43 protein-coding genes and 1 pseudogene (1 of these 44 cut by a window edge) are annotated in these 57,671 nt (G+C 58.4%); 19 read left to right on the top strand and 25 right to left on the bottom strand.

Translation table 11 applies throughout. The features are described 5' to 3' along the window. Nucleotides 1-667, bottom strand: the 5' portion of a protein-coding gene (locus tag J2R76_RS17545; RefSeq protein WP_253624329.1) for an MFS transporter. The gene continues 551 nt to the left of window position 1, outside the view; 667 of the gene's 1,218 nt are visible here — the first part of the coding sequence; its start codon is at nt 665-667; its stop codon lies off the left edge, out of view. After that, nucleotides 664-2,268 (bottom strand): class I tRNA ligase family protein, encoded by a 1,605-nt coding sequence (locus J2R76_RS17550; protein ID WP_253624330.1) that lies wholly within the window; start codon nt 2,266-2,268, stop codon nt 664-666. Before J2R76_RS17550 ends, J2R76_RS17545 begins: the two co-directional genes overlap by 4 nt. 700 nt (nt 2,269-2,968) lie before the next feature. Here J2R76_RS17550 and J2R76_RS17555 point away from each other — a divergent pair. Together J2R76_RS17555 and tnpB (J2R76_RS17560) are read left to right on the top strand one after the other, a co-directional pair. Then, nucleotides 2,969-3,316, top strand: a complete 348-nt coding sequence (locus tag J2R76_RS17555; RefSeq protein WP_253624331.1) for a transposase — start codon at nt 2,969-2,971, stop codon at nt 3,314-3,316. Between the two features lie 11 nt (nt 3,317-3,327). Beyond that, the gene (gene tnpB, locus J2R76_RS17560; protein ID WP_253624332.1) at nt 3,328-3,549 is read left to right on the top strand and encodes an IS66 family insertion sequence element accessory protein TnpB; all 222 of its coding nucleotides are present in this window, start codon (nt 3,328-3,330) and stop codon (nt 3,547-3,549) included. Here tnpB (J2R76_RS17560) and J2R76_RS17565 read toward each other — a convergent pair. The 3 genes from J2R76_RS17565 to J2R76_RS40965 form a co-directional block, all read right to left on the bottom strand. Further along, on the bottom strand, nt 3,520-5,637 hold the full coding sequence (locus J2R76_RS17565; protein WP_253624333.1) for a recombinase family protein: 2,118 nt from the start codon (nt 5,635-5,637) through the stop codon (nt 3,520-3,522). The genes tnpB (J2R76_RS17560) and J2R76_RS17565 overlap by 30 nt on opposite strands. 285 nt (nt 5,638-5,922) lie before the next feature. Further along, complete coding sequence (locus J2R76_RS17570) at nt 5,923-6,384, bottom strand: helix-turn-helix domain-containing protein (protein ID WP_229172375.1); 462 nt, start codon at nt 6,382-6,384, stop codon at nt 5,923-5,925. Between the two features lie 151 nt (nt 6,385-6,535). After that, the gene (locus J2R76_RS40965; RefSeq protein ID WP_253636055.1) at nt 6,536-6,829 is read right to left on the bottom strand and encodes a DUF5372 family protein; all 294 of its coding nucleotides are present in this window, start codon (nt 6,827-6,829) and stop codon (nt 6,536-6,538) included. On the opposite strand from J2R76_RS40965, the gene tnpB (J2R76_RS40970) reads away from it, so the two are divergent. Then, nucleotides 6,820-7,035 (top strand): IS66 family insertion sequence element accessory protein TnpB, encoded by a 216-nt coding sequence (tnpB, locus tag J2R76_RS40970; protein ID WP_375166497.1) that lies wholly within the window; start codon nt 6,820-6,822, stop codon nt 7,033-7,035. The genes J2R76_RS40965 and tnpB (J2R76_RS40970) overlap by 10 nt on opposite strands. 74 nt (nt 7,036-7,109) lie before the next feature. Continuing rightward, on the top strand, nt 7,110-8,702 hold the full coding sequence (locus J2R76_RS17575; protein ID WP_253624334.1) for an IS66 family transposase: 1,593 nt from the start codon (nt 7,110-7,112) through the stop codon (nt 8,700-8,702). Nucleotides 8,703-9,396: 694 nt separating this feature from the next. On the opposite strand, the gene J2R76_RS17580 is transcribed toward J2R76_RS17575, so the two are convergent. Next, nucleotides 9,397-10,233, bottom strand: coding sequence for a YopT-type cysteine protease domain-containing protein (locus J2R76_RS17580; protein WP_253624335.1), 837 nt, complete (start codon nt 10,231-10,233; stop codon nt 9,397-9,399). Between the two features lie 4,363 nt (nt 10,234-14,596). Here J2R76_RS17580 and J2R76_RS17585 point away from each other — a divergent pair. The 8 genes from J2R76_RS17585 (at nt 14,597) to J2R76_RS17620 (ending at nt 21,375) form a co-directional block, all read left to right on the top strand. Further along, nucleotides 14,597-14,908 (top strand): hypothetical protein, encoded by a 312-nt coding sequence (locus tag J2R76_RS17585; RefSeq protein WP_253626020.1) that lies wholly within the window; start codon nt 14,597-14,599, stop codon nt 14,906-14,908. 182 nt (nt 14,909-15,090) lie between these two features. Further along, on the top strand, nt 15,091-16,140 hold the full coding sequence (gene trpD, locus J2R76_RS17590; protein WP_253626021.1) for an anthranilate phosphoribosyltransferase: 1,050 nt from the start codon (nt 15,091-15,093) through the stop codon (nt 16,138-16,140). A 207-nt stretch (nt 16,141-16,347) separates the two neighbouring features. Continuing rightward, nucleotides 16,348-16,530: a hypothetical protein gene (locus J2R76_RS17595; protein WP_253624336.1), complete on the top strand. Its 183-nt coding sequence runs from the start codon at nt 16,348-16,350 to the stop codon at nt 16,528-16,530. A 273-nt stretch (nt 16,531-16,803) separates the two neighbouring features. Then, the gene (locus tag J2R76_RS17600; RefSeq protein ID WP_253624337.1) at nt 16,804-17,106 is read left to right on the top strand and encodes a flavin reductase; all 303 of its coding nucleotides are present in this window, start codon (nt 16,804-16,806) and stop codon (nt 17,104-17,106) included. A gap of 365 nt (nt 17,107-17,471) precedes the next feature. Beyond that, nucleotides 17,472-18,596 carry a M20 family metallopeptidase gene (locus tag J2R76_RS17605; RefSeq protein ID WP_253624338.1) on the top strand — a complete coding sequence of 375 codons (1,125 nt, stop codon included), beginning with the start codon at nt 17,472-17,474 and terminating at the stop codon, nt 18,594-18,596. A 783-nt stretch (nt 18,597-19,379) separates the two neighbouring features. Then, nucleotides 19,380-19,655 carry a hypothetical protein gene (locus J2R76_RS17610; protein ID WP_143271008.1) on the top strand — a complete coding sequence of 92 codons (276 nt, stop codon included), beginning with the start codon at nt 19,380-19,382 and terminating at the stop codon, nt 19,653-19,655. Next, nucleotides 19,627-19,959 carry a hypothetical protein gene (locus J2R76_RS17615; RefSeq protein ID WP_253624339.1) on the top strand — a complete coding sequence of 111 codons (333 nt, stop codon included), beginning with the start codon at nt 19,627-19,629 and terminating at the stop codon, nt 19,957-19,959. The genes J2R76_RS17610 and J2R76_RS17615 overlap by 29 nt, the downstream gene beginning before the upstream one ends. Before the next feature lie 120 nt (nt 19,960-20,079). Continuing rightward, entirely contained in the window at nt 20,080-21,375 is a 1,296-nt protein-coding gene (locus J2R76_RS17620) for a peptide ligase PGM1-related protein (RefSeq protein WP_253624340.1), read from the top strand. Between the two features lie 199 nt (nt 21,376-21,574). On the opposite strand, the gene J2R76_RS17625 is transcribed toward J2R76_RS17620, so the two are convergent. The 4 genes from J2R76_RS17625 to J2R76_RS17640 form a co-directional block, all read right to left on the bottom strand. Beyond that, nucleotides 21,575-21,991 carry a Ulp1 family isopeptidase gene (locus J2R76_RS17625; protein WP_253624341.1) on the bottom strand — a complete coding sequence of 139 codons (417 nt, stop codon included), beginning with the start codon at nt 21,989-21,991 and terminating at the stop codon, nt 21,575-21,577. After that, nucleotides 21,922-25,317 (bottom strand): hypothetical protein, encoded by a 3,396-nt coding sequence (locus J2R76_RS17630; RefSeq protein ID WP_253624342.1) that lies wholly within the window; start codon nt 25,315-25,317, stop codon nt 21,922-21,924. Before J2R76_RS17630 ends, J2R76_RS17625 begins: the two co-directional genes overlap by 70 nt. 864 nt (nt 25,318-26,181) lie before the next feature. Beyond that, on the bottom strand, nt 26,182-26,868 hold the full coding sequence (locus J2R76_RS17635) for a 2OG-Fe(II) oxygenase (protein WP_253624343.1): 687 nt from the start codon (nt 26,866-26,868) through the stop codon (nt 26,182-26,184). Nucleotides 26,869-26,873: 5 nt separating this feature from the next. Next, the gene (locus tag J2R76_RS17640) at nt 26,874-28,097 is read right to left on the bottom strand and encodes a GFA family protein (protein ID WP_253624344.1); all 1,224 of its coding nucleotides are present in this window, start codon (nt 28,095-28,097) and stop codon (nt 26,874-26,876) included. Nucleotides 28,098-29,178: 1,081 nt separating this feature from the next. Between J2R76_RS17640 and J2R76_RS17645 the strand changes: the two genes are divergently transcribed. Next, nucleotides 29,179-30,531 (top strand): MFS transporter, encoded by a 1,353-nt coding sequence (locus J2R76_RS17645; RefSeq protein WP_253624345.1) that lies wholly within the window; start codon nt 29,179-29,181, stop codon nt 30,529-30,531. 94 nt (nt 30,532-30,625) lie between these two features. Here the strand turns inward: J2R76_RS17645 and J2R76_RS17650 are convergent, their stop codons facing one another. The 15 genes from J2R76_RS17650 to J2R76_RS17715 form a co-directional block, all read right to left on the bottom strand. After that, complete coding sequence (locus tag J2R76_RS17650) at nt 30,626-31,468, bottom strand: electron transfer flavoprotein subunit beta/FixA family protein (RefSeq protein WP_253624346.1); 843 nt, start codon at nt 31,466-31,468, stop codon at nt 30,626-30,628. 219 nt (nt 31,469-31,687) lie between these two features. Next, the gene (gene nifA, locus J2R76_RS17655) at nt 31,688-33,514 is read right to left on the bottom strand and encodes a nif-specific transcriptional activator NifA (protein WP_253624347.1); all 1,827 of its coding nucleotides are present in this window, start codon (nt 33,512-33,514) and stop codon (nt 31,688-31,690) included. Nucleotides 33,515-33,691: 177 nt separating this feature from the next. Then, nucleotides 33,692-34,528 (bottom strand): SDR family NAD(P)-dependent oxidoreductase, encoded by an 837-nt coding sequence (locus J2R76_RS17660; protein ID WP_375166498.1) that lies wholly within the window; start codon nt 34,526-34,528, stop codon nt 33,692-33,694. Between the two features lie 973 nt (nt 34,529-35,501). Next, nucleotides 35,502-35,912 (bottom strand): transposase, encoded by a 411-nt coding sequence (locus J2R76_RS40975; protein WP_375166571.1) that lies wholly within the window; start codon nt 35,910-35,912, stop codon nt 35,502-35,504. 284 nt (nt 35,913-36,196) lie between these two features. Beyond that, nucleotides 36,197-36,631 (bottom strand): transposase, encoded by a 435-nt coding sequence (locus J2R76_RS40980; protein ID WP_375166499.1) that lies wholly within the window; start codon nt 36,629-36,631, stop codon nt 36,197-36,199. Between the two features lie 603 nt (nt 36,632-37,234). After that, nucleotides 37,235-38,341, bottom strand: coding sequence for a nodulation protein NodZ (locus tag J2R76_RS17670; RefSeq protein WP_305884400.1), 1,107 nt, complete (start codon nt 38,339-38,341; stop codon nt 37,235-37,237). Nucleotides 38,342-38,520: 179 nt separating this feature from the next. Continuing rightward, nucleotides 38,521-40,536: a carbamoyltransferase gene (locus J2R76_RS17675; protein WP_253624349.1), complete on the bottom strand. Its 2,016-nt coding sequence runs from the start codon at nt 40,534-40,536 to the stop codon at nt 38,521-38,523. A 313-nt stretch (nt 40,537-40,849) separates the two neighbouring features. Next, entirely contained in the window at nt 40,850-41,638 is a 789-nt protein-coding gene (locus J2R76_RS17680; RefSeq protein WP_253624350.1) for an ABC transporter permease, read from the bottom strand. 3 nt (nt 41,639-41,641) lie between these two features. Further along, on the bottom strand, nt 41,642-42,562 hold the full coding sequence (gene nodI, locus J2R76_RS17685; protein WP_253624351.1) for a nodulation factor ABC transporter ATP-binding protein NodI: 921 nt from the start codon (nt 42,560-42,562) through the stop codon (nt 41,642-41,644). 1 nt (nt 42,563) lies between these two features. Beyond that, complete coding sequence (nodU, locus tag J2R76_RS17690) at nt 42,564-44,273, bottom strand: nodulation protein NodU (protein WP_253624352.1); 1,710 nt, start codon at nt 44,271-44,273, stop codon at nt 42,564-42,566. A gap of 13 nt (nt 44,274-44,286) precedes the next feature. Further along, on the bottom strand, nt 44,287-44,916 hold the full coding sequence (gene nodS / locus J2R76_RS17695; RefSeq protein ID WP_253624353.1) for a nodulation methyltransferase NodS: 630 nt from the start codon (nt 44,914-44,916) through the stop codon (nt 44,287-44,289). A gap of 12 nt (nt 44,917-44,928) precedes the next feature. After that, complete coding sequence (gene nodC, locus J2R76_RS17700; protein WP_253624355.1) at nt 44,929-46,305, bottom strand: chitooligosaccharide synthase NodC; 1,377 nt, start codon at nt 46,303-46,305, stop codon at nt 44,929-44,931. A gap of 17 nt (nt 46,306-46,322) precedes the next feature. Next, nucleotides 46,323-46,982: a chitooligosaccharide deacetylase NodB gene (gene nodB, locus J2R76_RS17705; RefSeq protein ID WP_375166500.1), complete on the bottom strand. Its 660-nt coding sequence runs from the start codon at nt 46,980-46,982 to the stop codon at nt 46,323-46,325. Continuing rightward, nucleotides 46,979-47,611: a NodA family N-acyltransferase gene (locus J2R76_RS17710; protein WP_253624357.1), complete on the bottom strand. Its 633-nt coding sequence runs from the start codon at nt 47,609-47,611 to the stop codon at nt 46,979-46,981. Before J2R76_RS17710 ends, nodB begins: the two co-directional genes overlap by 4 nt. Before the next feature lie 41 nt (nt 47,612-47,652). Further along, on the bottom strand, nt 47,653-48,033 hold the full coding sequence (locus tag J2R76_RS17715; protein ID WP_253624358.1) for a hypothetical protein: 381 nt from the start codon (nt 48,031-48,033) through the stop codon (nt 47,653-47,655). Nucleotides 48,034-48,444: 411 nt separating this feature from the next. On the opposite strand from J2R76_RS17715, the gene nodD1 reads away from it, so the two are divergent. The 6 genes and pseudogenes from nodD1 to J2R76_RS17745 all read left to right on the top strand — a co-directional run bounded on the left by nodD1 (nt 48,445) and on the right by J2R76_RS17745 (nt 56,454). Next, nucleotides 48,445-49,389 (top strand): transcriptional regulator NodD1, encoded by a 945-nt coding sequence (nodD1, locus tag J2R76_RS17720; RefSeq protein ID WP_253624359.1) that lies wholly within the window; start codon nt 48,445-48,447, stop codon nt 49,387-49,389. A 634-nt stretch (nt 49,390-50,023) separates the two neighbouring features. Beyond that, a complete protein-coding gene (locus J2R76_RS17725; RefSeq protein ID WP_253624360.1) occupies nt 50,024-51,013 on the top strand; it encodes a LysR family transcriptional regulator in 990 nt (329 codons plus the stop codon). A 928-nt stretch (nt 51,014-51,941) separates the two neighbouring features. Further along, complete coding sequence (locus J2R76_RS17730; protein WP_253626023.1) at nt 51,942-52,655, top strand: MerR family transcriptional regulator; 714 nt, start codon at nt 51,942-51,944, stop codon at nt 52,653-52,655. Between the two features lie 444 nt (nt 52,656-53,099). Beyond that, nucleotides 53,100-54,107, top strand: a complete 1,008-nt coding sequence (locus J2R76_RS17735; RefSeq protein WP_253624361.1) for a branched-chain amino acid ABC transporter substrate-binding protein — start codon at nt 53,100-53,102, stop codon at nt 54,105-54,107. Nucleotides 54,108-55,003: 896 nt separating this feature from the next. Further along, nucleotides 55,004-55,261: pseudogene (locus J2R76_RS17740) on the top strand (transposase); the annotation flags it as partial. 89 nt (nt 55,262-55,350) lie between these two features. Further along, nucleotides 55,351-56,454 carry an LLM class flavin-dependent oxidoreductase gene (locus tag J2R76_RS17745; RefSeq protein ID WP_375166501.1) on the top strand — a complete coding sequence of 368 codons (1,104 nt, stop codon included), beginning with the start codon at nt 55,351-55,353 and terminating at the stop codon, nt 56,452-56,454. The last annotated feature ends 1,217 nt before the right edge of the window (nt 56,455-57,671 follow it).

The raw sequence follows: 57,671 nt of genomic DNA on the forward strand, positions 1-57,671 counted from the left end.
ACTTGAAGGCCTCTCGCACGCCCTCAAACGTGAGTCGAACAGTCGCCATTTTGATCTGAGGAGCCTGCGCCAGTGCCCTGCCGGCCAACTCCAGCAGCATGGCGCCAACGAGACATGCAGCCGCGAATAGAGAGTAGACTGCGATATAGGATCCGCAAATCTCCACGACGGTGCGCGCCAGGGGAACAGCAAGTCCGATCCCCAGCATCTGGGATCCGGAAAGCAAGGTGAGATACTTGACACGAGCCGCAGGCCGCACGCGTTCCAGTATTTGAAGCGGCGCCAGCATATAGAAGATTGACCATCCAATGCCGAGCGAGAGCCCGCCGAGATAAGCGAGGAACATAGAAGCCGGCGCCGCTGCAAAACAGATCATTGCAATTGCCATCACCGCGGCAGCAAGGGTGATCGTTCGCATCACCCCAAATAGATCGGCGATCCGGCCAGCTACAAGCGAACATAGTATTGTCGCGATTGTACCGGTCGAAATAACTGTTCCTGCTATGGATGCGCTCTGTGGAGCCGACCGCAGAGCATCCACGAGAAAGAAGCTCGACCCATACGAGGCGGCCACGTTGATGCTACCAAGCATGAATGGAATCGAGACCTCGAGCGGCACTTCATCGGGCAACTTCTCGGCGGCGACAATGTTCGCTGCAGCGCTCATTGTGCAACTTTTCCCGGAAGGCACCGGTCAATGTCTGCGGCTGTCAAGCTGCGCCCATCGATTCTTGGTACGTTTCCGCTTCGTTCGGATGAGGGTCTCGCCGCGCGGGCTGCGAGGGGATGTCCTTCATGACCGAGCCAGTGCCACAGAGCTTCTGTTATCCTGGGCATCAGCGGCCAACCCAGTATGCTGAAGCCCATCAGCCATGTGTAAGCGATCTGATGGTTCGGATTGGAATCAAGACAATCGAGCCATTCGGTTACGGATCTGGACGCGTGCGATACGCGCAGATGATCTAGCGAGAGAGCGGAGCACTGTTGGTCGTACAGCCGCTCCAGCGTGATCATCATTGCATCATCTACGTGACACGCGGCGAAGGCCGGCATCGCGTTGATGATGTCCGTGCAACGGTTGATGACCCCAGCGCTCTTGTCGAGAATTGCATTATAGCGATTAATCAGTTGTTTTGGGATCAGATCGGTTTCCGCTTCTTCGGGGCAGATTTCCGACAGACATGCTCTGAGAATATCGATAGATATATCCGGCACTTGAGCTATTTCACCCGCCCAAATCACGTGGCCGCGGCTGGTGGAGAACTTCGATCCGTTCAACCGAAGGAAACGATTAAAGAAAATTCGGTCAAATTGACGAAATGACTCTTGGCCCAATGCGCATCCGGTAACTCCCACGAGCATCGGAATTGTATTGTCGATGCCGGTCGCGCCGATCAGGAAAGTATCGGAATTGCGCGCAAAGGCACTTGGCGTGCCGGATGTCTCCACATCTTTATGCCCGCAATAGAGGGAATGAGCATAGAGCAACGAGGAGTAGCTAAACAGGATCTGACGTGTGTTGAACTGCCGCGAATTCCAGGACAATCCATGCAGGCCAGGAACGGTCAACCGCATTTGCTGCCCTTTGCGTGCGATATACCGCTTCCCTATCTCCACAAAGCCAGGTTCGATAGCCGCATCGTCCCACGCCCGGACGAGTTGGTCCTTTCGTGCAATTGAGAGAAAGGCAGAAATGTTATCTGTCCATTCTACAATCCGTCCCCGCCTCGACACCGGATTTCGTGCTTCATCTGGCTCGAAATGATGTCCACACTGTTCGCAGAAGAAGCTCCCCGCGGACGCTTCGCATACGGGGCAGGTTGCACCAAACCAGCCTCCAATGCAGAAACGCTCTTCCGTTGGCGTCAGAGCAGAACCAGCATCGTCGACGGGTAGCCGCGCTGCGCGAAATTCCAGCGATCCTGCTGCAGATAATGCATCCATGAGCACGTTGCTGACATTGGAAAACCGCTGAAGATTTTTACCGTGGGCTGGATCATCGAAATGGTCGAAAACGATCCCTAGTGAGGCGAGATCATGAGCAATCCCGACATGGAAGCCATGAGCCAAGTCCGACGGGTCGATGTTCTCGCGGGCTGCTCGGACTAGAACATGGTTCTCGAAACCGTCGGTCGTCAGACCGGAGCGAACATGATGGCCTGCCCTCTTCAGGTGCCTTTGTAGAACGTCTATTCTGAGAAATGGGCCGGCAGCGTGGCCGAGATGTGCCCTGCCATTAGCCGTCAAGTTGACGGGCGAGATATACACGTCGGCGGGATTCGTATTCGCTACGCTTAGCGGTGTGATGATTGGGCTTCTTCTCATATCTGCACAAATGACATCCAGGAATAGATCCTGAAAACACCCGAATAGACATCCAGATAATTCGCCACGACAACGGGAATACGCGCGCGGCTTGATAGGTTACGGCTCCCATCGGGTTGCGGATCCAGGGCGTTCAAAGCGTGTCACACACTCTTTGAATACCTCTAGACCCTCTCCTAGCTGGACACGTCACGGGTCGGTTCACCTCAGCTCGCAACCTGGCCACCCTCTCCACCTCTGCTTAGTCAATCTCACGGGTCGCCTCTGGAGCGATCAAGATGACGCCGTGAAGAAGCAAGCGGCGCGCCAATTCAAAATCGTTGATTTTGCCCATGCCGCGGCCTGCATTTAGGTCGGCTACCAACATTTGGTCATGAATCTGACAGGCGGCTCGGCAGGGCCGGCAAGAGTCCGCCACAGGCTCTTTCCCATTACTCCCTCACGAGCAACGGCGACCTGTGGAATGGGCAACCGACCCCGGCCTGGGCAGCTTCGAGCTCACGATCTACACCGGGCGACCATTCGTAAGCGGCAAGGAGACCCCGTCTGGCGGAGGGGTGAACGATCGGCTATCGGCTGCTGAGTTTGTGAGCCGATGTGAGCTTCTATGTCTGCGCCTAGTTCTGGAACTAAAACCTTCCATATGATCGAAGCGGTCGCTGACCGTCTTGAGGGAGCGCCGCGGCAGCTTCGCCGACGCTGGTCGGACGAGTTTAAGGCCAAAGTCGTGACAGAGGCGCTGGAGCCTGGCGCGAGCGTCTCGGCGATCGCTCGCCGGATTGGCATTCACCCGTCGCAGCTGTTTGCCTGGCGCCGTGATGCTCGGGCGGAACGACATTATCGCGAGCGGCACTCGAGTTGCGGGGGTGAGATGGCGTCTTTGTCAGGCGCAGTGATCGAAATTGCCATTGGCGAGGTGATCGTGCGCGCCGGCGTGGACGTCGACGAGGCGCATCTGCAGAGGGTAATCCGGGCGGTACGTTCGGCATGATCCCCTCTGGCGTGAAGGTGTTCCTGGCCAGCCATCCAGTCGACTTCCGCAAGGGTATCGATGGCCTTGTTGCGCTGGTGCGCGATGCCGGCTCAGATCCGTTCGACGGTGCGCTTTATGTGTTCCGGGCCAAAAGGGCCGACAGAATCAAGATCGTATGGTGGGATGGCTCTGGCGTGTGCCTCTATTTAAACTACGTGCATTCATACTACACCTCCTTCAGCTTCAGTTGAGGGTTTTAGCACCAGTGACGTCGTGAGGGCGGCGGCTCGATCGACAAGACGATTCCATCGGCTGCATTGCTTGCGGGGCAGGTTCGATGTGGGAATCTCGTATAGGCAATAGTGTGCATTGTAGGCATGCCTGGTAACGAGTCCATGTTCAGCCCACCTTGCGAGGGTCGTTTCGTGGATGTTAAGGCGCGCCGCGGCTTCCCGTTTTGTCAGCATTCCGCGATCTCGCAGTCGGTCATAGCGCGAGCGCAAGCCATAGCGATGGACGAGATATGCGACCCGCAAGGCCGTGAAGCGGGTCTCGTGGCGGCCAGGGCGCGCTGATCCACCCGGGCGATATCCTTGCTGGTTGAGAAGTTCGGCAATCTCTGAATAGATGTGTTTGTCGAGGAGCTTGTCGACCAACTCGACGATACCGGGTTGCGTCTTGACCTGCTGCGCGGAAGATTTTGGGCTCATGGTGGTGAGCGTTTGGATTTTGCCGCCCTTGAAGCGAACATGAATTTTGGTGGTTCGTTCCGCCGGCATCTTGATGAGGGTGACATCTTCGATGATGTGAGCGAGCAGCCGTTTGCGTTCACGATCCGGCGTGTCTGGATCTGCCCAAAGCTTTTTGAAGTCGACGGTCATCGCGGTCAGCCGCTCGCGAACAGCTTCATCGAGGAAGAGCTGATCCTGCTCTCGCGCGCGCTCGCGATCGTCGCGGGCTTTGGCCAGCACGCGGAGCTTGTCATTCCATTCGCCTTCGAGCGTGTCGGCGACGAGACGATTATTGGGGTCGACCAACATGAAGCGGCGCTGAGCGAGATCCGCTTCGATTTTGGCCCGTTCGATCGCCCGACAGCGCAGCCGGTCTGCTTCCTCATACCTGGCTTCGATCTCCTTGCGGATGTCGAGCGTCAACTCGACGGCGGCCGGCGTCATCTGTTCGGCAATCAGCATGCCGATGGCTTTATCGATCTGAGGCCCGGCGATTGACTGGCAGTTTGGCTCGCCACGATAACCGTGAGCGCGATCACAGACGTACCAGGCATCCAGCCGTCCGCGCCGGGCAGTGTAGCGGATGCGAAAATGTTTACCGCATTGCCCGCACACCGCCCGTCCTTGCAGCAGTGCCGTCCCCTCCCGAGGAGGCGATGCGCGCGCCACTTCATATCCTCGACCGTTGGTCTTGAGAATTTTGAGATTCTCCTGGAACTGCTCCCACGTGATGTAGCCGGGATGGGCATCCGGGATACAAGCCAGCCAGTCATCGTGGTCACGCCGCTGCAGAGTCTTCTTACCGTCGATGGTTCGTCGATAGCGCCGGCGTCCATAGGCGTAGGCGCCGGCATACCGCGGATTGTTCAAGACGCGTATCGCCGTTGACGCGGTCAGTGTCCGAAACACCGTGGTCTCGCTGTTGCGCAGACGCGAGGGAAACAGAAGGCCCTCCTTGCGAAAGGCCTTGACGGTCTGGCATGCGGAGCCCACGCGAGAGAACGTGTCGAAGAAATGGACGATTGTCTCCCTGATCTGAGTGTCGGGATCGAACGTCACGTTGCCGGAGTGGTCATAGATCAGCCCGGTTGGCAAGACGCAGCGGTACTCGCCGCGCCTGACCTTGTTGAGGATTCCGCCGCGCAGCCTTGCTTTGATCACATGCAACTCGGCCTCACTCATTGTGCCCTTGAGCCCGAGCAGGAGGCGGTCATTGAAGCTTGACGGATCGTAGACGCCATCCTCATCGAGGATCAGGGTGTCGGCTAGTGCGCAGATCTCCAGCAAACGCTGCCAGTCAGCATTGTTCCGCGCCAGGCGGGAGACCTCCAGGCCCATCACGATGCCGGCGTGCCCCATGCCGACGTCGCTGACCAGGCGCTGAAAGCCCTCGCGCCAGACAGCCGATGCACCGGACTCGCCCTGATCGCTGTCGATGACGATTATTTGCTCGTCGCGCCAGCCAAGGGCAATTGCGCGTCCACGAAGTGCATATTGCCGCTTCGCGCTCTCGACGTTCTCGATGACTTGTCGCATCGAGGACTGGCGAATGTAGAGGTAGGCACCCCGTTCGAGGTGGTGAGGCTGGACTTTGAGGGACTCCTTCATGGCGTTCTCCGCTCGGGTGTGCTCATCGCCATTGTCGCGAGCACGTAAACGACAGCTGTGTGCTCGTTACGCGGCACTGGTGGAGTATACGAGGCAACTGACTGTTGAACGGGGGCTGCGGCGGCCAGCGTCTGCGCCCACCCCCACATGCCCCGGCGCAGAAAAAGCATGAGGCCACTGCGGGCCGTAGGCGGCAGCGCTTCGCCGAGAGCTGCCATACGCAGCACCTCATACTGGGCCGCAATGGCGGTCGAGAGGATCGAACACGCCGGTGTCGTGGGGTGTTCATCCGGCAGTTTTTTTTAATGCTCGCTCGATCGTCCTGGGATGAACCTCGATGCCGAGCTCGGCGCGGATCAAGCTCGCCAGCTCCCGAGCGCGAACCGGCTCGCCCGGGACCAGCCGCGCCTGCAGGAAGGCGAGGACCTCGCCCTGGACCTTGTGGGGGCCGCGGGGGCCCGGCTTCTTTGGGACCAGTCCCGCAATCCCGGCGGCATCGAAGCTCGCCTTCGCTTGGTAGTAGGTCGGCCTGGAGACGCCATACTCGTCGGAAGCCTCCGTCACCGAAGCGTTGTCGATCGAGACACGGCGCAGCATCTCGTACTTGACCTGCACGGCGTCGTGCGGATCGAAGAACTCGCTTCCCTGAAACTTTGGATCGCGCACCTTCTCGGGCGTCGGATTGAGCGTGCCCTCCTCGAGGAGGGCGTCGATCTTTGAGCGCTTGCTGTCGTGCTTCGCCGGCACCGTCGGCTCCGAGCGTACAAGAAGGCGTTAACGTAAATATATTTACGCCGCTAAATGCATCGCTGTCAAGGTCGCGAAAGTAGCCTATAGCGCATTTATAACCCGTATTTGATGAAGCGATGCGGACAAAAGAGGGCTGATGCGGCATTAATCACCTTACATCTGCGGCATAATCATCCTTACGGTTTGCGCGCGATCGCAACGCTGCCCCGTCGGAAAGGCGCTTCACCAGGCTGGCCAGCTCCATCAGGTCGAAAGTACGCAAAAGTGCCCGTCCATGACCCATGACGATCTCTGCGTCCGGGCTCACAAGGTCCGTCCATTGCGGAGGAACCGACCATACGGTCGCGCCGTCGCCCTGCAGCAAGAGGCGTTCGCCATACCGGTTGTATCGTTTGCCGACGCAGAGAAGCTGCCGCCCAAACAATGGGTGGAATGGATGCATCACCCGCACAAACTGCCGCGCTGCATCCGAAGAGTCTGCATTCTCAGTTGAGGTACAAACGGCTTGAGAAGGCGAGGTTCTGCTGGCCGCGGATCGGACATCATCGGGTGCAGCTGAATGCTGCGCAGTTGATGGCCCTGGTCGATGGGATGGACTGGAAGCGGGTCCGGACCGCGGCGGTCAAGCCGCCGGAGATTGTTGGGTAAAAGCACTGCGGCGAAGTGAATCAGCGGCCTGAAAGGGCAAGAGAAACGGAGCAAGATGTGCTCTGGTCGGGTCAATGACGCCGCCCGATCTCAGCCTCCCGAATGACGTAGAGACGCTGAAGGCCATGGTTCTTGCCATGGCCGAGAAAGCGGCCCGCGCCGATGCTCTGGCGAGCGAAGTCGCCGATCTCAAGGCCCGCAACGCCGATGCCGATACGCGCATCGAGCGGCTGACGCAGATCCTGAAGGCCTTCGACCGCGCCCGGTTCGGCCGACGATCGGAAAAGCTCGGCTCGGCGAATGGCGACGATGAACAGCAGGCCTTCGTCTTCGAGGAGATCGAGACCGGCATCGCTGCGATCAAGGCCCAGGTCAGCAAGGGCCGTGCGCAGGCGGATGGCAAGCGTGCACCGCGTCGGCGCAAGGGCTTTGCGCCCCATCTGGAACGGATCGAAACTGTCATTGAGCCGGAAGAGCTGGCTGAGCATGCCGGCAAGCAGAAGGTGCTGATCGGCGAGGACGTGTCGGAGCGCCTGGATGTGGTGCCGGCGAAGTTCCGGGTGATCGTCACGCGCCGTCCCAAGTATGCCTTCAAGAACGCGGACGGTGTGATCCAGGCGACGGCCCCGGCCCACATCATCGAAGGAGGCATTCCGACGGAAGCCCTTCTGGCCCACATCGCCGTCGCCAAATATGCCGATGGCCTGCCGCTCTACCGGCAGGAGGACATCTACGCCCGCGATCATGTCGAGCTCGACCGCCAGCTGATGGCCCAATGGATGGGTAAGCTCGGCTTCGAGCTCGAGATCATTGCCGACTACATCTTTAGCGAGGTCAAGAAGGCCGAACGGGTCTTTGCCGACGAAACCACTTTGCCGACGCTCGCTCCGGGCTCCGGATCGACCAAGACGGCCTACTTATGGGCCTATGCCCGGGATGACCGAACCTTTGGCCGCAACGGTCCGCCGATGGTGGCTTATCGCTTCGAAGACAGCCGCGCCGGCGAATGCGCGGTCCGCCATCTCAATGGTTATCGCGGTATCCTGCAGGTGGATGGCTATGGCGCCTATAACAAGCTCGCGCGATCCGATCGCGGCAATGATGGCATCACATTGGCTGGCTGCTGGTCACACTGCAGACGCAAGTTCTACGAGCTGCATGTTGCAGGGAGCTCAGAAGTGGCAACGGCGACGGTCGAGCGGATGGCAAGGCTCTGGCAGGTCGAGAAAACCGTGCGCGGTCAAAGCCCCGACGCTCGCGTTGCCGCGCGCCAGCAAACCTCCGCGGCGATCGTCGCAGATCTCTTCGATCTCTGGCAGCAGACCTTGCGGCGGATCTCCGGCAAATCAAAATTGGCCGAGGCGATCCGCTATGCCGTCTCGCGCCGTGCCATCTTCGAACGCTTCCTGACCGATGGACGTATCGAGCTCGACTCCAACGTCGTCGAACGCGCCATCCGGCCACAAACAATCACGAGAAAGAATAGCCTCTTCGCTGGCAGCGACGGCGGCGGACGAACCTGGGCGACCATCGCAACGCTGCTGCAGACGGCGAAAATGAACAACGTCGATCCGTTCGCCTGGCTCGCCTTAACACTTCAGCGTATCGCCAACGGCTGGCCGAGCAGCCAAATCGACGCGCTTATGCCATGGAACCACGCAGCCTGACGGCCTCAGCTTGCCGCTTACGACCATTCCGGCCATTGCAAGGCTTCAGATGATGCCGCCCAAGCGGACGACCGCGCAGCGATCAAGGGATGCATGCGCTCTCACTGGACGAGATCCGATAGCTTACTGCGAAACACGGACCTTACCGACCAGCCGATTGCGCTTCGGAGCAGGTCGTTTCCGCGCGTCGCTGAGAACTGGCCGGCGAACGTGCCGACCTCCGCAGGTCGGCAAGGCCATTGAAGCCGACACCAGGAGCTTAACCCTGTTTTTGGAAGGTTGAGACGGCTTCAATCCTGCGCCTCAAGGAGTCGAGTGGTCGCCCCAACTCAACCGAGACCATTCAACAGACACCGTTATTGCGCTTTCCCGCGGCGCGCAATCCTGGCGTAGGGCGACTCAGCCTCCTTAAGTTTGAGGCAGGCGTCCTCTGTCGTGCGTGAGCTGTCGGTCTCTTCCAAGCAAGCAAGGCAATCTCGCGAACGTACAGCACCTCATGCGCAACCATCGTGAATCTCGGCGCCAAGCTGCGATACCTTCAGGGCACTGCCGGGACGTGGGCAGCAAATTCGATCTTCGATGGCTTCGGAGTTGGCACCTCAAACCAATGCGGCTTCCGATCGCGATCGTTGCCGTCATGCAAAACAATTCGGGCGAGGACGTCGGACCGGCCTCCGGAGCCCTGATATGCCACTCACGTCATTCTTTGCGTGACGACCGTGGATATTCGAAGCCTGTTCGGGGGATTCCTGTATCGGTCGCCGAGACTTTTAAACAACTCGCCCATCTGGTCTGACCGAACAGTAAATTCTCCATAATTTGGATCAAACAGGGTCGTCATTCCATTCGATGTCGAGGTCGCAATTGTATGCGCATCACGCGGTTTAAAACGCAGGCTGATCAGATAGACCGATGGATCGTGGGTAACTTCATGCACTATCCGGGCAATTCCGGAGGACGTTCCAAACTCATATCGAGTCTGAGCGTTCGCAGGATCTAATCCCGCCTCCCGCAACATAGCGGTTTTTGCCTCAAGGTTGGTAGAATCTCCCGCCCTGTCACTTCGCATCAACGCCTTGAGATCTTCATACCGTTGCTGCCGCACTGCCGCCGAGGCATGATTTTCAGCGCCCGGTACCAGCGCGCGCATTCGAGACGATGGACTTCTGGCGAGATTGAGGAGCCACTCAGCTGCCAAGCCCACGCAGATGCCATTGACATTGGCGCCAGATAATTCGGCAGTTCTGTATCGGAACAAAGGCTGGCCCGGCTCCGCCGGAGAGGCCGAACTTGAACCGGAAGACAGAGAAGAGGTGGTGAGGTCCGATGAGACCGGGGTGTGAACGTTCGCATCCGAGGTATACGGCCTGCTGCAGCAGAGCCCCATTTTATCCGACAGCTCTTCGGGAGGCAGGCTCTCTTCCTGCGCGAGAGCCGTAAGCACTTGCTCGAAGTTGCTGTTATCCGTCGACTGACTCAGTTCGTCCGCTTGATCGGCGCGCATGGCTTGATCAATTACCGGATTGAACATGGCGGTCCCGTGCCTCTAGCGCATGCTTGCCTGGACCGAGTGGGGCCGGGCGAGCTCTACCTGCGAATGGTATTGCGGCAAGCTGACGACGAGCTGACGAGCAAGAACAGGTTGGAGAAGCCGCCGCATGGCGTCTCTTGGATGGCCACCTTTTCCGCTTACCTAATCGCGGCCGAAATGCCGGCGCCCTGGTCGACGACTTCAAGGATACGGAGTGGCCGGGCACAGTCGTCGGAGGATGCAATTTTATCCCGAGCTCGGGTTTGGCGCGGCTCTCCACGCAGATTTGACGCGGCGATGGCCCGATTCTGACGCGGTCGTTCCCGCAATTCGCCAGCACGGGGCTCGCCGGGCCGGTGCGTTATCATCACCTCCTGTTTTGCTGGGCTGGCAAGCCCGCGACGTTAGGCAAACGGAACAGCCGACACCTTCCGTTGCGGTGTGGGGCTGACAACAGCGCCGAACCACTTCTTTTCATCTGCCACGCGGACAATCCTTAGCCTACCTCATGCGGTCGCACTCATGCGGGCAAACCACATTGCCGCCTCCGATGGGCCGAGCCCAACGACGCCTACAAAGCCCGATGGCGGCATCGGGATGTCCCGATGAGTTGGCCTCCACAGATGCAGGCAATACCGACTGTTATTTACATATTGCGAGTGTGGGGGATGCAGCTGCATCACGCATTCCTCTTCATCCCAGAACAGGTTTTTGACGAAGCACATCTCTTCCCAATTCGGACAACGTCGCGGTGTTGAGACAGCGACATGCTCCCAGCCAGGACGAATTAATCCGCTGATCCTCAGTTCACAGCCGCAAGGTCCCTGTACAACGAACATGCCGCAAGGACCTGATCCTGGAAGGCTGGCAAACTGGCCATATTGTACGCGACCGGCCTCCAGCCTCTCTATTATTTGCGTCCGCACGTTTCCTCCTTTGCCTCGTGGACCGCCTTGAAGTCGATGTAGATGACGTTGTTGTTTTGTAACTCACAACTTGACGCATGTTCCGTCCTCTTTGGGACGGCGCTCCAATACCATTCTTCAGCGAACCACCTGCTGAGAAAGCCGCAGATGTCCATCACTTGTTCTCCTGTCTTTTTTGACGCTGACGCCCTGCCCAGGGCGCTTGCCAGTCCTTGCGGGGCCTTTATTGCCCGAATGCAAACCGTGCTAGATCCACTCGATAATGACCCGGCGCATAGGTTGAGAATTGCCACTCTGGGAAGCTCGGCGGCTATGGGAGCCGACATCTCGATCACCGCACAAGACCCATGCGGAGCGCCTTGCTCATCGACTGCAGCGTACACCGCCGAACAACGTGCGCATCAGCATACGATGTAGCCTTGAGCTTTAGCAGTTAACGCACAATGTTTCGTTGCGTGCGCCGCGTCGAGGTCTCGCGCAGATGCGCTTGATCCTACAGAGGCGTCGAGGGCCACCACCTCATCGCCGCCGGATCGACCACCATGCTTGGTATGCACTCCGACATGGCCTGACATCTACATTCCATTATCGCTCGCAATACCACAGCATATTTCGCCTATCCTCGTTCAATGCTTCGCGAGCGCGATTATTGCTGCCTCACCACCTGTCCTACGATCATTCGCTGCTTTCTGCTCGCCGGCTCTGAAACAGTGCCAATGCGTCATCTATGTGACCGTAATTGATTCGTGCGGTAGCAAAATCGAAATGGGCTCGCGTCACGCCGTGACGGTTAAGCATACATTGTCCCCATACCGATAACATCCATGGGTTGATGCGATCTCGTAAGCTAGTAGTCAGAGAAGCTGATTAGTCTATCTATCTTGAGGCACTGCAATCGCGCTGCCGCCGGCTGCCCCTTTGCCGCGTCCCTACAATGCAACTCCCACCCCCTATTTGTCGAATGTCGCTAGCGAGCTCTTGCCTTCTTTCGATGCCGATGTCGCCTTCCGGACACCAAGGTGGCAACTCCGACCAAGGGCAGCGAGCTCGCGTAGCTTCCTTCGCATCAAGGCTGCGCCGGCACCTGTCTGCTCGTGGCATGCTGATTGCTGCAGTTGAGTCCAGGCTGAGTCCAGGCGCCACTTATCTGGCTATTTGTTTAGTTCTGAGCGATGCGCTGCCCAGCGCCCCTCAGCTTTGGTAGCACCACCTCTAACCGCCCATTGCATGAGAACGCCATCACCTGGATGCAGGTGGCGCTGCAAACAAGACTCTGACAACCCGAACCATGAAGGAAGACTGCGAACTTATGAACGATACGATGCATTTGGAAACCAACCGTTCCCCGCGGACCAGTGCGGCACGTGGTCAATGACTCACTGGCGCGCACCGAAGGACCCCACTGTCAGGCATTATGGTGCCGATTGCCGTTGTTCGCAGGCGCAACGGCGATGGAACCTATGGCCGCTGGCCGCACTCCTCTTGGGTGCGCTGCTCTGGGCCAGCATTTACTGGATCGTCGCAGCGGTCTTATGAGCCAAAGAAGCAAGCAGAACCGAAAAATCGCAAGGAAAGCTGCGTTGGGTGGCACGCCCACGCACCTCCCGACCTCGGCGGTCCGATTGCAGGGCAGGAATATGCCCGCCGTCAGTGGGAAGCGGACACTTCTTTCACGAGCCAGCCTTGTCTTTCACGAGCCAGCCTTGCGCCCCGGCTTGGCTAGCGGGATATGAATTCGCAACTGAGGCAAGAAGACGCACCGGCATACCATGCCGAACCAGCTTCGAGGCCACTCAATGTGCCTCGAAGCCAAAAGGGCCATCGTGGACCAAAGCGCCAAATTCAGCGCTACTTGCTTGGATGCGCCGATTGCCGAGTGACATTTGCTCCGCGATTGGCGCTGCGGCCGTCCAGCTTTGGCGCAGCTTCTCGATGCCCAGCAAAGCCCTACAGCTCTCGCTCTGGCCATGTTTCGTCCTCCCTTCTATGCGTCTGCCACTCTTGGGCACGCCGAGCCAGCTTATCGTACTCGATCGCAACGTTAAGAAGCCTGTCTCTGGGTTTACCGTAAGCGAGTCCTTCCGCCTTTTTTCGCGTTGCTTCCGCACGGCTTCGCCAGTGGTCGGGCTGATAGAGTTTACTTTTCGGATTCATGCCGTGAGCATGCAATTGAGACATCAAAGAAATGCGACACGGCGCTCCGTATAATCACGTAAGCGCCGGCGGCCATCAAAGCGCCATTCGCCACCGCAGCGGATACTCGGTCGACTTGATTCAAGAAGAGGCTTGAATCATACGCAGCGTCAGATTGTACGATCCCGGACAGGCTGGGACCGCCTCCGACAATCCAGACGCTTGCTGCAGGCAGTGAGAAGAGCGAATGTGTCAAACATCTAAACTCACCTGGCGAGAGTCGCGCGGGATCACACGCTTCTGCAGACACGTGCCTGTTCACACGTTATCCGAGGCTACCTCGGCCAACGGCGGAAGCAATCGGGCCCTTCGATATTTCTACAGAAGGCATCATCCCGATCGCCGTCTCCACATTAATGTGGCGCGCAGGCCGACTACACTAAACATGACCTGCTGGTGTCCCAGCAGGGTTCGTTACGCAGGATCAATTGCGTCATCAGCTAGCGCACCTGGCGTTTGGCCCTCTCTCTGCCTCGATAGGTCCGGCACCAGGCCGCAGGTCTTGTTCGATCCCGTATCGCGCAGGCGTGACGGCAACTATCGGCCGTGAGGTGGGGCTGCGCTCAAACACCGAAAGACGTACCACGCCGAATACCTCAGGACATCGAGGCATACCAGAGTAGGCGAGACGGAACTCGGGAGCATTGCACCTGGCGCTACACGTCTATTGGCCGACGGACAGAGGATTTTGCGCTTCGCTCAAGACATCGCAGACCACCACTCTTAAGGAATGACATGACTCAAGACCAACTGACCGGTTTGGCTTCGCTCCTCAAATCCTGCCGCGCCGTCGCTCTAGCTGCCGCAGTGACTGCTGTAATCCCGCGGCAGGTAAACGCGCGAGATCAAGCCCCGACTCCCGAGGAGAGACAGGCGTGTATGGAGGACGTGTTCCGCCTTTGCAGCAATCACATACCGAGCTACGTCGCTATCCTTGCTTGCCTCAGATCCAAGCACAACAGCCTCAGCCAGCAATGCCGTTACGTGATCTCCTCACGAGATACGGGCAAGAATGGCGGCACCTCGAAGTAGAGGATCGGGTGGCCTGCTCGCCCGCCTCACGTTCCGAGATAGCCCACCTCGCACGCAGGACGGTCACGAAACGTCGGCAGGGAAGCAGGGAGCCCGGCCATTCACGACGGTTTGGTCCCTTGATGCTTATCTGGATAGGCAAATGCAACAATTGCCCTAGATAGCCGCTCGCATCGTCAAAAACATTACGTAAGCTTGGACTGCGTTCTGCAATTTCGTACGACGAACTAGATGCGAGAACACCCGCCGTCTCCATGGCCGACCTGGCCATTCAGGTCGGCGGCAGAACGCCGATCACAAGTTATCTCGATCCTGGGCAGATCATCGCGGCCGCCGACCACGCGCGCGCCGGCGGGATGCTCCCGGCTATGGGCTGCTGCTTTCCGAAGTGCGGAGTTCGCCAGAGCCGTGACAATCGCCGGCGTTGCGTTCGCCATCTTTGCTGGCGTAGCGACGGCCCTGCTCTCATCGGCCAGCGATCTCTTGACAGCATCCACGACATGGAGAGCTTGACCCTCACGTAGCGTCAGGTTGTAGCCTTGCCAAAATGGCGGTGCCAAAACCACCCGATCACTCAAACGTCGACGTTCGGCCGTGCGTCGATGGGCACGACGGCTTCATCAAGACAGGCAATGCCATGCCTCTTCAACAAACGCCTCCGTTGAAGCGAAGCGCTTCGGATGCCGACAATGAACGTGTAAAGTCGATGGAAGCGCTGAAATCAATTATCGGTAAAGTTGCTACCGGCGCCACTCTGACCCGTGCGGAAGCTGCATCAGCATTCGATGGCCTGTTGTCGGGTCATGCGACTCCGTCGCAGATCGGCGGCTTGTTGATGGGTTTGCGAGTCAGGGGCGAAACTATCGAAGAGGTCACCGGAGCCGTCTCCGCGGCGCGCGAGAGAATGCCGCGGATCGAGATCGCATGCGATCCCATTAATATGGTTAGTACGAGCGACAGCGTTGCGTATTCGGCCGCCGTCATGACCTGCGCCTCCTTTATCGTCGCCGGAGCCGACGTTCCTGTCGCCAGGCATGCCCACAGCGATACATCTTCATGTCCTAGCACGGCAGGCCTGTTGGCGCATCTCGGTGTCAACGTTGACCTCAAGCCTGAGGCCGTTGCGCGCTGTGTCAACGAAGCCGGAATCGGCTTCTCATTTGCGTCGGCCCATTATCCAGCGATGCAGCGCGTCGGCCAGATCCGGACCGCACTTGGGACCCATACCATCCTTAACCTCATCGGGCCCCTGTCCAGTCCGACCAGGGCCAAGCGGCAGATCGTTGGGACATTTGCTCGCGAATGGGTCCAGCCTCTGGCTTACGTGTTGAAAAACCTCGGCGTCGAATCGGCATGGGTGGTTCATGGCTCTGACGGGGTCGGCGAAGTTACCCTCGCCGGACCGACCTTTGTTGCTGCGCTTGCGGCCGGCACAGTGCGCAGCTTTGAAGTAACGCCGGAACAAGCCGGGCTTGCCCGCTGCGACAAGGAGACGCTGGAGAGCGGCGAAGCGAAGGCCAATGCCGTCGCCCTGCAAGACGTACTCAATGGCATTCCAGGTCCACTTCGCGACGCTGCACTTTTAAATGCGGCGGCGACACTGATCGTGGCTGGCCGCATCCAGACGCTGCGGGAGGGCGTCGCCCTTGCACAACATGCGCTTGACGGTGGCCGCGCAGCCGTTCGACTGAAACGCCTGATTGCGGTCTCCAACGGCTCCGGGTTCGAAGGAGATTCCGGCGGAGGCCGATCGTGACAAGCGCTAAGCAATTTCAGCTGCGAATGGGCGTCGACTCCTTGGAGCTTTCGATGAGCATGTGCCGCCTGCCGCGCGCCGATCAAGGCAATCCGCATTAAGCACGCGGGTTCGAGAGCCGTTCCTGTTCATCTGCGAGAGTCTGCTCCCTGTTGCCGAGAGAGAGACCCGCGGCGTGCGCTGCGTTCCAAAGGAGATAATCAGATAATGTCATCACAGAAGCTGGAAGCACTCGGATCCATCGCAATGATAGAACACATCATTCGAAAGTTTCGTGAATTGATCGATACGGACGGCTCGATCCCGCCCGAGCTGCGGGGTTCGCTGCATGCGACGCTCGATGTGCATCTTCTAGATGCGAAAAAGCGTGTTCTCTTGCGAGTGCATTGAGCGCGCTAACCAGGGCGGCACTCCGGTCGAAAGCTGATTATGAAGCACCAGTTATCCCCTGGCTAGGGAAACTGCTGTCTATCCAGCCGGCAGACCTCCGTCCGGCAATGCGAACTCTGGCAAACGGTGCCGCCATCGTGACATCGTGACGCCCGGAGCGGCCGGCGGACGACGTCGACCGATAGAGAATTACATGACTCCATCTGCATCGCACTCGTCGTGCTTGCTTGTCGGCATTCGCTCCTCTGAGTTGCATGACGCGATACTTGGTAGGTGCAGTTCTGCAATCAATCTTATCCGCAGCGACGAGGAGGGCTTAGTCTGCGTTTTTGCGGCCAGGAGGGAGCGACACGTGTTCATCGCTTCGGCACCGCTTCCTGGACTCAAAGCATGATTGATGTTCCGTTGTTGTACCAAGCATTTTGCGCGCTCGAATGCGCTTGGTATGACGACAAGATCATTGGCACACATAGGATATTTATCGGACAAGTTGCCGCAGCGCGGACTGGCCACGGCTATACATTGTTCAATTTCGAGCGCGCGCTTCGAGTTCGGCGCAGAACGTCGTTAGAATAGAATACGTATTGAGCGGACGACCGGTACTGGAGCGACAGTTATCAAACAATCATCCCGCCGACTCGTGGATTGGTTTGGTTCTTACGGGCCACCTCACGTTGAGAAGCACGCATTCCTCGCGACCAGCTACACTTTCCTACCGCATGCTGGACCCACATGGTCCACGACGTAAACTACCAGCTTTGGTAGCTCAGTTCTCCTCGGTAGGCGCGTAGCATCGCGGCAAGATCGTGGTTCAAACGCGCACTGCGTCACAATAGACAGCCAAGCTGAGATCTCTGTGCTCGATCTCGATGCGGGCAAGTGGGCGTACCATGATCTTGGGCGAGTGATGAAAGTTCAGATTCGAGGGGCATCAGACAACTATGTCCAGTCACCCGTTTGAAACCTCCGCGATCCTCGATGGCATCCGCCGATGGGTCGAACTCGAGTCGCCGACGGAGCGGCCGGATCAGCTCAACAAGCTGGCTGACGTCGTAGCGGCAGGCTATCGCGACCTACCGGCGACCATCGAACGCATTGCGGGACGCGAGGGTTGCGGCGATCACCTGGTCACGCGCTCGTCCTGGGGACAAGGCGTGCCGGGCATTCTGGTTTTGAGCCATCTCGACACAGTTCATCCGATGGGATCCATAAGACGACTACCGTTCAAAATCAACGGTGACAGCGCGTTCGGCCCGGGTACCTACGACATGAAGGGCGGCGCCTATCTGGCCTATCATGCATTTCGGCAGATCTGCGCCGACGACGCACGCCCACCGCTCGGCATCACCCACCTCTACGTGTCGGATGAGGAGATCGGCAGCCCGACCTCGCGGGCGCTGATCGAGGCAGAGGGCCGCAAGGCGAAATATGTGCTGGTTACCGAACCAGCGCGCGACGGCGGCAAGGTCATCACCGGGCGCAAGGGCGTTGGCCGCTTCGATGTGCTCATCAAGGGCGCATCGGCGCACGCCGGTACGCGTCCCGAGGACGGCCGTAGCGCGATCCGGGAACTAGCCAATGTGATCCAGACGCTCGAGGCAATGAACGATCTTTCGCGCGGCATCACCGTCAACGTTGGCGTCGTCCGCGGCGGCACCAAACCAAATGTAGTCGCCGAACAGGCTTATGCGGAAGTCGATCTGCGCGTGCCGACCATGGCTCATGCAGACGAGTTGGTGCCAAGAATCCTCCGAATGACCTCACGCACCGATGACGTTCGCCTGAAAGTATTGGGCGGCTTGAACCGTCCTCCCTATGAGAAGAGCAAGGCCGGCGCTACGCTCTACGAACACGCCAGGCAACTTGCCGCTGAGATCGGTTTCGATCTGCTCGACGCGTTCAGCGGCGGCGGCTCCGACGCCAATTTCACCGCGCCGCATACCGCAACCCTCGATGGCCTGGGCGTAGACGGCAAGGGCGCGCATACGCATTATGAGCAACTCTATATTTCATCGATCGAACCTCGCGCGCGGCTGCTGTATCGCCTCTGTCAGACACTGCGATAACCACGAAACGGGAGGTGAGCGTGCCTAAGCGGAAGTTGTCGCGGAATCGGCTACAGCTGCGAGCAGTCGATCGCTGGACGTGCGAGCCTCTCCAACAAGGACCCGGTCAGCAGCAGAACCGTTCTCATAAGAGCGCAACTTTCTGACGCAAATCGCGCTGCAAGCTCTCCACCCACCCCCGGGGTCTGCCCCGACATACCCATTGGGATGTACGCGCAGGTTGTCAGAAAGGACTTGAAACGGACGTAACGTTAAGTTGTACGATATTTCGGTTGGCACGCATCTTCATCCGCCGCCGGGACTGACGAATGTCTCAGCTGGTCAGAACAATCCCGCACCCTGGTTGGTCATGATCTTCATCCCTGGCGGCCTGTCGGTCGAAACAGTAACGCAACGCGCCTTGAACGCAGCCTTACGCCTCGCGGCTAGTTGCAATGGTCGGGCATTGCAGAATCGCAACATTGTGGCTGGCGCAAGTCGGCCCAGCAACGAGCAGGTGACGTGAGAAGAGATCAATGCAGAGTTCGATGCAGCGCCCTTGCAGGGCGCGGCCTCTTCCCGATATTGAACCCGAACCCCTCTTCTGGCGGAACACAGTCCCAAAAGCAGTCCGCCGAACCGGCTCTTCGCTCCGTTCATGCCGGCCTGCCGGTGGGTTCTCGTCGCGGAGATGTGCGACCGGCCGTGAACCTCCAGAGGATTTCAACGGGCCCCCGCTGCAAGTATCCCTCGGCGTGAACGGAACGGCACCGAAGAGATTGCCTGGTATCCTGGAGCAGCAAGTTGAAAGAGCCTGACGGCGTCAACAAAGTCTTGTTGATCGATCATATTGAAGGCCAGTGCCGGGCCATCATCGGCTTCAAGGATGGAGACGCCAGAGCTGCCTATATGTGCGGCGAGCCTGTCTGTCAAAGACCAGGCAAGAAACAGTCGTCATGGTGCGCTTACCACTACGGGCAGATGCACACCACCACTGCTGAGCCAAGCAGAATGAGTAATCAATCGCCAGCGATTGGCCAGGCAATATCCGTTGATCGCACCCGTAACGACCATCAATAGCTGCGTTGTCCTGCCGAAGGTCGTGATTATCGCTTGTGCAACGGACGCCAAACCATGTGATGGCGGCCTCGCGAGCGCGTTGCGAGGTCGCGCCCGGATCGAAGCAGAAGCGCTGATGGCGCATGTCCGGTCGCGGCTCGCCCGTTTCAAGGTTCCAAGCGAGATCATTTTCACGCATGGGGAAGGTCCAGCATTTTGTGCCGAAGGAAGCCAGCAGGCAATCAAGCGGCAAGGGAGGCGGCAGTTGAGTTCGGGGGATGCAGACACGCCGTGCTTTCCAGCAACCCTGCCGATGATGCCGTGATGCCACGAAATGATCTTGTCGGCCGCATTTCCAGGTCACGGGCAGCCGGTTCATCCGTTTTTGCTAACGCTCTCTGAGTAACCGACTACGCAAAGGTGACCGATGCCACGGATCATAATCATGAATGCCGGTACGCCCCAAATGTCGGGCTCCGATCTGACAGCAGCTCAACTCGCGCTCGCTGCCAACTCGGCTTACCGTTCGACGTGGTTTGCTAAGGAGGGTGATCTGATCGTCTCGCCACTTTCCATCCCGGCAGATCTGCTCTCCTACATCGGCGAGATACTTGATTTCGACGCCTCAAGCGTTTCATTGCTTGTACCTGAATTTGGTCACGAAGCGCCGGTCTTGAATGATTGCACCCTGCTGTCCAGCAGCATCGTTGAGGGACTCAACAGCCATATTCGTCAAACATCTTCGTGGAGCATGTATCCCTGCTACTCCAGCGAAGGCGTCGCGCGATTGGCGGCGATGCTGGGCATTCCGCAAACCGGGGACGATTTCGCTCTGCAGCGAGGACCTGATCTGCTGAACCGCAAGAGCCATTTCCGTCAATTGGCGACAAGTGTCGCGCTTCCGATGCCAAATGGAATCGTCACGACGAACTCGAACGAATTGTTCCGGGCGGTCGACTTGCTCCGGCACGAGACCGGCAGGGTCATCGTGAAGCTGGACAATGGGGCCGGCGGCGTCGGAAATATCATCCTGGCCAGTAACGAAAGCGGTCCACTGCCTGGGGCAAGAGATACACGGCGGATTCTATGGCCGTCGTTTGATCCTGACGCACTTTGGGCCGAGATGGCCACGGCGTCGTGCAGCACGCTGGTCGTGGAATCATATCACCTTGCCAGGTCCCTCTTCTATCTTGAGTATGAGATCGAGAATGATGGTTTAATCTTCATCAACAGTGGAAACATACGTCTGCGTCGAAGCACAGATCAATCCGAAAAGGCTCTGATCTGGACAGGACTAGAGCTTCCAAGCGATCTGAGGAATGAGCAATGGTTGACTGCGCAGACGCATGCTCACCGCTTCGTGTCCCTTGTCCGCAATCTAGGATATCGCGGACCGGTTAATATTGACGCCATTTTCACGAACGACGGGCGGCTGCTCTTCAATGAAGCGAACGGCCGCTGGGGTGGCGGCTCGGTATTACACAGCATTGCCGTCCGGCTCCTGGGCTTCGACTACTCCGGTTCCCACGTTATTTCATCCGTGAGGAATGTTCGATCGGGTTCGCTCAAGGCTGCACATGAACGTTTCGCCAGGGAGGGTTTTCTATTCGATGGCACACGCAAGCAGGGCGTGATCCCGCTCGCCAGTGACCAGGAGGCTGGCACGGTGGAGTGCCTCGTGATTGCGTATGACCGGCCCGCCGCCGACGATCTCAAACAACGGCTACTCACATTGGTTTGATTGGGGTCATGGTAACCGCATGTATCCTGCCACTCCAATCATTCGAACTTACCCCTGCTTCCGACAGCGTGCTGGAGGACGGTACCTGGGAGGTGACCGGGATCCGCGTCCATCTCGCCTGATGCGGATATCCGTTGCCGGCTGCGCTGTTCAGCCGACAGACGGATCCGGGCGAAAACCGGCGGTCGGATGGAGTCCGTCAGCGTAAGGCGCGATCAGTCCCGAGGCGATCCTGAAGTGCCGGTCGATCGGCGATGAGGCGCTCGAGGTGCAGCGGCTCACGGTCCGGCCGCTCTCCTTGCGCCAATCGTCCGACCAACGCTCGCGTCGCGTCCACCACGAAGACTCCGCAATCATGACCGTTCTGCTGCTGGGCCATCCGTGCCGCTTGCAAGCGGGAGCCAAGACGTGCTGCGAGCTGTTCTGCAACGGCACGGTTGCGAAGCCCGGCAGAGTCATAGTGATAGGCAACCGCGGCTGTCGGCACGCGCCGATCAACCAGCAGCAGCGACCAGTGCGATCCGCCGCCAGCAACTCCACCATCATTCACGGGGACGAACAAGTAGTTGGCGACATCTGTATGTTCCTCATTGAAGATCTGCAGCAGGATCTGCATGCGGTCGCTCTCACTTGGCACCAGACGCAATAGCTGGGCTTCGCCGGGTGTACAAATCGCGTCTGGCGAGCAAGATCGGGATTGTTCCAATATAACTCCTCTTCAACCAGCGCGTAGTCGGCGGCGATATGTTCGTCGTGCAACCATTCGGTCAGGCCAAGGCGCTGTCCGTTGTGCCCGTCCACCTTGACCGCCGGAGCCACGCCTTGGATGCCGGCATCAGTTGGCGTGCGTGATGGCCTAAACTGGCCATCATCACGCAATTCTTGAGACAGCAAATCCATCAGGGCCTCGACACCGCGCTCGACATCAGACGAACGAGTCTCGACAGAGGCTGGCGTAGCCGGCAGCATGCTCCAATCAAAGTCGGGCGACATCGGCAGCGACCAGCTCGAGGTTGGTCCAGCGATTGCCGGCCTTGCTACTTGATCTATCTCTGGCGCGCGCTCGGGGCTGGCTAACCCGGACCACGCCGGAAGGTCTACCAACATCCCCCAAAGGTGATCCTGATCGTAAGCCGTCGGCAGAAGCAATGGCCAGCTGACAAGCCGCTGCGGTGATCGTTGCTGCGAAGCTTCGTCCACAACGTGCCCCGGGGCAGCTCGTGGCGGTGGCTCGTAGCCATGTCCATTCTGTTCCTGTGAAACGGAAGCATCTGGCTGATTGGCTGGAAGCTGCGCCAACGCTTCGGCTTCTGAACCGCTGTTGTGGCTCGACTGCCGCTCGAACGCGCCGTTTTGCGGATCACTGTCGATCCTCTGTCTCTTCGTCGATCTAGCGCCCGCCACCACGTGCTCATCATCGCCAACAACGTACTCGGTGGAGAGCAAATCGTCCCAATCAAGTGCGTTGATCAGCCCCTCCGCGGCAATCGCATTCTCGTAGTTCTCGCTCAAGGCATCCAGGCGCTCTCCAGGATCTGGAGCCTCGTGAGGGTGCGGGATCGGCGCGAGCAGCGAGGACGTGCTGGCCGCAGGCGGTCCCCCCGACAGATGGTCGTGCTCTTCCGCGGCAACATCCACAGGCGAATTGACGGCACCTAGGGGGGCATTGTCCGGCGCGACTTCATCAGTTGTGCGCCTGAGTTCCGTGGTGCGCACACCTGCGGCCGATTTTGCCAGACGTGCCAGTGCAGCACCAGTCTTTGCATGACCGCCGGACCCGTTGTACGTCTGGAGATGTCCATCCAGCGACTCGTCGGATATCCGGGCGGCAATGCTCTGCTTATGCCGCGAGTAATCGCTGAAACTGATAAGGAAAGGTGCATCGTTTCTGGCAGTCGGCCACGATTCTGCGGTTTTGTAGTGTTCGATCAGGTCCGCATCTTCGGGATAAGGGCTGAGCTCAGCACCGTGCTTCCTCGGCGCAATTCCGGCAGCCGAGGCCCGCAAATGTCCCAGTGCCGTGAGGGCGCGCCGTTTGCCGCTCTTGTCAAAAGCTGCTGCATCCTTATCCAGCGACTTATCGTAAAGCCTGACAGCAATGGCCAGCTTTTCGTTTGCAACAAGCCATCGGCTGAATCTTCGGAGAATCCGTACATTGGTTTGGGCGGTTATCTTCTCGAAGTTCGCCTTGATGAGCGCGTTCTCTAGCCCGGAAATGAGCGGCGCATCCTCAGCATGCAGGGATACGGGTTTTCTCCCACCGGTCCGCACATGCTTTAGCGCGGCACGGATCGCGTTGGACCCACCGGACTGCTTATAGAGATCCATATCTTCGATGAGCGACTTATCCTTATCCAGCCAATCCTCAAGGCGAGCGGCAATGCTCTGCCTATTGTTTTCGCGCAGGTAGTGACTGAAATTGGTCATAACACTCGCATAGGTCCTGGCAAGCTTTGATGTGCCGGCGGCGGCCGCGTCTTCCTTGTACTGCTTGATGAGTGCTGCGTCGTCCGGATAGGCTTTTAGGTCAGGTTGGCCTGCGACGGGTGCAACTCCGCCCGCTGCCTGAGAGGTCCGCAGATGAGCCAGTGCCGTACGCACATTCGTGGCACCGCCCTTTGCTATGAATTCCTCGATCTCTTCATCCAGTCTCTCGTGGTCAAGCCGTTCCGCTATTGGTTGCCTGTCGTTGCCAAAGAGCCAGCGGTCGAAGCCTAAAAGATAATCTACATTGCTGCTGGCTGTGCGCTCGGCAGCCCCGCCCCTGAGGAGCGCTTCCCTGAGCCCGAGAATGAGGGGAATATCCTCAGAATAAAGGAGATCGGCGCTGCGCCCGATCTGGCCTGCTTGCCGAGCCAGATAAACCGAGGGGCTCGGTTGATCCATGACGCTCGAGGGCGCATCCCGCTCGTGACCTTGCGCAGGCAGCATCTCTGGCCAGCCGACCGTTCGCTGCCACACACTGTCGGGCGCAACGACGTCTGCCGACCGCATTTCATCCGTTCCGACCGAGGCTTCCGTATCGGGACGAAAGCCGCCATCAAGCTCGACCGCGTCATCGCCGGCCAGTGTCTTTCGCAAGTGGGCTAGTGCAGCTCGAACCTTCGGGTGATGATCGGGGGTGGCCTCATAGCGCATGAGGTCTTCATCCAGCGACTTGTCGTGAAGCCGGGCAGCGATGGCGAGCTTGGCATTGTTACGCAGGTACTCACTGAATTTGCCTAGGGCAGTTCCATACTTGTATGCCGTCGCTGCTTCCTTCTTGGCCTCGTTAATGACAGTCGACTTGTACTCCTTGATGAGCTCGGCGTCCTGAGCAAAGGGGCCAGTCCGCGATGGGATCACCCCCCCTCCGCCCGCCATCTGAGAGGTCCGCAGATGGCCGAGCGCAGTGAGGATACCCCGCCCGCCAATCTCTTCGAAAGCCGCTGCATCGCTGTTCAGCGTACTCTCGTGAAGACGCTGGGCAATTCCCTGCTTGCTATGTTTGACGAGCCAGCGTCCGAACCTGAGAAGCGAACCGACGTGCCCCTTCGCAGTACGCTCCTTGAATCCGCGCTTGATGAGTGCTGCTCTCAACCCCTCGACGAGAGGCACATCTTCAGAATAAAGGGGCTGCCTGCTACGGCCTGCGAAAGCCCACACCGCCTGGCCCTGGCTCGACTGCTGCACGGAGGGCAGCAGCATCGCCCGGGAGCTTCCGCCATGCGACAGCCTCGAATATTCTTGCTGATCGGTATCCGTAAGGGGCATCGCCACGCTTCGCGATGCGCCGACCAGCTGGGCGGAGGTCTGCTCCGGCACGCCACTACCCGCATTGGCGATCTCTCTCAGCTGTTGTCCGAATGCCGCCGCGTCCGCCAAGGGGGAGACCGACGAGTTGTCTTGCGCGCCCGCGCTGCCCGACTGCTGAAGCGCGCGACCAGGAGAGGGAAAGTTCATTCGCAGTCACTTTCGACGGTGAAATATCTGGGCCTCGGCTGCGGCAAGGGACAATCGGCGATCGAGCGAGTGCGATTAGAGCATCAGTTAACCGCTTCTCTTTCGCCTGTCCTTTGCACTAGACCCTGGTTTCGCCACACCGTCCCAAATGGTCCAAGCATCCGCCTGTTTTGCTAGGTCGGATAGCTGTCGAGAACCTGACGAGCCCGTAGCTTTCTACGAGCGGCGCGACAACACGGTCGTGCACGCGCCGGAACACCCGCAGTTCGAAAACAGTGACGAAGTTCCGCGACGTTGCCCCGGTATACTTATGAGGCAGGTTGCGCGATTCTGCCGATCGTGGCTTCCATGGCCCGGATCAGCATTCTGGCAGCCTGGGCGAGGAGCAGCCTGTCCGCGCGGGTGTTTGCGTCGTCGACTCCCTTAAGCCAGAGCAATTTCGGTCGCCGAATTCACCATCTACCGCCACGCTCATTGCAGCAAGCGATCAGCTGACGATGGGTGCCAACGAAGGCATCGCCGCATAGGCCCTCCAAAACAAATGGACCCGGCAAAAAACGTATTCACTGCTCGAAACACCCGGTTCCCGCGTTGACCAACGTTGGCGCACCTCGACCCGGTAGAATCTGGAACCGCCGACGCGCCTTTGTGGGCGCGAGCTCGCTGCGGGGATCCTGGCGGGTCACCACGTCATTCCTTTCCGAATGGCTCTCGCCGACGGCCCTCACCGGAGCCAACCTGAAAGCGCGCGCCGCAGCGACAAACCATCTCGCAAGACAGATCTTCTGCAAGATGGGTGCGATCTGCCGATCTCACTGCCTGAGAGCACTTGCGCCACTCAACCTATTCGTACATTTTTTTGAGCTAGCTTGCTTTATGGCCGCTGCTAGAGCTTTCGATGACGCGCCGGTTTGTGCCGCTGCGCTTCGAACAGAAATAGACCAGCGACCGGCGCTCCCCGGCGGATACAGCCTTCACCTCATGGCGCAGCCTACATGTTGTGACGAGCACCGCACCAAGTGGTGGTCGAAATACCTGCTGCTCATACGCGCTCGGATATACGACGAATTCGCCCCCCTCAAAATCCTGCGCGAGCTGCACAATTACGGAGTACTCAAAGTCTGGATCGCTCTCCGCATCCAAATGGATGCCTACAAACGAACCAGGCGGCATACGATGCAATTGGCATCTGCGAATCACATAATCCGACGATGCTCCCAGGATCCGGTTTAAGGCGAAGCCGCGGTCCTTCCTTTCAAGTAGATCGATGATTTGCCCCGCCGCTGCGCCATCCACATTGCTGGGATTGCGGCCGGGCGGGTCCACCCTCACGCGTTTGACAAAGACGTTGTGCGAGTCTCCAGCATCTCCCAATCGCACCTCTTCTTCGGGAATCTCAGCCTGCAGCTGATTGATCCTTGCCAATTCATCCTGCGTAAATAACGTCTGGGGGCTGATCACGATCGTACCCTTCACCAGCAGCTCTACGCGGAATTTCGTCAGAGCCTCTTCTGAAAGTAGGCCTTTTTTGTCATTTGCTGAACGCGCCATTGGGTTCACTCCGGGGTTTGTTCTTCAATGCAGAGCCAGGCTCCTGGTCGCTTCGAGCGGAATGCTTGTTCCCAATGCTCGCCATCGAAGTCATCAATTCTGATGCCTTCGATCGTTCTTTTATCCAGGCATCGAACATTGACGCTGAATCCGGAGGGATTCGACCGCGGGCGATAGAATGGCTTGACGCCGCAAACGCGACAAAACGTGTGCCGGGCGATGTTCTTATTGAACTGGTAAGTGGTGAGGAACTCTTCGCCGCATTCAATCGTGAGCCTATCGCCAGGTACCAGCAAATGCATAAATCCGGACATCCGGCAGATCGAGCAATTGCATCGAACTGCAGATAGCTGCCGCGGCGCCCGCACGAGGAATTTGACAGAACCACAATGACAATGGCCACGGTGTTCGATTTCAGCTCGGTCATTTTGCTCAAGTGAGGAAATTCGGAGCAGATCCTGGCACCACGTTAAGTTCAGTCGATAGGCCCGATCGAACTCGTTCAGAAAACGACCATTGCGATCCGCCGAGACAAGTTCGCCAATGAGGCGGCTTGTCATCTCTCCATGATACTTTTCGGCTGGATCTTCTCCACCGACGTGGCTGCGGAAGTACTCAAGATCGTCGGGCCGCGTGTCAAAGGTTTTGACCGTGGTGGTCCACAGCGCCTGGATCATCTCCGCAGCGTGCAGCTCAAAGGCGACCATGTAGGCGCAACGCACCACGGGGTCTTTTGCTGATAATCCGTCATAGAGAGAATGCAGGTACCGGTTCGTCGTGGCGCTATAGTTGGGACGTATTGCTCTGCCGAGCAGTCGCGATGCATCCCTTCTGAACAGGTTCGAGTGAAACGTTTCGGTCAGCAGAATGTCGGGTAGCGCCGCCTTGCCACCCTGGATAATTCGGCCATAGCCGCCCGTCTCATCCCAGCAAATGAAATTTGCGACGACGCTGGTCAGCTCAATATCCCTGGGAAGATCCCGATTATGATGCATTGCATCGAATATGAGATCCTTTTGCGATCCTGCCTGCAGATAGGGAAACGCCTGCGACATCGCCAGATATTCAGGCAGCAGGCTAGCAAACTGCTCTTCGGATAGCTCCTCAGCAAAGGGATGTGCGCCAAACAGAGCTCGCGCGCGCTCGGTCAAATGCGCGCAGAATATCTGCGCAGGCTGATCCGGCGAAAATCGAGAAGCTTGAGGAGACGTCATTTGGACGATAGCCATGAGGGGAGAACAAGCCTTGAAGAAACGAATTCTCGTCCGTGACCGACTATTGGCCAGTCGAGACAGAAGAGCTCGTTGGCGCGATGGCGCTTATGATCGCCGTCGCCCTCGAGGCGCACTCTGCTCTTTGTGCCCTCGCGGCCACCCTTAGCCGGGCGTCTTGAGCCCAATCCTGTTCACACATGGAGCACGCCCACTGATTGAAGCGGCGATAACCCTGTCGGATTACGATCCAGATCAGTCCAATTCCACGCATGGCTGGCGCCTCCAGGCATCACGCGCAGAATCATGGTGAGTTATTGGCCCGCGCAAACGCATCGGGATTTTGCGTCACAGGAAGGGGCGTCTGTTTGCGCGTTCGTGCCTCGCTTGACGTCGGTCGTAAGATGCATCGAATCCTCGCGGTTTCTGCACATTGCTATTTCTGGCTGGCTACGCGCTTGGGACAGCGCTGCCGGAAGGAGGCGCACCTACCGCGCTCTTGAGAGCTTCGGCCGTGATCTCCACGAGATCTCGGCAGTTCGGCCGCCACGAGCATCTGAGAAAACACCGCCGCTGGTTCTTACCCGTTCCGCCTGCACTCGTCCGCTCCCGTTGTCTTGCACGTTTTCAGCAATCGCCGTGCCAAACCTGGTCTCACGCCATAAGTTTCGGAATTGTTTGGGAAAACGTTCATACCGGCTCGTCAGGGCAGGTGTCTTGAGTCTGACACGGTTTGCATGGCTGTCGGAAATCGAGCAGCGAATAAGTGCCAGACTCCCGCGAGGGGCATGCGTCCTTGACCGCCGAGATCGCCCCAACAGGCCTCATAGCTGCCGTGAGCCGGCAAACGAAATACCTCATGTATTTGTCAATTTTGGTCTGAAATGAAGTTAGCTTGCGGCAATTGACGTTCCGCTGCTGCTCCGCGAACCGACGGCGAAATATGTGCACTAATCTAATTATCGCCGAAAATACGCCGAAAAGATCAGGCGCCTTCCGCGCGGCCGGTAATGTCACCAATGACAGAGTCACGGCCTGATGCAATTGGGCTGGCGTGAGGTTTTCCGAACCGGCCATTTTTGACGGGAAGGAAACTCGCGTGTCACAAACACTTATTCAGCGCGGGACGGTCAAATCGCGCGTCAATGCGATCCTGCGCGCAACCAGCGGCAATTTCCTCGAGCAATTCGACTTTTTCCTATTTGGCTTTTACGCCAGCGCTATCGGACGAGCCTTCTTCCCATCCGAAAGTGAAACAGCCTCGCTGCTCAACACCTTCGGCGTGTTCTGGCTGGGTGCCTTAATGCGTCCAGTAGGCGCAATCGTCCTCGGCGCCTATATCGACCAGATCGGACGTCGAAAAGGCCTGATTATCACGCTATCGATCATGGCGATCGGCACTGTCATCATCGCCTTCTGTCCTAGTTACGCGACCATTGGCATTGCTGCCCCGATTATCGTTTTGGCCGGACGGCTGCTCCAGGGTTTTTCCGCCGGCGTCGAGGTCGGCGGCGTTTCAGTCTACCTGGCGGAGATCGCAACCCCAGGTAATCGCGGCTTCTATACATCTTTTCAATCGTCCAGCCAGCAGGTCGCGATCTTTGTCGCGGCGAGCGTGGGCTACCTGCTGAACGATGCGATGCCGGCCGAAACCGTCGCCGCCTGGGGGTGGCGTATTCCGTTTTTTATCGGCTGCCTTATCATCCCGCTTATCTTCCTTCTTCGTCGAACACTGGAGGAAACGCCGGAATTTCTGGCGATGAAGAAGCATCCGAAAGCCCGCGAGATCTTTGCCTCGGCGCTGATCGGCTGGCGCATAGTCGTTCTCGGAATGATGATGGCGATCCTGAGCACAACGACCTTCTATTTCGTCACCGTTTACACGCCCACTTTCGGCAAGACAGTCTTGAAGCTGTCCGCTCAGGACGCTCTCCTGGTGACGCTCCTGGTCGCCATGACCAATTTCATCTGGAATCCAATTGGCGGCGCCGTCTCCGATCGTATCGGCCGAAAGCCAGTTCTGCTCGCCATTGCCGGCCTTGCATTGATGACAGCGTATCCGGCTTTGCACTGGCTGGTAAGCGCTCCCACCTTCGGCAAGATGTTGGCGGTCGCGATGATGTTCTCGTTCTATTTTGGCACCTACAGCGGAACTATGTTAGGCGCGCTCGTTGAGATCGTGCCCGCGCATGTGCGCACAACTTGCTTTTCTCTGGCCTTCGCACTCGCGGCCGCCTTGTTTGGCACCTTTACACCATTGGCCTCGACCTGGCTCATTGAGCAAACCAACGACAAGGCTTCACCGGGGTATTGGCTGATGTTTTCAGCCGCGCTCGGCATCATCGCCGCACTGACGATCTATCGGGGTACCGCCAAACCGTCGAGAATCGCCGACCGTTCACACCCTGAACCAAATGACAGCACTTTGAGCGTGCAGACGGCATCGCCCTAGCATGATGCTCCTGGATGCAGACGAGTTTCGCCTCGTCGTCCCCGTCACGTCGAAGCTCCCCTTGTGTTGTGGTCTGGCTGGCCTTCTATCCAGATCAAACATCACGGGCTGATGCCGCAAGATCGACTTCGAGTTTCGGTTGATGCTTGAAAATGGCGTCTATCAGCGCCTGCGCCGGTTGCTCTGTGGCCTCAACCAGGGCCGCCTTCTCAGCGCGTGCGGATGGCGCGAACACTCGCTTGACGACGGTCGGCGAGCCCTTGAGACCGCATTTGGAGATGTCCTCGACGCCGGCGTCGTGCGCGCTCCATCTCACGATCGGCGCCCGTGCGGCACGTAAAGCATCCGCCATCGCGCCGCGCCGAATCTGGTTTGTCGCCTCCAGCATGGTGACGAGACAGGGAAGCCGAGTGTGCAGCACCTGGACACCACCCTCGGAACGTCGTTCCGCTTCGATTGTGTGTGCGGCGAGATCCAGGGATCTGACCTTGGCGACGTAGGTAAGCTGTAGCACGCCCAGCCGTTTTGCGATGCCGGGCCCAACCTGAGCGGTATCGCCGTCGATGGTCTGCTTGCCCGTGAAGATGAGGTTTACCGGGCCATATTCCTTACCAATCTTCCGTATGGCTGTTGCCAGTGCATACGTCGTGGCAAGGGTGTCGGAGCCCGCAAAGCATCGATCGGTGAGCAGTACGGCGCGATCGGCGCCATAGGTCAGCGCCTTCCTCAAAGAGTCTTCCGCCGACGGCGGGCCCATTGTAAGCACGGTTATTTCGCCGCCGAACCGATCGCGCAGTTCCAGCGCGGCCTCAAGCGCAAAGAGGTCATATGGGTTGATGATTGTCGGCACGCCCTGACGCATGATTGTATTGGTAACGGGGTGCACGCGGATCTGCGCAGAGTCAGGAACCTGTTTGATGCAGACGACATTGTGCACGGAGTTGCTCCAAAAGTTGCGACAGCTGCGAAGAGGACAGCAAGTCTCGTACCATCACGACTCTCTTTGGACTTTGCTCGCTATTTCAAAGGCCTGGACCAAACCGATCGAGCGATCTGGCCCGGTTTTGCGAGGGACGAATACCGACATGCGTCCAAGCCGCGACATCCCCGTGCCGCCGCCGGGCACGTCAGGTAAATGACGCCAAGATCCTTGCGTTCAAAACCGCTTGATCTCGATTCCGTATTTCCTCAACGCGTAACCAATCTGACGCGGCGTTAGCCCCAGCAAGCGCGCTGCTTTTGCCTGCACCCATCCAGATTTCTCCATGGCTGCAATGACTCGCTCGCGATCGGCGATCTTCGCGCCGCTTACGAGGACAGTGCCGGGAGGGGCAGCCAGCGAAGACAACTCGCTGTCCCCTGGCGGAGCCGGCGCGGTCGCTTCCGATAGCGGAGCGATCGACTTAGCCAGCACCGGCGTGCTCGGCACCGGTGGCATGATCATCTGCTCCGATGTACTTTTCCACAGCATCGCGGAAAGACATTGGCCGTGGCAACAAGCGAAATCATTTCTCACGATCGCTGGCCCAGCGGACAGCGTCGCCGTGCGCTGAATGCAGTTTTCTAGCTCTCGGACATTTCCGGGAAATCCGCAGTTCATGAGCACATCAATCGCGCTCGCCTCCAAGGTCAGCGTACGCCCGTTCTCGTTGTTGAAGTTCCTGAGAAACTCGCTGGCCAGCAGCGGAATATCACTGCGCCGCTCGCGCAGCGGCGGCAGGAGCAAGGGAACGACGCTGATCCGATAGTAAAGGTCAGCACGAAACTCGCTCTTTGCCACGGCCTCTTCCAAATTCCTGTTGGTCGCTGCTATGACACGAACATCGACCTTGATGGTCTGGTTGCTGCCGACGCGCTCGAACTCTTGCTCCTGCAGAACTCGCAGCAACTTCGCCTGGAACGGCGCCGAAATTTCGCCGATCTCGTCAAGAAATAGTGTCCCTTTGTCAGCAAGCTCAAAGCGCCCCTTGCGCGAGCTGAACGCGCCGGTGAAGGCACCTTTTTCATGGCCAAACAATTCGGACTCCAGGACTGTCTCGGGCAGCGCCGCGCAATTCAGTTTGACGAAAGGCCGCTTGGCGCGAGATGACGACTCGTGAATAGCTTTGGCTACCAGCTCCTTTCCGGTCCCGGATTCACCGCGCAGTAGAACCGTGCTGTTCGATTTGGCTATGATCGCGATCTTCTCGAGAAGCCCACGGAGCGCCGGGCTGTCGCCAATGATGCCATGGACGTGGACCTTCTTACGATCCCGTGCAGGTTGCCTAAGCTCAAACAATTGCTTTTGTAGCCGGTCCTTCTCCACCATCAGCCGTTCGCGATCGCAAGCGAACAAGCGATGCAGCTTCACTGTCTGTCCCACCAGGTTGGCGATCATGGCGAGCAGCCGTGTATCGTGATCGAGCCGCAGGCTCGACCTGTCGTCCCGGATACGGTCAATTGTCAGCGTACCCACGACCTTGGGGTCGATGCGAATTGGAACTCCGATGAACGACACGGGCGTACTATCCGAGGCGCCCAGCACTTCGAGATCGGCAGCGCTGAATGCCGGCTCGGCTGCCACATTTTCGGCGACGAGAGGCCGGTCCGCCGCGACGATTTGGTCGATCGCCATCCGGGGCAAGCGCATCCGGTAGCGTTCGTCGCTGCCTTCGCTCCAACCGGCGCCCACGGTGATGTCTGGCGTCCCGTCATCGTCGAACAGTGAGACGATGCCGTGTCGCATCTGCACAAATGACTGCAGAAGATCGAGGACGTTGGCCAATGTGACTTCAAGGCGGCAAGGAGCGTTCAGTATCTTCGATATTTCGAAAATGCCGGTCAGTGCGCTCTCGCGCAGCGGCTCGACGGAGAGCTCACGTTCCGGCTCCACTTGTGAGGCAGGTCTTTCGCGTGCGGAAGCGATATGCAGCATGGGACGGTCTCCGATGTTTTGATCATCCTCCCTGGCGTTTTCTTCTGGTTTGCGAGCTTCGTTCTGCATGTCATTCTCGATCTAGCGCCAAGCGGTGACGAGATGACATAGAAGCGTAACAGCTTTTCGTGGCACGACGATAAACTTTCAGTGCGTTTTGTTTTGCGGAATGGGTGACCGACGCCAGCGTAGAACGCACGTTCCACTGCTGCAGCTCACGTCAGCTGCGTTGTCAGGCGAGGCCGATCACAGATGTTGCCCACCGTTGATCGGCAGCTCGGCTCCCGTGACGTAGCTCGCAGCATCTGAGCACAGGAAGAAGATGACCTTGGCCACCTCGTCGGGCGTTCCCACTCTGCGCAGCGGGATGGTTGGCACAAGACGCGCTTCGGTGTCGGGCGACAACATGTCTGTCCCGATTTCGCCGGGAGCGATCGCATTTACACGAATGCCGTGCGGCGCATAATCATGCGCCATTTCGCGTGTGAGACTTGCAAGCGCCGCCTTCGATGTCGCATAGGCACTTCCAGCAAACGGATGCACCTTCGATCCGGCTATCGAAGTCACATTGACGATCGATCCTGACCCAGCTCTCAGCTCGTCAAACAAGCCCTGCGCCAGCAGGATCGGAGCCACGAGATTGAGGTGGAAGACCCTCATCCATGTCTCGGTGGATGTCGTCAAGGACGTTAGCCGGTCCCCATTAGGTGTTTTGGGCGAAATCCCGGCATTATTCACCAGCGCATGCAAAACTCCGCCGCTCAGGCGTTTCTTCACTTCGCTCACCGCGCGCGGCAGCATTCGATGGTCGCTTAGGTCGATCTGGACATGATCCTCATTCCCTGATTCCCACGGGCAGCGCTCGCCGTCAAACGGCCGGCGCGCGCAAGAAATGATACGCCAGCCAGCTTCTGAAAACAGCTTGGCGGTAGCGTGACCAATTCCGCGCGACGCTCCGGTTAGCAGCATCGCCTTCCGTTCTCCTCGATGCACGCCAGCTTTATCGACATGAAAAGGACAAGTCGAGTGCATCGCCGATGGTGCGGCTGGGATCAGATCGTCATTTGGCAGATCGAGACCCACGCCCACCTCCTCTCCTGTTGCGTGCTCGCGCACTCCAAGCAGGAATTGGGCCATCATAACCGAGGCGACGCCGCTCCGGCTTTGCGGCCTGGTGTCGCGCACGCAGAACGGTCTGGCGGTGGCTGTGAGGCGTCGCGTTGTCTTTGCGACAATAGTGGCGCGCTACCGACAAAATGTCGGGAGTCAGTTCTCGTCTGTGTCGCGCGCAAGACAGGTCACGAGGCGTACGCTGAATCCTGAACGCACAATCGAAGGCGCTAACCGCGGGCAGAATTTGCGCAGCGCACCGATCGGTCAACGGAGTCCGGCCCGTCCCGCCGTAGCTCGATCGATCCAAAGCTAACGTAATCATCATCGCACGTCCGATTTTCCTGCGCGCGACTCTGACCTGCAGTTCATCGCCAATGATGGTCAGATTAGCCCCACCTCCGGGCTATCTGTGGACAACCACGCTCCCTGGCTGCGCCAGAACACCTTCAGAAGATCGCCGCAGCGAAGCACGGAAGACGAACCGACTGAGTGGATCTTTGCCCGGGACGTCCTTCGTCTGCATGGTCTACGTTCCGTCGACGATCTCGCCCAGATGAAGCCCATTTTTCGCTGAAGGGGAGATTGCGGCCCGCGAATAAAATTTGGGGCATCAGGGCCTAAAGGATCATGTCGGCTACAGTGAACTGGACCCGCGGAGCATGAGCAATTGAACCGGCTTGTTAAACTCACCGCTCCTGATCCCTCTCTTCGCGCTGCCAGAGTCTCGCTCTGCTGCAGTTACTCTGGGCATGTGGTCAACGCATCAGCGTTGCCCTCCACCATGTCCACAGCCTTCGCGGCCTACATCCGTTCGCACCAGACCGCCATCGGCGTGCGATAGCCGTGCGCCTGATGAAAGCGACGATCGTTATAGAATGCGATCTAGCTCGCGACCCCTGCCTTGGCATCGTGGCAGTCGGCATAGCCCTTGAGATAGATGTCCTCATGCCTCATGCTTGAGCGACCGCCACAACTTTTCGCTGAAAACCTTGTCTATGCAACTACCGCGGGCATCCATGGAGATCTTGACCCCTGCGTTCGCTAACGCGCCGGTGAAGGCCGGACTGGTGAATTGGCTGCCCTGATCGGTGTTGAAGATCTCCGGAGTGCCATACTTCGCCAGCGCCTCGTCCAGAGCCGCTCCGAAGAACGCGACGTCCATCGTGTTCGACAACCGCCACGCCAGAACCGCACGGCTCGCCCAGTCGATGATGGCGACGAGATAAAGAAAGCCGCGGCCGATGGGCAGATACGTGATGTCGGCCGCCCATAGCTGGTTTGGCCGTCGATCGTCATGTTGCGGAAAAGATAGGGATATGTCTTGTGGCCCGCACCGACCCCGTCGTGATCGGATTTGGTCCCAGTGCCGAGATGCCCATCTTCGGCATCAACCGCTGCACCGCTTGCGATTGACCTGAAGCCCCTCCCCCTTCAGCATCGCGGTCATTCGCCGCGAGCCCGGGAACGGTCAGACGCTGAACAGCTCGTCGAGACGCCGCATGAGGGTAAGGTCGTTGTGGTTGCCCCGCCGTGGCAGCCGGCAGACCCCAGAGCGCGCGATACCGAGCAACATGCATTGCCGCCGAGTCGACAGGGCCAAGTCGGCGCTATCGAGCATTTCTCGACGGTCCGGCGCGCTCACCTTGCGGACCTTCGCGCTAACCAATCGCGCTCGACTGTCAGTTGTCCAATCTTGGCGTACAGCTTCTCGATCCCGCGTTCGCGAACATCCTCACTCTCGCCCGACACCCGCGTCAAAGGCCCGGGCCGCCTGGTCCAGCAGTTGCTTCTTCCAGGCATAGATCTGGTTCGGTGAACCTCATAGCGCTGGGCCAGATCGGCCACCGTCGCCTGCTCCCGCATCGCTTCCAGCGCGATCTCTGCCTTCAGTACCGCGTCGACCTTGCGTCTCGTCTTCGTCGTCACCATGCCTCCGTCTATCAAACGGAGCAGCCTCTTCCAACCAAGCATGCGGTCCCAAAAATCGGAGTCCATTTCACCAGCATGCCGCGACGAATTTCGGAAACGGTGAGCGAGGTGATGGACAAAGGGTTTTTCGAGCTGCGCAGCCATCCAAGCCGGGGGCGACTCCGACAGGCCGCTTGAGGACATTGCTGATGATGTTGTTGGCGAGAGCAAGGCCCATCCCGGTCGCCATTGCGGCCTCCTTCGCGACGCTTTCACGTCCAGATCAGCGGCGCCAGATCCCCAGCTTCCAACCCTTCTCGTCCCACTTACGCGCAAGCGCTGTGGCGAGGTCTTGCTCCGTCTCCAGGCCTTGAGGCTCGAACTGCACGGCGTCAGCTTTGGTTAGCGTAGCGCAGCACTTTTCGATTCCCCGCTTCCGCAGCGTAATAGCGCCGACTGTGTCGACCGTCCCCAGTAACGCCGGCGGCGAGAATATGGGTGGCCCTTCTCCGACGCCAGGATCAACGAGATTGACGAGGCTCGCGCGAGGCGATGACGAAGACTGGTTGCACCTTTTTGAGCGCGGCGGAGCCACTCTTCACGGATTTCGAGTACCGCGGTCGCCATCTAGCTCCTGGCGGGTGGCGTCCTTTGATGGAACCTCGCCGCCAGGAGCTGCTTTGGCAACAATTCTGCGCGCGGAGAAAAAGTGACAGTACTTCTCGATGCAAAGAGCGGCCAACAGATTAATCAGGCGAACAACGACTTTCATAGCGTCACAAGCTCTTGGGACGCTTCTTCAATCAAGATTAGCCGGCCCGGATCGTTCAGGTCGAATTCTACCACGCGTGGCGCAAACAGGCGGGCATAGCGCGTGAATGCGCTCGTCGGGGGAAAACGAATTGCAGTGTCGCACCTCGCAAGAAGATACATTTCGATAAGAGCGGAAAAGCCGCCCGCGGCTCCGAGCGCGCCACTGTGCAATGGTCCGGCTTGAGGCGACTGGAAACTCTTTGGAACCGTGAAGACATCAGGAAATATCGCCGAGATCTCTTCGAGGACGACCGCACTGTCCGTGCAAAGGAACACTCTCGCAGGTTTTGCGTGCGGCAACGCTTTGGCCATTTCGACGGCATTGCAGACCTGTCGCAGGGCCCGCTCCGGATCGGTCCAATACGGGGTATGCCCCATAATGTCTTCGCCGTTGCCATGTCGAACATGCACGCCGATCATGCTGTATGGCTCAAACTGCTCGCGGTAGATCGCATCAATCCTGGCCTGAATCTCAGATCGTGGTTTGATGGTCCGAAAAATTTCCCGTTCTGCTTCTTGATCGCAGCGCCACATCAGGCAGGCGTCACACACAACAGTGTTCGCATCACTGTCTTGCTCGCTTTGAAACAATTGATCGAGTTCGTCGCGCTCTTTGAAAATTTGCTCGTCCGGCCGATAGACGCAGTCGATCGATGGCTTATTCCACCAACTCGGGAAGAATGGTCCTGGAAACGAACGCTGATTGATCTGGTCGTCGCAAATCACCCGTACGCCGGCAATGTCTTGAACTGGTTCAAAGAACACTGGAAAGGCATTGATGAAGGGTTGGTCGAGATAACAGGATCCTCGCCAATCGATGACCAGGTTTCGCCCGGTCCGCTGTGCAAAACGCCAAGCTGCCGCCAGCGACCACAGGCAGTCACCGAATCCCGTACGTCGTCGGGAAACTACGAACCTATCATTCCTCGAACCGCTCCGCATGGCCTCCTCCCGGGCTCCTGGTTGGACAAGTGACGCCATTGTAGACATCTCATGTATCATCTCGTCCGACGTCACGACCTGAAATCGCGGTGCCGGCGAGCTGCGTCTGTAGATCTTCATAGCAGCGCTATCCGTGATGGGCCGCGTTCTCGCAACACTTTCCGTCTTGTCTTGAGCGGTGTTGCGGCGACGCGCCGATTTCAGCCGGATGCCCGATGCCCCTCGTGCGTCGGATGGCCTGGCCTCCTCCATGCAGGCATCGGCATGGCCATGCTCACGAGTTCCGGCTATGTTTCGCTTTACACTGTGTTGCGGCCGCAAGCTGCGCGCGGCGGATGCAGACGGATGCCTCGCAGCTCCCACACGAGGCGCAATTCCTTCACGAGATCTTCACGCCTGGCCTGGCCCAGCATGGTTGCGTCGAGCAGCCCGCCGAGCGACGCCTCGCCCTCGACCCGCATCAAGATCTCGAAAAGCTCCTGTGAGATGCGCATACTATCGCGGGTGGAAGGTCCCGTGCGGATCTCGCAGACCGTCTCCTGCCGATCTACCGCTACGTGAGAGCGGACACGATGTAGCGATGCATAGGGTGGCAATGAAACGCCCAGTGCGCTCCAATCCTGCAATGTTGCCGCCCGCTTCTTGACCAGGAACGGCCCGACCACAAGTCCGTCCAAATCGGTCGTCAAGAAGGTAACGATCGCGTCTGACACCGAATCAACGATCGGCTCGGCATTGTTGTTAAACGACGTGTTTAGAAGGATCGGTATTCCAGTTCGCTTCTTGAACGCGTTGATTAAATCCCAATAAGCGGGGTTTGTCTCGCGCGACACCGTTTGCAGCCGAGCGGTCCCGTCAACGTGCGTGATCGCACCGAGCACGCTACGCTGGGCTTCACGCACGCGAACCACAAAGTTCATGAACGGCAGCTCCCTCGTGCCGCCTGGAAGCTCGAAGAACTCGCTCGCATGCTCAACCAGTACAGACGGCGCAAACGGACGATAACTCTCGCGCTTTTTGACCATCTCGTTAATTCGGTTCTTGTTATCGGCTGGCCGCGGGTCCGCAAGAATGCTGCGGTTACCAAGCGCACGTGGGCCGAACTCAGAGCGCCCCTGAACCCAGCCGATTACAGCGCCATTTGCCATCCAGTCTGCCGCACTGGATGCTATGTCATCAGCTCGTTGAATGTCGAGGTGGCTTGACCATGCGTTGAGCTCACACTCTACGGCTTGCTCATTGCCGAGATCGGGCCCCCAATAAACGTCCGGCAGTCGCTCGCGCGGCGCCGGCCTGCCCAGCTCGTTTGACACGATCAATGCAGCGCCGAGCGCGCAACCGGCGTCGTGCGCCGCGGGTTGAACAAAGATGTCGTCAAATAGCCCGGAATAAAGCAGCTTACCGTTCAGCGTGCAATTATGGGCTACCCCTCCAGCCAGGCACAAGCGTGTCATGCCTGTCGCTTCACGATGGTGCCGCAGGATGTGAAACACGATCCGCTCCAGCGCCTCCTGCAGCGAAGCGCTGACATCTCGATGTTGTTGGGTGAATGGCATTCCTTTTCGCCGAACCTCGATGTGGCGGACCAGGGCCGGAGCGATCCGATCCAGGTGAACGCGATAGCCACCCTTGTCCAACAACTCGTAGAACTGCGCGAAGAGTTCGCGATAGGGAGCGGGATCACCATACGGGGCAAGCCCCATCACTTTGTACTCGTCGAACAATCCGTAGCCGAGATATCGGATCGTCTCGAGATAGAACAGCCCCAGGGAGTTACGTTCCGGGAAGCTTGCAAGTTGCGCAATTTCGATGCCAGACCCCACCGCCAATAAGCCGGAGAGAAAATCGCCACTACCGTCGATCGTAAAAATGAGACTTTGTTCGAACCCGGACATGGCAAACGCGCTCATGGCATGCGCTTCGTGGTGATTTACGAAGGAAAGCCGCGACGGATCGATCTCGGCGTCAAACTCCCGTGCCAGCAGCTGGCGCATCAACAGTTTGGCGTCCAACGGAACGGGCTTGGAAACAGAAAGACGCTCGAGCATTGTATTGCAGTAGGCTTCAGTCGCGTAGAACGCGATACGGTCGATCTCGCCGAGTTCAACTCCTGCGGTAGAAAGGCAGTATCGGATGGAGTTGCTCGGCAACTTGTTGGAGTGCTTGACGCGGTTGAGGCGCTCCTCTTCGACGGCAGCAATCACGCGGCCATCCTGCACAAGAACCGCAGCGCCATCGTGAAGAAATGTACTCGGCAGCTCCGACGATCTTTCATAGATTCTGTCAAGACCACCACTTAATCCCAGGCACAACATCCGGCTCTCCATTTGATTAAGGCGGGAACGACAACTGCGTTCCACCTATCCAATCTGTGCGGTCACGCTCCGTCGGGTGCGCGGGCCAGACAACACAATACAACTTTGCAATTCCGTCTCGGCGCCTAGCGACAGGCGCTCAGAAAGTAACGGTGCCGCCGTCCGCACCGATCGACCGAACAGATGGCCGGAGACCTTGCTCGATCGCGGCCTCTCAAGTCCATTGCAGCGGCCGCTGCGACAGACCAGGTCATCCCGAGCTACCGCACGACGCATCGTGACTGTGAATTTCTCCATTCTCGCTGAACTCACGTCAACGCAGCAGACGGCGCCGAAATACTGCTATCGACGCAAAAAAGGGCACGACCGTGTAAACGCAGAGCGCGGCGACATGCAGGGCAGCACTGTCGACACCGCGTTCAAGCATCGCTGGGCGAATAAGGTCGACCGAATGTGCGAGAGGCAACAAGCCGACGAAATGCTGAAATGAGCCGGGCAGTTGGCTCGTCGGAAAGACCACGCCACACAAAAACACCATAGGACTGAGGACAAGTGTCTGGTAAAATACGAAGTAATCGTAACTTGGCGCAAGAGATATGACGACCATGGCCAGGCTGGCGAAGACAAGGCCAGTAAGGGCGATTGTTGGCATCGCATACAGAATGGATAGCCAGGATGCATAACCCAGCGTGACAGCGACGATCCCGATCGCTGTTCCGGCCAGAACGGACTTACTGGCCGCCCACACCAGTTCACCCAAAACGATATCGCCAAGCGTGAGCTCAGTGGAGAGGATTGCTTCCCAAGTACGCTTGGCGTCCATGCGTGCAAAGGCTGCATACATGGTTTCAAAGGTCGCGGACGTCATGGCACTGGTCGCGACCAAGCCTGCCGCAAGGAACGCGATGTACGACGTCCCCTCAACGCGCCCCACGATCAGCCCAAGGCCAAAGCCGAGGCCAAACAGATGGGTCAAGGGATCTGCGAGGTTGCCGAGAATCGATGCAAGCGCAACTTTCTTCCATGCTAGGAAGTTCCGACGCCATACTGCGATCCAGTTGTACGCGTTAGTGGGCATCACCGCCGCATAACTTTCACCCATCGCTCACTTCTCCATCTCGCGCCCGGTCAGCCGCAAAAACACGTCTTCGAGATTTGGGGAGCGCTGCAGAACACGAAGTCCCGCTCGCCCCTGCAGTTGCACGCGGACCTGCTCCGGATATGGCGCATAACAGAAGAGCGTCTCTCCACTCACTTCGATGTGCCGCGCATGGGGCCTGATCAGCTCGCGAAGCTGATGTGGATCACCTCCATAGATTTCGACCACGTTGCAGCCGATATGCTCGTCGATTAGCACATCTGGCTTGCCTTCGGCGATCTTGCGTCCACCCTCGAGGACACACAGCCGATCGCACAGGCGTTCGGCCTCTTCCATAAAGTGAGTGGTCAAGAGAATCGTCTTGCCGCGCGCCAGCAGAACTCGCAGGCGCTCCCAGATCAAGTGGCGGGCGTGCGGATCCAAACCAGTCGTCGGCTCGTCCATCACGAGCAGATGCGGGTCATTTATAAGCGCGCGTGCCAAGGTCAGTCGCCGCTTCATGCCACCCGACAGTTCTGAGACCCGTGCGTCTGCCTTGGTTTCGAGCCGCGCGAACTCGAGCAGCGACGGTACGACGGCCTCGATCTTGCGGGCGCTCATGCCAAAATAGCGACCAAACACCAGCAGATTCTCGCGTACGGTAAACTCAAGCTCAAGGTTGTCGAACTGCGGTACGACACCGATCCGCATGCGTGCGACACGAGCGCGCGCCGGTACAGGTTCATTGAGTACCATTATCTTGCCTGCGTCCGGCGAGATCATGCCGAGGAGCATACGGGCGATCGTGCTCTTGCCGGCTCCATTTGGCCCGAGTAGACCAAAGCACTCTCCGCGGGCAACCGAGAACGACAGTTCATCGACGATAGTTCTGCCGCCAAATGACTTTGTGACGCCGGCAAGGTCGATTGCTACCGTGGACATGCTCATCTTAGGCCGACTGGAGCCGTTTAGCCGGCGGTTGCTTCCTTATGACCGGCTTAGTCCAAAGCTGTCCGTCACACCACACATGCTCAACGCGCCCCCATTGACAGGCTGCTGCGGCGTCCGGAAAGAATCCCCGCCCGTTTAGGTTTGCGCTCGTGTTGCAGAGCAGCGGAAGGCCCGTAAGGCGCTCGAATTCGACGAGCAGCTCAGCGACCTTGTGCGGAGAGCTGCGGGAGATTGTCTGCAGTCGCGCCGAACCGTCCAGATGGATGACAGCGGGGATCTTGTCGCACCATTCCGCCCTGGTCTGATGATCGAACAGCATGTAGGGGTCCGGCGTACCTGGGTTGAATATCTCTGGCGCGCGATCCTCCAAGCAGATCGGCGCCACCGGTCGGAAGTGCTCACGACACTTAATGTCGTTGAGATGATCCTTCATCGCCGGTGACGTCGGAGCCGCCAGAATACTTCTGCCGCCCAACGCTCGCGGACCCAGCTCGGCGCGCCCGGACAGGAACACTACCGGCTTGTTGTCGGCGAGAATGCCGGCGAGCTCACGCAGACTGCACGGCTCGGCCTCCCATTCCGACAACCCCTCGGTGGCCTGCAGAGCCGGACCGCTGTAAACAGACCATTCCAACGGTCCAAACCCATTTCGCGCCGCCATAGCCGCGCAAGCAGCACCTATTGCCGAGCCGCTGTCATTCGGGAAAGGCGGTACCCACACCTCATCGAACAGGCCCGTCGCGCGAAGCGCACTATTCCACTTGATGTTGAGACCGCACCCACCTGCCACACATAGATTTCGCGCGCCCGGAAGAGAGGAGTGCTGCAACAGAACCATCGCGATTTCGCGAACCAGAAGACGTTCCAGGAACATATGGAACGAGGCAAGGATGTCCTCCGCTCGTTTGCCCGTAAGGCGCAATGCGCTTGCCTCGAAAAACTCGTGCGTGGCCGCAAGCAACGCTTCCGGATTGTGGATGTCTGCGCGGTAGCGACGAGCCTGCTCCGTGTCCGCGGCAAAGCGCTTCTCGTAGAGTTCTTGAAAAACTGCGACAACGCCTTCATCGACAGAGCCAAGCGCGATGTACGCCATCAGCTTGCCGGCGATGCCTAAATCCCAACTGGTGCGGCTCGGCTGCCTGTAAGGCCCGAAGTGAAGGCCGGCGGCAGCATAGGCCTGACCAATCATGGGAAACAGGGATCCCACGAGCCGCGTGCCGCGAGGTTCGACATAGTAAAGGCGGGGAAAGATGGAGCCGTCCCATACCAGACAGAACGCGGGTTTTCCGGTACTGGCAAAGGGGCTGGTGCTATAGGCTGACGCAACGTGGCCCGTGACGTGCGGGTAACTTTTATAGGGAAAGACCTTGTCGCCGAGGATCAGGCCAAAGCCTTCGACGGAATCAAGAAGGCCCTCAGCATGACGCTCGACATATGGCCCCCCTTTCAGCGTGATCGGCACCGCCCCACTAAGGACCTGGAACCGCGACTCGATCTCTCCATCCCAGCCATCGATGACGAACTGATCAATGTCTCGCGGATCAAGACCATGCTCTGCCAACACACGCACGACCTCATCGAGGTTGTCGATGGATTGATAGCGTGGGTTGTTGCCGCGCTTTTCCTGCTCGGTGCAAAAGACGAGCCGCCCGTCCTCGACAAGAGCAATTGCGCCGTCATGTGTTAATTTGATGCCGCAGATGCGCATACGACCCCCTGATCTAATGACCGACAATTGAGTGCTTTAACGACTGCCCCGACTTCCGGAACAGGACCAGCAAGCAGTCTTCGTTGACCGACGTGGTTTGGCAGTGCAGACGCTCCACCTCCAACAGACTCTCCTTGAAGAGAGAGATCACCGTCTCGGCACCAGCGGCATGACCCCAGTGCCGACAGGTGGCATCACGCGCGGACCCGAACACCAAAGAGCCGTCTGGGGCAAGCATGCTCACCAGGTTGCGGACCGCCGCGTGCATCTCGGAAACGTCATTGAGATAGTAGAGAACCTCGGCGACGACGATCAGGTCGAACTTCTCTGTGGTCGAAAACTGCTGAATATTGCAGGTTATCCAATTTATATGTGACCGATGCCCGGTCCGCAGGCGCGCTCGTTCGATCGCCTGCGGCATGACATCGACCACCGTTAGGCGTTGGCAACGCGGTGCAAGCATTTCCGTGAATGCCCCGGCTGCGCATCCGACTTCGAGGGCATGCTCGACACCCCCATTGCAAGACGACATCCGGAGCATCTGCGCGTACCGTTCCTGCTCGAACGCACTGCTGTCGAGATGCCATGGATCATCCACAGCGAGCTCGCGTTCCAGTAATTGATGGTTCTTGTACACAGTCATGCGCCGATAGACCTACTTATACGCGCTCGATCGTTTCCGACCGCAAATGCTCTCCGGCGCCGCCAAGCGCGATGGACGGTGAGGAACCGCCGACTTCGGAATTGTGCCAGAAGCCGTCCCTGTAGCCACAGGACCTGCTGCACTGTTCGGCACCGGCATGACCGCCTGCTCATCTCCTTCAGTCGGCTCGTTGACGATCGTGCGCGACAGCCAATCGCTGTTGCTCAATGTACAAAGGGCATACGCCTTGAGCGGCAGTAAAAGAAAGATGTTTATCGGTGTGTGGAGCGAGAAGCCGATAAATCGCAATTCCCCCGCCCGAAGTGCAGCTACACTGCACCGAACGATCGTCATCGCCGCAATTGTCAAGCCTGTCCACCAGGGTACAGATCCGCCGACTGCAAGCTCGGCAAGCGCAGCCAGTGCTGAAAGGGCGAGTAGCAGTGGGCCAAGATTCTGCCCGACAACGTCCAATGTGAGGTAGCCATCGAGTTCCGGCAGCAGACGCAATGCGAGAACCGTATCGCGAAAGGTGCTGCGCGCCCAGCGCAGCTGCTGACGCAGGTATGGCCCGAGAGTGTCAGGGACAACGGTTGCCGCAATCGCGTCCGGAACATACTCGGTTCGAAATCCCGCCTTGAGCATGAGAATCGTCAGATGGCGATCTTCGCCGAAATCACTCGGCTTGCCGCGAAAGAATTGCGTTTCGTATTGATCTAGCAGCAGGGCAAGAGCAGAGCGACGATACATCGCACATGGACCGCAGCAGCACATGACCGCACCGAACCGAGCTTGCGCCGCACGCTCTTCGTTGCACGCCAACCAGTATTCCATGTCGATCAGACTGGTCAGCCATGTATCGTTGCGATTGCTCGCTACCAGCTGGCCCATCGCGGCACCAATGTCGGGGTCCCGCATCTTCGCCGCAAGCTTGGTGACCACGTCGGCGGCCAGTATCGTATCCGAATCGACGTTAAGCACCAAGTCACCGGACGAGCCGCGTATTGCGGCGATCTGCGCTTTGCGCTTGCCAACATTCCTAGCAAGCAAGATGATGCTGAAGCGCGCATCGTTGGCATAGATCTCATGTACAGGCCCCACAACGTCGCGATTTGCCGAGCCATCGTCAACCACATAGACCCGCAGCTCTCCTTCGTAGTCTTGCCTGGCGAGCGAATCCAAACACTGCGCGAGCGTGTCCGGTTTCTCGTTGAAGCAAGGCACGACAATATCCACACTTGGCAGAGCCAGCGCGGATTGTCCCAGATCGTTCCGCAACGATGGGGCATTCCCCCGCCGCGCATACAGCGCCTGCGTGCTTTTGTAGATGGTCGAGAGCAGCGCGTAAGACGAAACCGCGACGGCGCTGGTTGTAGCGAGCAGGTCCATAGGGTGCCAGTTGTTGTTCAGTGAAGCTGAGGGAGCGGGCGGATCACGAAGCCGCGGCGTTGTAGTGCTGGAACCAAGTAAGAGAGCGCTCTAACCGTCTGGTCTCGCCGACTTGCATCAGCGCACGGCCCGTCCTCATCAGGAGGATATCCGTCGTGCAGGAGAACAATTGAACCCGGTCGAACGGCTCCGAGTACCGAAGTTACAATTCTGTCCACCCCGGGCTGGGACCAATCTCTCGGATCGACCGACCAGTGCACAGCCGTAAGGCCAGCCTGTGCCGACGTAGCGAGCACCTCTTCGGTCCATTTACCGTAGGGGGCCCGCATGTGCCTGGGCGCAGCCTGCCGACATGCCGAACGAATCGCCTCGCTGGCCATTAGCACCTCACCGCGCACCTGAGCCGGCTCGCATCTCGACAGATCCGGATGCGTCATCGTGTGGTTCGCCACCTCGTGGCCTTGCGCGATCATCCGCCGAATGAGCTCGGGCTGCTCGGCCGCGTAGGTACCGATCACAAAGAACGTCGCTGGCACCCGATGTTGCGTCAACACATCGAGAACCTCTGGCGTGCAGAATGGATTTGGCCCATCGTCAAAGGTCAAATAGACAGGGAAGCTCCCGCTCACATCGGCGTAGTCGCAAGGCACGGCAGACACGGGGACAAGCTCTTTCACAGCTCGGGCCCGTTCCGATCGATCATTGCGCCGGCGGGCCACTCGCTGATCGCGCTTTGAACCGGGAACACCACCACGATCACCTCTTCGATGCGGATCGGCGACAGATTGGGATAGACATCCGGATGCGTGGAGCGGACGCGAAGGCCCGACATGAGGGTCGCGAGGCCCTGTCTTTGCACAAGTCGGGTAAGATGCTTCTCAAGCGCGGGCCGGACCGTCCCGAAGCCGAACGGGACTCCAAGTTCGTGCAGCATAGGATACATCACCCGCATCGCGTGGCTGATTCCCAGTCCCTCGAGATCCGGCCGCACGGCATACAGCCCGAGTTCGGCCACGAGTAGATCGACTGCACCAATCTTGATGAAGCGGCGCAGTAGTCCGACGTGAGCAGCTACACCATGGGCGTCGCGACCAATCACGCGGACCTCAGGCCTGGCGCCCGCCCAACTTCTGTTGCCTTCAAATGGCTGCGCATTGAAAGCACCGGTCGGCCCGTAACTCTTGCGAAAAAATTCGGCGAGCTCGGCATGCTCGGTAAGCCGCAGCTCGTTTTCCCAGCGAACGCTCCAATGAACTTGAGTGCGCGCAGAAGGCGCTTCCGCGGTCCGAGATGCGACAATGTTCATGGCAGGCTTTCCTACGCGAGTCATTTCAAGAGCGGGCTCAGTCACGCAAACTCACTCACCGGACGCAGATCGATCGAGAAATGCGCCGTCGCGCTTTGTTGGATGCCGGTTCTCCTTTGCGCTCGGCGCCGGAGCAGATCGCCTGGGGTGGCGCCTTTGTGTGCGATCAGCTGATCGCGCCGTTGAGGCTCGTCATCCAGACCGAATGCTGTGCCGAAGGTGTACGGACGGGGCGATTTGATCGTGCAGATGTTATCTGCACCATGGAGCCCTTCCGCCTCGTCTATGGCGGCCGTCGGCGCTTTGCCGCTCGTGACCGGACCATCGATGCGGACCACCTCGTTGAGGGAGCGTCCCAATGACACCAGATCACCTTGGTTCTCATGCATCTTCGACACGCCCCGAATGCGATCGACAGTCAAGCCAATGGACTGTCGCCAGATCTATTTGGCATCCGCAATCTGCGCTTGCCTCTGTGTTGCGACACTAGGTCGATGCTGATCCGGCCCTCAAGTGTACGCGGGTAAACCGCCGATATGGAAAGGGTTGGAATGCACATACGAAGGTTTACCGAGCGCATCGCGTTACTTCGAATGCGCGGGTCGCGCCGGTCAAGACCGACGCAACACGTACGCATTCGCTTTGAATTGCCGCCCAAGGCGTCGACAGCCGCCACTCGCGTTCAAGGACTTTCCGAGAGCCCGCGCAGCGACCAACAGCCATTGTGGTGTTCCGATTATTTTCCAAACTGATGTTTGCTATCCAACAACCCGCAGTTTGGTAAAATCGATTGTTTCGATAGAATGCATCCACACGATGGATAGACTCAAAAGATGCGATTCAAGGGACTCGATCTAAACCTGCTCGTTGCGCTCGATGCTCTGATGACCGAGCGCAACCTCACAGCAGCGGCGCGCAAGATAAACCTGAGCCAGCCCGCTATGAGCGCGGCAATCGCGCGGCTGCGCACCTACTTCGGCGATGAACTTTTCACGATGCGCGGTCGAGAGCTCGTCCCGACACCGGGCGCGGAAGCGCTCGCGGGTCCCGTTCGCGAGGCCCTGTTGCACATTCAAATTTCGATTATTTCGCGAGATTCGTTCGACCCTGCTCAGTCCAGCCGTCGCTTCAGGGTCATTCTCTCCGATTTCATGACAATCGTCTTTTTTCGCCGAATTATGGACCGTATCGCACAGGAAGCCCCGGCTGTGCGCTTTGAATTGCTGCCCTTTTCGGATGAGCCCGACGAGTTGCTCCGCCGGGGCGAGGTCGACTTTCTCATTCTGCCAGAGTTGTTTATGTCGAGCGCTCATCCCAAGGCGACGCTGTTCGACGAGACTCTCGTATGCGTGGGATGCCGCACGAACAAGCAGCTGTCACGTCAACTGACATTCGAAAAATACCTTTCGATGGGTCACGTTACGGCCAAATTCGGACGGGCGCTGAGGCCCAACCTGGAAGAATGGTTTTTGCTTGAACATGGCCTAAAGAGACGGATCGAGGTGGTAGTGCAAGGCTTTAGCCTTATCCCACCCATAATATTGGACACCCGCCGTATTGGCACGATGCCTTTGCGACTCGCTAGGCACTTCGAAAAGCGGATGCCCGTGCGGATCGTCGCACCACCCTTGCCTCTGCCCATATTCACTGAAGCATTGCAATGGCCTGCGTTTCACAACACCGACCCAGCGAGTGTTTGGATGAGGCGAATATTGTTGGAAGAGGCGTCCAACATCGCATCGGGGCATTTCGAGACATCTACTCGCAGGCGATGTTAAGTTCAGCATAAGCCGATTCCGGCCGTGTCTCGAGTATGGCGGCACGCCATTAATTCTCCGCCGACGCTTTCCATTTCTCGACGCGCGATGTTGCAGATGCCTGACGTTAGATGACGAAGCGCTCCGAGGGCTTGGCAGGTCGAGCCCGTAATGTTCCGGCTGAGGTTGGGATACCGGCGGTACAGGTCAACGGACGTCCAGCGTTGCTGCGGTACATAATCCTTATTGGTGCGCAAATGTCCGGCACGTTCAATTATTCGCTTGAATCCCACGCTGCGTGAGGTTGTAGGCTGCGCGCCTTGGCTCGCGCTGCGTTGAGCGGCGGTCGACCGGGCGCACAGCCGAACTCACGGCTTTGGCAGAACAACTTGGACTGGTGCCAATAGTTAACGACCGGGTCTTGTTACGAGGCGCGCCGGAGCGGCGAGCCTGTTAGCTTCGGGCTTGTAGCGGTTTCCGGCCTCTGATGTCCGCCAACGGCCGAACTGTCCATTGTTGCGATGGTTCCGCGACCTTCCTCGCGCGATCGCAAGGTGGGACGAAACCGATTCGGACGAGCCGGTGAGACCGCCCCAGACGTAGCCTCGGCCGGTCGTTTATACACCGCAAGCACGTTTGCGCCGGACAAGAAGATATGCGCTTCAAAGGACTGGATCTAAATCTTCTCGTCGCGCTCGATGCTCTAATGACCGAGCGCAGCCTGACTGTAGCGGCACGTAAGATCAGCCTTAGCCAGCCCGCTATGAGTGCAGCTGTCGCCCGACTGCGCTCCTATTTTGGTGACGAGTTGTTTGTAATGAGAGGACGAGAACTTGTCCTGACCCCACGCGCGGAGGGACTCGCCGCTCCGGTTCGTGAGGCGCTGATGCACATTCAGCACTCGATTATCGCGCGGGAGGCCTTCGACCCTACCCGATCGAACCGGCGGTTCAGGATCTGCCTGTCAGATTTCATAACCGTCGTATTCTTCCGCCACGTCGTGGAGCGCGTCGCGCGAGAAGCACCCAATGTTAGGTTCGAACTGGTAACGCTCACCGATGAGCACGATGAGCTACTTCGGCGCGGCGAGGTCGATTTTGTCATCCTGCCGGAACTATTCATGTCCGGTACGCACCCCAGAGCGGCCTTGTTCGAGGAGAGCCTCGTTTGCGTGGGCTGCCACACGAATAGTCACCTACTGAGGCGGTTGACATTTGATCGGTATATGTCGATGGGCCACGTTGCGGTCAAGCTCGGCGGCACACGCAAGACCTTCGTCGAGGATTCCTTGTTGCTCGATCTCGGCCTCAATCGGCGCATCGATATTGTTGTGCAGAGCTTCAGCATGATCCCGCCCCTGCTAGTGGGCACAGGCCGCATAGGGACCATACCCTTAAGGCTCGCAAAGCATTTTCAAGGAACCGCGCCGCTCCGGATTGCCACGCTTCCCCAGCCATTCCCCACCTTCACCGAGGCAGTCCAATGGCCAGTCCTGAATAACAGCGACCCAGAAAGCATCTGGCTGCGGGAGATATTGCTGCAGGAGGCAGCTCGGATGGCAACTGCGCGTGAAGAGGTATTCAGCATTAGCGGTTCGGAGCAAGCAGATGATGCCGGCAGCTTCGCAGGATCGGTCTCGCCGTGAGCGTGGCAAAGGTGAGCGAACCCGGCACCCGGACCGTGTCGCAACGCGTGCAATTTCGGATCGTCTCGCTCGAACTCGTTGTCTCTCGTCAAAGCTCCTCATAGTTGGCGACCGTCACAAGCCCGAGTCCGTCCTTCTCGCACCGGCGACGGGCTCGACGTAAAGCGGTCGCTCGAGCATTAGCCCGGCTTTGAGAGACAGAGAGGCCGCCACGTGCCCGCGCCAAAGCTACGCTGGCGCATTGCAAGCCCGGCTTGCGGCCGCGCCGCTTTCGTGACGGCAGGATCGGCTCGGCGGCTAATCGCATCAACACGGCGAATCGGTCGCGGCGCTCGCAATGAGCGGACAGTTCGGACCCGTCGGAGACACCCAGCACCACGACAGCGAACGCAGTGCCGATTGATTGTGCATATGAATGTTGGACTCGCTCCGTCCAAGCAAGGCATCGCACGTGCGTGTTGCTCTGTCGCATCACCCTGGAGCGCATCGCATCCTTGTCTCTCTACGCCGCCGGTCTGACTTCTTTTGGCCGCACCTCGGCCAAACGTCTTGACGAGGTGCGCTATGCCGACGCAATGACGAACAAGGAGCCGTACGTTGGAGCAATACAGTGGAGTATTCGATCCCGAAGAGCTTTCCGTCTTGGGAAGTCTTTTTGACAGGGCAGTCTCCGCGCTGCCGCCATCAATGCGAACTCCGGAAAATCGAACGGCGATCGCCAAACTCATCCTGGAGCGTACAGCGGCCGGCAATACCCAGCTGACATGCTTAACGAACCTGTTGATCACCATTTCCCCTCAGGGTTGATCGCGCGCCGTTCTAAGGATAGTCACCACACCTGCGCTGGAATGGAAGACGATCCAGCTAGAGCTTTGAAATAGCTTGAATCCAACGTGACGTCAGGTTGTAGGCTTTGAAATTGAACAACATGAGCAAAGCTACACCAAGACGGCGTCGATGGCGCATTGGCGAACTTGCGGAAGCGACCGGAGTGACGGTACGCACGCTGCATCATTATGAACACACCGGCCTGTTAGCCGCTTCAGAGCGCACGGACGGCGGCCATCGGATGTACGACCGCGAAAGCGTCCAGCGGGTTCATCAGATCCGGGCGCTACGCGAGCTCGGCTTCTCCCTTTACGAGATCCGTAAAGCTATGGAGGGAACGACTTCACTGACCGACCTATTGCGCAAGCATTTGGAGCGTATAGAGCTTCAAGTTGCTCGAGCAACGCTGTTGCGAGATCGATTGCGCAACATGACGACCGACAGTGACGTTCAGGTCAGCGTGGATGAGCTACCTGCCACCTTGGACGCCATGTCGCGGGTTGAGACACGTAGTCAAACATCCCGATGCACATGCAAGTTGGCTGCAGAACGCGAGGAGCGATGGCGACGCATTCGGGACGACCTCCGCGATTGTATGGATAGAGGCGAACACCCTTGCGGCGAGCGCGCGAAGGCTGTCGCGATTGCCGCGCGCCTGCTGATCGGCGAAATCGCTGGAGCGGATTCTCGGGTTTCGACGATCCTGAAGGTCCTTGCACGCCTAAGCGCCCCACGCAGTTTGGCTGGTTGGGATCCCTGCCTCATGCAATATCTCGATCTTGCCCTCACCGGCCTGGAGGATCAGCCATACTGAGATCACAAGGCGGCTTCGGACGGCTTGACCAGTCCGCTTGGCCGGCTCGATCGTCATGGCGGTTCGGCGTGATCCGACGGCTTTGATGCCCGGCGGCAGCTTTACCAATCACCGGTCAGATTTTCTGCGAGGGTCTCAACGATCCGCCGCTTTCTCTGATGCATTGAGCGAAGCTCCCGTTCAAGGAAGGCTTGAATCGCACGTAACGTCAAATTGTAGGCTCCGCCATGGTCGTTGCCCGAGCTGACGCATGCTTCGCTTGGCGATCCTTCGACCTGCGGGCCCGTGCTGGCCGCAGACAGTTGGGGTTAGATCGAGGTGAGCACTAGGAGTTCTGCAGTGTTGAATAGGCGTTACACTCCAGCTGCAGCTGCAGCCTTCCTTTTCTGTGCCCTCGCCTCGACTGCGTGGGCTTCGGACGTTCATATTGCCGTGGCCGGTCCAATGAGCGGAAGCAGCGCGGCGTTCGGCACGCAGATGCGCAACGGCGCCGCCGCGGCTGTCGAGGCATTGAACGCTTCGGGCCTGCTTCCCGACACCAAGGTGATACTGAGTGTCGTTGATGACGCCTGCGACCCGAAGCAAGCGGTCGCTGTTGCAAATAAGCTCGCAATGGCTCAGGTGCGTCTGGTCGTCGGCCATTTTTGCTCGTCTTCGTCCATCCCAGCCTCCGACGTCTATGCCGAAGCAGGTATCATCCAATTGTCACCTGGTTCGACAAATCCTCAGCTAACGGAACGCGGCATCCAGACCGTGTTTCGGATCTGCGGCCGCGACGACCAGCAGGGCACCGTTGCGGCTGAATACATTCACCGACATTACCATAGCGACAAGATCGCAGTGCTCGACGACAAGAGCACCGCCGGCAAAGGTATCGCCGATGCGGTTGAGGCACAGCTTCAGGGATTCGGCGAACACGTCATTCGGCAGAGCTATATAGCCGGTGAAAAGGATTATACGGCGCTGATCTCTAGATTGAAGAAGGACGGGGTACGCCTCGCCTATATCGGCGGTTATCACACCGAGATTGGGCTGATCATCCGTCAGGCATCAGAAGCAGAGGCCGGCCTTACCGTCATGGCCAACGACCCGTTGATGACCTCCGAATTCTGGGGCATCACCAGCAGCGCGGGAAACGGTACGCTATTTACCTTTATGCCCGACGTGGCAACGAATGCCAATGCGGCCGACGCGGTGGCCAAACTCAAGGCTTCCGAGCTGTCGTCCGAAGGCTACACACTTTACGCCTATGCCGCAGTGCAGGCGTGGGCAGAGGCGGTGAAGCGGGCCGGTTCCCTCAATGCTGCGCGGGTCGCAACCGAACTCCGTTCACGACCGATCGAAACAGCCGTTGGTCCGGTCAGGTTCGATACCAAGGGAGACAATGCAGGCCCAGGCTTTGTGGTTTACCGCTGGCACGACGGGCGTGTTGAAGCGCTGGACCAGAATTGATCGACGCGATCACAGCCCTTCTCCCTCAACCCAGCCACCGACACAGATGATGAAACGACATCAGGACCTTGCTGCCGTTATACTCGCGAGCTCTCTTGTGCTCGCGGCTTTCGGAGCGCTTGTCGCCCTCGCTGCAGCGCTCGCAGAATTGCCAGACGTCGACGTAGAGGAGGAGCTACGTCCGATGTTAGACAAATAGCATCCCGATAAAGGCCAGTTCTTGCGACGCTTCACTGCCAAACATCCGCAACAGTCTGATTGGCAATGCTGCGAGTTCCGGCCGTTGCCGCTCATGCGACAGCAGCCATGACAACCAAACCGCCGCGGCAATCTCTCTGTCGGCCGCGCATGCTGACAAATGCAACTGTACTTCCCAACCTCCAGCGACCTCACATTGCGCGAAACGCGATTGCGATCCAATTGCTGTTTCGCCGGCGCGTCCCTTGTCAATTCTGCCAGCGCCTCGACCGATCCCCAAGCGACTTACGTCAAACTTAAGGTCTGTGCGAACGCGATCCCACCGCCGGCCAGTTTGATGCGACGCAGCTTGTTGCGAAGCGAATTGCCGATAACAACCTCACATTGATTCCGGCAGCCGGTAATTCGGGCATGGCGCCTCAACAATCGGGCAGAGTTACAACATTGAGAATATTATCGACATGACTTCGATCAGCTCTCCTATCGGCCTGCGCGTCCTTGGACGTTGTTCTACTTTCGGGCATAGCCGCCGATCCGTTTGGCAAGAAGGATGGAACGCTCCATCTGACATCGCGGAAACTTGGAATATCTACTGCGTGTCTTGAGCCAACCTTCGTAAGGGCGCCGACGACAGCTGATGTCGCATTGCATGTTGCCTGCACTTCGAGTGCAAGTGCTGTGCAAAACGGAACGGACAGATGAAACGACCGAGATTCACAGAAGAGCAAATTATCGCGATACTGAACGAGCATGGGGCTGGTGCGAAACCGGCTGATCTAGCTCACAGACACAAGATCTCTGAAGCGGCGATCTACGACTGGAAGGCCAAGTTCGGCGGCATGGACGTTTCGGCCGCCAAGCGGTTGAGCGCCCTGGAAGAGGAGAACGCGAAGCTAAAGAAGCTTCTGGTCGAGCACATGCTTGGCGTGGATGCACTTCGCGAACTCCTATCAAAGTAGTCGCAACCAACATGCAGGTTCTCACGCCCACGCTGCATGGCGCAAGCCCAGAGCGTTAGCTCCCGCAGAATAGCCAGATCGGCCAAGTGATGCACACCACGTCTTTGACGCCGAAGGCACAAAGCAACCAGGACTCCCATTCGGAAATCGGAGATGATCGAGTGAAAAGCGGCCTTCCTTCAAGACTGACATGCGCAATCTTTGACCACTTGGACGACGACGGCCGCGACATTGCGCGACAGTATGAAGATCGTCTCAAGCTGGCGGAGGCGTGTGATTCTCTGGGCTTTTACGCTTATCACCTGGCGGAGCACCACTGCACCCCTCATGGCAGAGGGCCCTCGCCGAACCTGTTTCTAGCAAGCCTTGCGCAGCGCACCCGGAGGCTTCGCTTTGGTCCGCTTGTTCTGTTGCTCAACCTCTATCATCCATTGCGCGCGTTCGAAGAGATCTGCATGCTTGATCAATTGAGCGGCGGCAGGCTCGAACTCGGTATCGGGCGCGGCTCCCAGCCGATCGAATGGGGCTATTTCGGCATCAGCGCAGGCGCGGCGCCAAGCCGCTATGTGGAAGCCAGCGAAATCTTAAATGTTGCGCTGAAGAGCGATACGTTATCCTACCAAGGAAGCCATTTTGAGCTGAACAGTGTACCCTTAACCTTGAGGCCTCATCAGCGCCCTTATCCACCGACCTGGATCGCCAGCAATCGGACCGAATCGGCGGAATGGGCCGCGGCAAATGGTGCAAATCTGGCGTGTGTCGGCCCTGCCTCTGCTGTCCGAAGCACTACGGATGCTTTTCGTTGCCGTCGAGCGCGCTGCACAGCCGCGGACGATCGAGAGCCATTCCTAGGGTTGGCTCGTATGATCGTGATTGCGAGATCTGACGGAGACGCTCATGCGGCTGCCGAAACCGCTTATGGACAATGGCTGGATAGCTTTAAGTTCCTTTACGAGTTGAACGCCAATCCGACACCGCCGACCCTGCCGCTGTCGTTCGATGCAGCGCTGGAGAGCCAATTGTGCGTCGTCGGAACGCCAGCTTCCGCCCGACAGCAGCTTCTTAACCAGATGGAAGAGGCAGGTACCAACTACCTACTCTGCCAGCTTGCATTCGGGAACCTTCCGCTCGACAATTCACTATACACCGCGAGCGCGATCAGAGCCGAAATTATCGATAGCTTTGGCTGACAATGTCTATTCAACTTCGCTACTTCGGGATGCCCGGCCCCTTCTTGGCATGCGGTACGTGCCCATTGGCGTACGATCAAGGCGTTCTTTCTTGCTCGACGGGAGATCCCAAACCCATAAGGATATAGGCGCGACCTCAAGCATCACTTTGCCGGCCGCGCAGCCGATGTCGTCGGCAGCGACATGACAGGTTGAATAGCGTTGGCATGACAAACCGGCTCAACCCGTATGCGGGCTTGTCTTATGCGTCGTCCAGAGCGGGTCAAGGATAGTCGCGCGCGCTATCCGCGGACTGGATGCATCCCATCAAAACTTTCGATTTTACGGATTTCAGCCAAATGCACCATAGTCGCTCACCGGTTTCCGGAAAGCACCTTTGACGAAGCTCGTGTGACCATGGACCCCCTTTGCTTTCTGCCAAGTCGCAGGCCGGCTCAAGCCTTTCGCGCCAACATCACCAACGATATCCCTCGACCTTTGAAACCGCGCCACCAGCGGCCTAGCTTCAGCCGGATGGCTCGCCGAAAAGTATGGCCTTCATTCGAAGTCGCCGACAGCAATTTCGTCATCCTAAAGGCGTTCCCGAAGATTAGGCGCTTCGCACGCGCATTGGCCGGGTTGCATGCGTGCGTCGCATAGAAGCCAGGCAGGCGCACTGCCTCTTGCGCCAGCCTCGGCAAGGCTTGTCGGCCTGACCAGGTGGACAGCCCCGTTACTTCCGCGATGTCGCGATTCCCATGCTATGCGACCTCAGCTATCTGACCTCCTTAAACACAAAAGGGACGTGCTGGTATCAGTGGCGCCTATCGACGTCGATTTCGGCGACGCGAAAGGCTATGCGACAACACTAGCCGCCCACTTACGCGCTGTGATCGCGGGGTTCTCATGCCGCCCATCCGCTCCACGCTGTTTGGTGGGCTCGGCCTATGCCAACGGCGTTCCTGCGAGGTCCGCTAGCTTGGAGTGCGCCGGCTCGATAGCTCAATCAAGGACGAGCGTTCTACCGCGCAGCGCACAGCGCTCTATAGCGACCAGACCTCCTTCGGGTTTTTCTGCGAAACCAGCCTGTCCCTTTCTTCGGTTGCACATGCGCGAGGTGTCTTGTGCAGCGGCAATTCAGTCACGCACCGCATCGGCGGCCTCGCAAACCGGAACGCACACAAAAACTACACGTCAATCTCGTTTAATTAGTCTGGAGCAACACTGTGGAACTTGAC

Origin of the sequence: Bradyrhizobium sp. USDA 4532, assembly GCF_024171315.1 — a bacterium.
Lineage (GTDB): Bacteria > Pseudomonadota > Alphaproteobacteria > Rhizobiales > Xanthobacteraceae > Bradyrhizobium > Bradyrhizobium australafricanum.

What these genes read in the sequence shown, in the direction of transcription:
- J2R76_RS17630 (WP_253624342.1), bottom strand. Translation starts at nt 25,317, where the DNA reads ATGAACTTTCCCTCTCCTGGTCGCGCGCTTCAGCAGTCGGGCAGCGCG.
- nodC (WP_253624355.1), bottom strand. Translation starts at nt 46,305, where the DNA reads ATGGACCTGCTCGCTACAACCAGCGCCGTCGCGGTTTCGTCTTACGCG.
- J2R76_RS17725 (WP_253624360.1), top strand. Translation starts at nt 50,024, where the DNA reads ATGCGCTTCAAAGGACTGGATCTAAATCTTCTCGTCGCGCTCGATGCT.
- trpD (WP_253626021.1), top strand. Translation starts at nt 15,091, where the DNA reads ATGGAAGCGCTGAAATCAATTATCGGTAAAGTTGCTACCGGCGCCACT.
- J2R76_RS17605 (WP_253624338.1), top strand. Translation starts at nt 17,472, where the DNA reads ATGTCCAGTCACCCGTTTGAAACCTCCGCGATCCTCGATGGCATCCGC.
- J2R76_RS17710 (WP_253624357.1), bottom strand. Translation starts at nt 47,611, where the DNA reads ATGAACATTGTCGCATCTCGGACCGCGGAAGCGCCTTCTGCGCGCACT.
- J2R76_RS17735 (WP_253624361.1), top strand. Translation starts at nt 53,100, where the DNA reads ATGAGCGGAAGCAGCGCGGCGTTCGGCACGCAGATGCGCAACGGCGCC.
- J2R76_RS17680 (WP_253624350.1), bottom strand. Translation starts at nt 41,638, where the DNA reads ATGGGTGAAAGTTATGCGGCGGTGATGCCCACTAACGCGTACAACTGG.
- nodI (WP_253624351.1), bottom strand. Translation starts at nt 42,562, where the DNA reads ATGAGCATGTCCACGGTAGCAATCGACCTTGCCGGCGTCACAAAGTCA.
- J2R76_RS17595 (WP_253624336.1), top strand. Translation starts at nt 16,348, where the DNA reads ATGTCATCACAGAAGCTGGAAGCACTCGGATCCATCGCAATGATAGAA.
- nifA (WP_253624347.1), bottom strand. Translation starts at nt 33,514, where the DNA reads ATGCAGAACGAAGCTCGCAAACCAGAAGAAAACGCCAGGGAGGATGAT.
- J2R76_RS17670 (WP_305884400.1), bottom strand. Translation starts at nt 38,341, where the DNA reads ATGAAGATCTACAGACGCAGCTCGCCGGCACCGCGATTTCAGGTCGTG.
- nodU (WP_253624352.1), bottom strand. Translation starts at nt 44,273, where the DNA reads ATGCGCATCTGCGGCATCAAATTAACACATGACGGCGCAATTGCTCTT.
- nodS (WP_253624353.1), bottom strand. Translation starts at nt 44,916, where the DNA reads ATGACTGTGTACAAGAACCATCAATTACTGGAACGCGAGCTCGCTGTG.
- J2R76_RS17635 (WP_253624343.1), bottom strand. Translation starts at nt 26,868, where the DNA reads ATGGCGCGTTCAGCAAATGACAAAAAAGGCCTACTTTCAGAAGAGGCT.
- nodD1 (WP_253624359.1), top strand. Translation starts at nt 48,445, where the DNA reads ATGCGATTCAAGGGACTCGATCTAAACCTGCTCGTTGCGCTCGATGCT.
- J2R76_RS17730 (WP_253626023.1), top strand. Translation starts at nt 51,942, where the DNA reads ATGAGCAAAGCTACACCAAGACGGCGTCGATGGCGCATTGGCGAACTT.
- tnpB (WP_375166497.1), top strand. Translation starts at nt 6,820, where the DNA reads ATGGATGCATCACCCGCACAAACTGCCGCGCTGCATCCGAAGAGTCTG.
- J2R76_RS17565 (WP_253624333.1), bottom strand. Translation starts at nt 5,637, where the DNA reads ATGAAGGAGTCCCTCAAAGTCCAGCCTCACCACCTCGAACGGGGTGCC.
- J2R76_RS17555 (WP_253624331.1), top strand. Translation starts at nt 2,969, where the DNA reads ATGATCGAAGCGGTCGCTGACCGTCTTGAGGGAGCGCCGCGGCAGCTT.
- J2R76_RS17625 (WP_253624341.1), bottom strand. Translation starts at nt 21,991, where the DNA reads ATGCAGATCCTGCTGCAGATCTTCAATGAGGAACATACAGATGTCGCC.
- J2R76_RS17640 (WP_253624344.1), bottom strand. Translation starts at nt 28,097, where the DNA reads ATGGCTATCGTCCAAATGACGTCTCCTCAAGCTTCTCGATTTTCGCCG.
- J2R76_RS17620 (WP_253624340.1), top strand. Translation starts at nt 20,080, where the DNA reads ATGAATGCCGGTACGCCCCAAATGTCGGGCTCCGATCTGACAGCAGCT.
- J2R76_RS40965 (WP_253636055.1), bottom strand. Translation starts at nt 6,829, where the DNA reads ATGCATCCATTCCACCCATTGTTTGGGCGGCAGCTTCTCTGCGTCGGC.
- J2R76_RS17675 (WP_253624349.1), bottom strand. Translation starts at nt 40,536, where the DNA reads ATGTTGTGCCTGGGATTAAGTGGTGGTCTTGACAGAATCTATGAAAGA.
- J2R76_RS17575 (WP_253624334.1), top strand. Translation starts at nt 7,110, where the DNA reads ATGACGCCGCCCGATCTCAGCCTCCCGAATGACGTAGAGACGCTGAAG.
- J2R76_RS40980 (WP_375166499.1), bottom strand. Translation starts at nt 36,631, where the DNA reads ATGGCTGCGCAGCTCGAAAAACCCTTTGTCCATCACCTCGCTCACCGT.
- J2R76_RS17580 (WP_253624335.1), bottom strand. Translation starts at nt 10,233, where the DNA reads ATGTTCAATCCGGTAATTGATCAAGCCATGCGCGCCGATCAAGCGGAC.